At 44.5% G+C, this 57,105-nt stretch carries 55 protein-coding genes and 1 tRNA gene (1 of these 56 only partly in view); 27 read left to right on the forward strand and 29 right to left on the reverse strand.

Annotated elements, in window-relative coordinates; all coding sequences use genetic code 11:
- The 7 genes from HXW87_RS10740 to HXW87_RS10770 form a co-directional block, all read left to right on the forward strand.
- The coding region (locus HXW87_RS10740) for an integrase core domain-containing protein (protein ID WP_239779150.1) at positions 1–111 on the forward strand (111 nt) is incomplete at its 5' end.
- 60 nt (positions 112–171) lie between these two features.
- Positions 172–996 carry a tyrosine-type recombinase/integrase gene (locus tag HXW87_RS10745; RefSeq protein ID WP_239778897.1) on the forward strand — a complete coding sequence of 275 codons (825 nt, stop codon included), beginning with the start codon at positions 172–174 and terminating at the stop codon, positions 994–996.
- Positions 997–1,075: 79 nt separating this feature from the next.
- The gene (locus HXW87_RS10750; RefSeq protein ID WP_046784947.1) at positions 1,076–1,690 is read left to right on the forward strand and encodes a hypothetical protein; all 615 of its coding nucleotides are present in this window, start codon (positions 1,076–1,078) and stop codon (positions 1,688–1,690) included.
- Between the two features lie 749 nt (positions 1,691–2,439).
- Positions 2,440–3,183, forward strand: a complete 744-nt coding sequence (locus HXW87_RS10755) for a hypothetical protein (RefSeq protein ID WP_046784948.1) — start codon at positions 2,440–2,442, stop codon at positions 3,181–3,183.
- A 2-nt stretch (positions 3,184–3,185) separates the two neighbouring features.
- Positions 3,186–3,485, forward strand: a complete 300-nt coding sequence (locus HXW87_RS10760; RefSeq protein ID WP_020301032.1) for a hypothetical protein — start codon at positions 3,186–3,188, stop codon at positions 3,483–3,485.
- Positions 3,486–3,672: 187 nt separating this feature from the next.
- Positions 3,673–4,089 (forward strand): hypothetical protein, encoded by a 417-nt coding sequence (locus HXW87_RS10765; protein WP_020301033.1) that lies wholly within the window; start codon positions 3,673–3,675, stop codon positions 4,087–4,089.
- A gap of 105 nt (positions 4,090–4,194) precedes the next feature.
- Positions 4,195–5,250 (forward strand): hypothetical protein, encoded by a 1,056-nt coding sequence (locus tag HXW87_RS10770; RefSeq protein WP_020301034.1) that lies wholly within the window; start codon positions 4,195–4,197, stop codon positions 5,248–5,250.
- Between the two features lie 614 nt (positions 5,251–5,864).
- Here HXW87_RS10770 and nadB read toward each other — a convergent pair.
- A complete protein-coding gene (nadB, locus tag HXW87_RS10775; RefSeq protein ID WP_239778898.1) occupies positions 5,865–7,472 on the reverse strand; it encodes an L-aspartate oxidase in 1,608 nt (535 codons plus the stop codon).
- A 558-nt stretch (positions 7,473–8,030) separates the two neighbouring features.
- Between nadB and rpoE the strand changes: the two genes are divergently transcribed.
- The 4 genes from rpoE (at position 8,031) to HXW87_RS10795 (ending at position 11,842) form a co-directional block, all read left to right on the forward strand.
- Positions 8,031–8,612 carry an RNA polymerase sigma factor RpoE gene (rpoE, locus tag HXW87_RS10780; RefSeq protein ID WP_003172477.1) on the forward strand — a complete coding sequence of 194 codons (582 nt, stop codon included), beginning with the start codon at positions 8,031–8,033 and terminating at the stop codon, positions 8,610–8,612.
- Between the two features lie 30 nt (positions 8,613–8,642).
- Entirely contained in the window at positions 8,643–9,230 is a 588-nt protein-coding gene (locus tag HXW87_RS10785) for an RseA family anti-sigma factor (RefSeq protein WP_239778899.1), read from the forward strand.
- Positions 9,231–9,238: 8 nt separating this feature from the next.
- Entirely contained in the window at positions 9,239–10,201 is a 963-nt protein-coding gene (locus HXW87_RS10790; RefSeq protein WP_047292287.1) for a MucB/RseB C-terminal domain-containing protein, read from the forward strand.
- Positions 10,202–10,411: 210 nt separating this feature from the next.
- Entirely contained in the window at positions 10,412–11,842 is a 1,431-nt protein-coding gene (locus HXW87_RS10795) for a DegQ family serine endoprotease (RefSeq protein ID WP_239778900.1), read from the forward strand.
- Between the two features lie 80 nt (positions 11,843–11,922).
- Here HXW87_RS10795 and HXW87_RS10800 read toward each other — a convergent pair whose 3' ends face one another.
- Positions 11,923–13,356, reverse strand: a complete 1,434-nt coding sequence (locus HXW87_RS10800) for a M48 family metalloprotease (RefSeq protein ID WP_121184194.1) — start codon at positions 13,354–13,356, stop codon at positions 11,923–11,925.
- A gap of 98 nt (positions 13,357–13,454) precedes the next feature.
- On the opposite strand from HXW87_RS10800, the gene HXW87_RS10805 reads away from it, so the two are divergent.
- On the forward strand, positions 13,455–13,694 hold the full coding sequence (locus tag HXW87_RS10805) for a sulfurtransferase TusA family protein (protein WP_047292289.1): 240 nt from the start codon (positions 13,455–13,457) through the stop codon (positions 13,692–13,694).
- A gap of 32 nt (positions 13,695–13,726) precedes the next feature.
- Positions 13,727–14,797, forward strand: a complete 1,071-nt coding sequence (locus HXW87_RS10810; RefSeq protein ID WP_027614463.1) for an AI-2E family transporter — start codon at positions 13,727–13,729, stop codon at positions 14,795–14,797.
- A 127-nt stretch (positions 14,798–14,924) separates the two neighbouring features.
- Here the strand turns inward: HXW87_RS10810 and HXW87_RS10815 are convergent, their stop codons facing one another.
- Together HXW87_RS10815 and HXW87_RS10820 are read right to left on the reverse strand one after the other, a co-directional pair.
- Positions 14,925–15,398, reverse strand: a complete 474-nt coding sequence (locus tag HXW87_RS10815) for a peroxiredoxin (RefSeq protein ID WP_095667292.1) — start codon at positions 15,396–15,398, stop codon at positions 14,925–14,927.
- Positions 15,399–15,408: 10 nt separating this feature from the next.
- Entirely contained in the window at positions 15,409–15,969 is a 561-nt protein-coding gene (locus HXW87_RS10820) for a glycine cleavage system protein R (protein WP_047292291.1), read from the reverse strand.
- Between the two features lie 325 nt (positions 15,970–16,294).
- Here HXW87_RS10820 and dapA point away from each other — a divergent pair, with 325 nt between their 5' ends.
- The 5 genes from dapA to HXW87_RS10845 all read left to right on the forward strand — a co-directional run bounded on the left by dapA (position 16,295) and on the right by HXW87_RS10845 (position 19,988).
- Positions 16,295–17,173 carry a 4-hydroxy-tetrahydrodipicolinate synthase gene (gene dapA / locus HXW87_RS10825; protein ID WP_047292292.1) on the forward strand — a complete coding sequence of 293 codons (879 nt, stop codon included), beginning with the start codon at positions 16,295–16,297 and terminating at the stop codon, positions 17,171–17,173.
- 17 nt (positions 17,174–17,190) lie between these two features.
- The gene (bamC, locus tag HXW87_RS10830; protein ID WP_041070366.1) at positions 17,191–18,306 is read left to right on the forward strand and encodes an outer membrane protein assembly factor BamC; all 1,116 of its coding nucleotides are present in this window, start codon (positions 17,191–17,193) and stop codon (positions 18,304–18,306) included.
- A gap of 4 nt (positions 18,307–18,310) precedes the next feature.
- Positions 18,311–19,072, forward strand: a complete 762-nt coding sequence (locus tag HXW87_RS10835; protein ID WP_239778901.1) for an MBL fold metallo-hydrolase — start codon at positions 18,311–18,313, stop codon at positions 19,070–19,072.
- A gap of 28 nt (positions 19,073–19,100) precedes the next feature.
- A complete protein-coding gene (purC, locus tag HXW87_RS10840) occupies positions 19,101–19,814 on the forward strand; it encodes a phosphoribosylaminoimidazolesuccinocarboxamide synthase (protein WP_007963288.1) in 714 nt (237 codons plus the stop codon).
- Between the two features lie 84 nt (positions 19,815–19,898).
- Positions 19,899–19,988: transfer RNA gene (locus tag HXW87_RS10845), tRNA-Ser, on the forward strand.
- A gap of 507 nt (positions 19,989–20,495) precedes the next feature.
- Here the strand turns inward: HXW87_RS10845 and HXW87_RS10850 are convergent.
- Positions 20,496–21,443, reverse strand: coding sequence for a hypothetical protein (locus HXW87_RS10850; protein ID WP_181124925.1), 948 nt, complete (start codon positions 21,441–21,443; stop codon positions 20,496–20,498).
- 243 nt (positions 21,444–21,686) lie between these two features.
- Between HXW87_RS10850 and HXW87_RS10855 the strand changes: the two genes are divergently transcribed.
- On the forward strand, positions 21,687–21,935 hold the full coding sequence (locus tag HXW87_RS10855; protein ID WP_181124924.1) for a hypothetical protein: 249 nt from the start codon (positions 21,687–21,689) through the stop codon (positions 21,933–21,935).
- A gap of 73 nt (positions 21,936–22,008) precedes the next feature.
- Here the strand turns inward: HXW87_RS10855 and HXW87_RS10860 are convergent, their stop codons facing one another.
- The 5 genes from HXW87_RS10860 to HXW87_RS10880 all read right to left on the reverse strand — a co-directional run bounded on the left by HXW87_RS10860 (position 22,009) and on the right by HXW87_RS10880 (position 29,447).
- Complete coding sequence (locus HXW87_RS10860) at positions 22,009–22,593, reverse strand: hypothetical protein (RefSeq protein WP_181124923.1); 585 nt, start codon at positions 22,591–22,593, stop codon at positions 22,009–22,011.
- 422 nt (positions 22,594–23,015) lie between these two features.
- Entirely contained in the window at positions 23,016–23,447 is a 432-nt protein-coding gene (locus HXW87_RS10865; protein WP_181124922.1) for a hypothetical protein, read from the reverse strand.
- Between the two features lie 285 nt (positions 23,448–23,732).
- The gene (locus HXW87_RS10870) at positions 23,733–25,904 is read right to left on the reverse strand and encodes a hypothetical protein (RefSeq protein WP_198834131.1); all 2,172 of its coding nucleotides are present in this window, start codon (positions 25,902–25,904) and stop codon (positions 23,733–23,735) included.
- Between the two features lie 170 nt (positions 25,905–26,074).
- A complete protein-coding gene (locus tag HXW87_RS10875; RefSeq protein WP_181124920.1) occupies positions 26,075–29,101 on the reverse strand; it encodes a hypothetical protein in 3,027 nt (1,008 codons plus the stop codon).
- On the reverse strand, positions 29,091–29,447 hold the full coding sequence (locus tag HXW87_RS10880) for a hypothetical protein (RefSeq protein ID WP_181124919.1): 357 nt from the start codon (positions 29,445–29,447) through the stop codon (positions 29,091–29,093). The genes HXW87_RS10875 and HXW87_RS10880 overlap by 11 nt, the downstream gene beginning before the upstream one ends.
- Positions 29,448–30,151: 704 nt before the next feature.
- On the opposite strand from HXW87_RS10880, the gene HXW87_RS10885 reads away from it, so the two are divergent.
- From HXW87_RS10885 to HXW87_RS10905, 5 genes are all read left to right on the forward strand, one after another.
- Positions 30,152–30,664 carry a hypothetical protein gene (locus HXW87_RS10885; RefSeq protein ID WP_181124918.1) on the forward strand — a complete coding sequence of 171 codons (513 nt, stop codon included), beginning with the start codon at positions 30,152–30,154 and terminating at the stop codon, positions 30,662–30,664.
- 12 nt (positions 30,665–30,676) lie between these two features.
- Positions 30,677–31,090, forward strand: a complete 414-nt coding sequence (locus tag HXW87_RS10890) for a hypothetical protein (RefSeq protein ID WP_181124917.1) — start codon at positions 30,677–30,679, stop codon at positions 31,088–31,090.
- Entirely contained in the window at positions 31,087–31,875 is a 789-nt protein-coding gene (locus HXW87_RS10895; RefSeq protein ID WP_181124916.1) for a hypothetical protein, read from the forward strand. The genes HXW87_RS10890 and HXW87_RS10895 overlap by 4 nt, the downstream gene beginning before the upstream one ends.
- Positions 31,876–31,884: 9 nt before the next feature.
- The gene (locus HXW87_RS10900) at positions 31,885–33,942 is read left to right on the forward strand and encodes a hypothetical protein (RefSeq protein ID WP_181124915.1); all 2,058 of its coding nucleotides are present in this window, start codon (positions 31,885–31,887) and stop codon (positions 33,940–33,942) included.
- 89 nt (positions 33,943–34,031) lie between these two features.
- Entirely contained in the window at positions 34,032–35,693 is a 1,662-nt protein-coding gene (locus HXW87_RS10905) for a hypothetical protein (protein ID WP_181124914.1), read from the forward strand.
- 12 nt (positions 35,694–35,705) lie between these two features.
- Here HXW87_RS10905 and HXW87_RS10910 read toward each other — a convergent pair whose 3' ends face one another.
- The 3 genes from HXW87_RS10910 to HXW87_RS10920 form a co-directional block, all read right to left on the reverse strand.
- Positions 35,706–36,059, reverse strand: coding sequence for a hypothetical protein (locus tag HXW87_RS10910; protein ID WP_181124913.1), 354 nt, complete (start codon positions 36,057–36,059; stop codon positions 35,706–35,708).
- 1,126 nt (positions 36,060–37,185) lie between these two features.
- Positions 37,186–38,790, reverse strand: coding sequence for a hypothetical protein (locus tag HXW87_RS10915; protein ID WP_181124912.1), 1,605 nt, complete (start codon positions 38,788–38,790; stop codon positions 37,186–37,188).
- A 5-nt stretch (positions 38,791–38,795) separates the two neighbouring features.
- Positions 38,796–39,461 (reverse strand): hypothetical protein, encoded by a 666-nt coding sequence (locus HXW87_RS10920; RefSeq protein WP_181124911.1) that lies wholly within the window; start codon positions 39,459–39,461, stop codon positions 38,796–38,798.
- A 322-nt stretch (positions 39,462–39,783) separates the two neighbouring features.
- Here HXW87_RS10920 and HXW87_RS10925 point away from each other — a divergent pair, with 322 nt between their 5' ends.
- Positions 39,784–40,518, forward strand: a complete 735-nt coding sequence (locus HXW87_RS10925) for a hypothetical protein (RefSeq protein WP_181124910.1) — start codon at positions 39,784–39,786, stop codon at positions 40,516–40,518.
- A 219-nt stretch (positions 40,519–40,737) separates the two neighbouring features.
- Here HXW87_RS10925 and HXW87_RS10930 read toward each other — a convergent pair whose 3' ends face one another.
- From HXW87_RS10930 to HXW87_RS10985, 12 genes are all read right to left on the reverse strand, one after another.
- Positions 40,738–40,992 (reverse strand): hypothetical protein, encoded by a 255-nt coding sequence (locus HXW87_RS10930; RefSeq protein WP_181124909.1) that lies wholly within the window; start codon positions 40,990–40,992, stop codon positions 40,738–40,740.
- The gene (locus HXW87_RS10935) at positions 40,989–41,147 is read right to left on the reverse strand and encodes a hypothetical protein (RefSeq protein WP_181124908.1); all 159 of its coding nucleotides are present in this window, start codon (positions 41,145–41,147) and stop codon (positions 40,989–40,991) included. Before HXW87_RS10935 ends, HXW87_RS10930 begins: the two co-directional genes overlap by 4 nt.
- Positions 41,144–41,443, reverse strand: a complete 300-nt coding sequence (locus HXW87_RS10940) for a hypothetical protein (RefSeq protein ID WP_181124907.1) — start codon at positions 41,441–41,443, stop codon at positions 41,144–41,146. The genes HXW87_RS10935 and HXW87_RS10940 overlap by 4 nt, the downstream gene beginning before the upstream one ends.
- A gap of 14 nt (positions 41,444–41,457) precedes the next feature.
- Entirely contained in the window at positions 41,458–42,021 is a 564-nt protein-coding gene (locus tag HXW87_RS10945) for a hypothetical protein (protein ID WP_181124906.1), read from the reverse strand.
- Between the two features lie 454 nt (positions 42,022–42,475).
- Complete coding sequence (locus HXW87_RS10950; protein ID WP_181124905.1) at positions 42,476–44,980, reverse strand: hypothetical protein; 2,505 nt, start codon at positions 44,978–44,980, stop codon at positions 42,476–42,478.
- A gap of 72 nt (positions 44,981–45,052) precedes the next feature.
- A complete protein-coding gene (locus HXW87_RS10955) occupies positions 45,053–47,929 on the reverse strand; it encodes a hypothetical protein (RefSeq protein WP_239778902.1) in 2,877 nt (958 codons plus the stop codon).
- 74 nt (positions 47,930–48,003) lie between these two features.
- Positions 48,004–48,420 carry a hypothetical protein gene (locus HXW87_RS10960; protein ID WP_181124903.1) on the reverse strand — a complete coding sequence of 139 codons (417 nt, stop codon included), beginning with the start codon at positions 48,418–48,420 and terminating at the stop codon, positions 48,004–48,006.
- Positions 48,417–49,241, reverse strand: coding sequence for a hypothetical protein (locus tag HXW87_RS10965; protein WP_181124902.1), 825 nt, complete (start codon positions 49,239–49,241; stop codon positions 48,417–48,419). Before HXW87_RS10965 ends, HXW87_RS10960 begins: the two co-directional genes overlap by 4 nt.
- 92 nt (positions 49,242–49,333) lie before the next feature.
- Positions 49,334–49,651, reverse strand: coding sequence for a hypothetical protein (locus HXW87_RS10970; RefSeq protein WP_181124901.1), 318 nt, complete (start codon positions 49,649–49,651; stop codon positions 49,334–49,336).
- A complete protein-coding gene (locus tag HXW87_RS10975) occupies positions 49,648–50,388 on the reverse strand; it encodes a ParA family protein (RefSeq protein ID WP_198834125.1) in 741 nt (246 codons plus the stop codon). Before HXW87_RS10975 ends, HXW87_RS10970 begins: the two co-directional genes overlap by 4 nt.
- Positions 50,385–51,170: a hypothetical protein gene (locus HXW87_RS10980; RefSeq protein WP_181125708.1), complete on the reverse strand. Its 786-nt coding sequence runs from the start codon at positions 51,168–51,170 to the stop codon at positions 50,385–50,387. The genes HXW87_RS10975 and HXW87_RS10980 overlap by 4 nt, the downstream gene beginning before the upstream one ends.
- Before the next feature lie 16 nt (positions 51,171–51,186).
- On the reverse strand, positions 51,187–51,408 hold the full coding sequence (locus HXW87_RS10985) for a hypothetical protein (protein WP_181125706.1): 222 nt from the start codon (positions 51,406–51,408) through the stop codon (positions 51,187–51,189).
- Positions 51,409–51,713: 305 nt separating this feature from the next.
- Between HXW87_RS10985 and HXW87_RS10990 the strand changes: the two genes are divergently transcribed.
- Positions 51,714–52,184 carry a hypothetical protein gene (locus HXW87_RS10990; RefSeq protein ID WP_181124710.1) on the forward strand — a complete coding sequence of 157 codons (471 nt, stop codon included), beginning with the start codon at positions 51,714–51,716 and terminating at the stop codon, positions 52,182–52,184.
- A 522-nt stretch (positions 52,185–52,706) separates the two neighbouring features.
- On the opposite strand, the gene HXW87_RS10995 is transcribed toward HXW87_RS10990, so the two are convergent.
- Positions 52,707–53,465 (reverse strand): hypothetical protein, encoded by a 759-nt coding sequence (locus HXW87_RS10995; protein WP_181124708.1) that lies wholly within the window; start codon positions 53,463–53,465, stop codon positions 52,707–52,709.
- Positions 53,466–53,655: 190 nt separating this feature from the next.
- A complete protein-coding gene (locus HXW87_RS11000; protein ID WP_181124706.1) occupies positions 53,656–54,393 on the reverse strand; it encodes a hypothetical protein in 738 nt (245 codons plus the stop codon).
- Positions 54,394–54,520: 127 nt separating this feature from the next.
- On the opposite strand from HXW87_RS11000, the gene HXW87_RS11005 reads away from it, so the two are divergent.
- A complete protein-coding gene (locus HXW87_RS11005; protein WP_181124704.1) occupies positions 54,521–55,093 on the forward strand; it encodes a hypothetical protein in 573 nt (190 codons plus the stop codon).
- Between the two features lie 16 nt (positions 55,094–55,109).
- On the opposite strand, the gene HXW87_RS11010 is transcribed toward HXW87_RS11005, so the two are convergent.
- Positions 55,110–56,675 carry a tyrosine-type recombinase/integrase gene (locus HXW87_RS11010; protein ID WP_181124702.1) on the reverse strand — a complete coding sequence of 522 codons (1,566 nt, stop codon included), beginning with the start codon at positions 56,673–56,675 and terminating at the stop codon, positions 55,110–55,112.
- 233 nt (positions 56,676–56,908) lie between these two features.
- Positions 56,909–57,105, reverse strand: the 3' portion of a protein-coding gene (locus HXW87_RS11015; RefSeq protein WP_027614505.1) for a hypothetical protein. Its footprint extends 10 nt past the window's final position; 197 of the gene's 207 nt are visible here — the last part of the coding sequence; its start codon lies off the right edge, out of view — the gene reads right to left on this strand; its stop codon occupies positions 56,909–56,911.

Genomic DNA, 57,105 nt, shown 5'->3' on the forward strand with positions numbered 1-57,105 from the left:
CTGCGCAACCTGGCAATTGCCTTCGAGCATTACAACGAGCAGCATCCGCACAGCGCCTTGAACTATCGCTCACCGAGGGAGTTCAGGCGCTTGGCAGCAGCATCAATTTGACGGGGAGTTGGTGTCCGGTTTTGTAGGGGCAAGTCCAAGGACAGCATTCAGGCCAGCACCATGCGGGACGTGAAGTCATCGTGTGAGGCCATCGGTGCGGTCCTTGGTGACTTGGACATGAAGAGCCACACACGGGAGGACATGAAGGGCCTCAGGGAAAAGCTCCTTGAGGCCCGTAAGCCTTCGACAGTTAAGAAGCTGCTGACCCGGCTATCAACGGTCATGGATTGGGCTGTGAACAATGGCTACCTCGATAAGAGTTTCGATAAGGGCCTGAAGCCAACTAAAGGAGCTGACAGCTCCCGTGAGGCGCTCTCTCAGGATCAGGTAAAGGCCCTGATGGCTCACGCTAAGTCGCTTCCAGTGGACGCTTGGCAGCGCTGGGCGTTGTCCCTTGGAGTGATCACTGGGACCCGTATTGAGGAACTCAGGCAGTTGACCAAGGCTGACGTTAAGCAGGTCGGGACTGTGTGGGTCATCGACATCAATAGGAACGATGGCAAGACAGCCAAGACCAAGAATGCTCTACGTGTCGTACCGCTGACTGACGGGGCCTATGGCTTCGACCTTAAGGCGTTCCTTGAGTTTGTCAGGAAGGCCGACTCTCGGCTGTTCACCTTGGGCGCTGGTCAGTTCTCGAACCTGCTTAATGGTGCGTTACGGGATGTCTTGAGCTTGAACGCTGATCGGACCCAGACTTTCCACTCATTGCGTCACTCACTGGCCGGTGCCTTGAAGGCCGCTGAGGTGCCTGTGGGAACCGCTGAGTCCATCTTGGGTCACGCTTCAGGGTCTATCAGTTATGACCTGTACGGGGCTGGGAGTGCCGTTGAGGTGGGCCGTATGGCGGACGCTCTGGTGAAAGCTTTGAAGCTGGTAAGCTAAGGCTGCATCTATGCTGGTCGCCAACGAGCGCTTAGTATGCGGACATCATGGAACATTAACTAAGTAACGGAGCTGTCAATTGAACAATGGACGTTTCTTCAGTGGCCTCGCTCTTTGTGCAGTGCTTCAAGTCTTTGCGGCTCATGCGCTGGGGCAGGAAAAACTATGGGTCACCACAGATCGTACTGATCGACACACTTGCCCATCTACAGAGTGTGGGGTCGCAGGCCGTCTTATGTTCAGGGAAGGCGTTGACATCTTAGAGCGTAAAGGTCAGTGGGTGCGTATTACTAAAACCTATTCTGCATCCTGTACTGGCGGCGTCAGCGAGTACATTAAGTCTGGAAATAAAGCCTGTACGGCCGTTAATGGCATCAAGGACGGGAAGTTTGCTGAATGGGTTCAGAGCAAAGATTTTAGCCGAGATCGCCCTAAGGACCCTTCAGAGGATGCAAGTGGAGATTACTCTCTCGTAAAAGGTTCAGACGATTATAGGATTTATAAGGACCCATTTGCTAAAGCAGCGCGGGCATTGATAGATGACGGCACTTGTACTGAGGATGACTTCAAGGAAATTGGTGGCTGGATGGCCTCAACGAATCGTGGCGAAGGTGTGTACTTCACTTATTGCGGCGGTATGAAAGTCAACAATAAGGTCTACCTTGATGTCACTTCAGGGAAGACCAGCCGTTAGGTTCGATAAGGACATGCGAGCGGTTGTGAGTCCTGACGTGTTAGCTACACGTTCGTCGAAGATTTAAAAACCCTCACCCAAAGAGGGACAGGCTAAATCAGCGTTGCTTTCCTTTCAAGATGCCGCAAGGTCACCTCAAAGGTGGCCCTCTGCGGGCAAGGCGTGTACGTCCAGTGATCAACGTTACCTCTTTCAGGTAGACCAATGTCCAAGACACCACGACCACCAAGCGCAGCCCTAACGGGATCTGCGGGGCCAGCATCAGGTCCACTGTAGCGATTCTGTCTGCGCACTTCGTGTGAATAGACCCTTGATAGGTTTGGGCCTCCTATCTCTGATCGCACAGTATAAAGGGGCCTTTTAACTTAAAGATCTCTACAAGATGACTCTAAGATTAAGTTTTATTAGTTTGGTTCTATAAATAATAAAAACTTAAAGAGAATGCTCTTAGAGTTACCTTAAGGTCGATCATTAAGATCTTGGGTCTACCTTCGATGTCGTGGTTGTAGAAGTGTGACCGTAGCGGCTCGTTGGTGCTCCAGTATGACCAGATTAAAAACCCTCACAAGAACAGGGACAGACCGCTAAGCTAATCGGTCGCTCTGAATTCCTCTACGCCCGTCGCTGGGCTTTTATCAACGTCAAGTCTTTCTGAATGCTTCTTGAGCCATAGTCGATGCCCGTAGTGGGGCCTTGACGGTCGGCCTGTGGGAGCGAACTCAGGGGGCATTCAAAAGGAGTCCACTACTATGCTGGCCAACACCAATAACCAAACTGATCTGCTGCCTATCGTGATTGAGGGGCAGACCTTCAAGCCGAACGAAGATGGAATGTGGAATCTCAACGAGATCGCCAAGACTCTGAATGTTCGGGAACCGGGTCAGTGGCGTAATGCTGTTCAAGCTGCCCTGATCAAAGATGCAAATTTGCATGTCTCCCACGGTAACGGGACCCTTGCAACAGAAGAGGGCGCAATTGCATACGCCATGTGGGTTTCAACCGACTTTTACCTGATGGTCATTCGTGCGTTCATCGCCATGCGTAACAGTGCCGTCCGTGAGCTGCGCCATAAAGATGCCCTTCTGGACGCAAACATGCCCAAGGCTACGACTCTCGACATGAAGGCTCGCGGCGCGGGTCTGACATGGACCGAGGCTTGCCGTGTGGCTGGTATTCAACAGCCTCGACTTGCTCTTGAATTTCTCGCAAAGGGGGCGATGTTCGTTCACGTCTGTGACGATTTTGGTAGCCGTACTGGTCAGATCCGACCAAAGCAGCAAGGTTTCTCATCAGGCGCCTTTGTGGCGATCTCATCGGACTTCGGCAACCGTGAAGGCTGGAGGGTCAAACCCCGTGGCCTTGACTGGTTGCGTGCAAATACTGAGACCATCAACGTCGGCGTAGCTGAAGCCAAGGCCGCTCAGGCCAAAGCTAAGAAGGCCACTCAGGCATCCCGTGTGGATCGCTGGGGCCGTGCATGCAAGGAGGCATAGCTATGAGCAGTTCCTTCCTCGACCAGCTCAATGCCCTGTGCGTCACCCCCGCGTCCCGCGTGAAGTTGCTGACCCTCCGAGGCATCTGGCGTGATCGACGTGCCCGTAACAGCTTCTATTGCGAGTCATCATGCGGGGTCCATTTGGATTCCCTACTGGCCCACCTCGAAGCCAATCACCCCGGTCTGAGCGCCTTCGTTAAGTCGATCATCGGGTCACCATCGCTCCACATCGACGCGGTACTCCGTGCACGCTTAAAGGTCCCTTTAGGGAAAGCTCAACGCATCATCCATCTACTGTAACGCCGTCCGCCATCGGCACCAAGATCACACCCCGCCAAGTTACAGACCCGTGATCGCACCAACCCAAACCCAGAAGATATTGATCATGTCCTTGAGAGGTCCGTGCGGCTACTCCTTGCCATCTGGTCACGTTGCCTCTATGCGGCAGGGCCATGAATCAATGTCTCGAATTTAGGAGACACCTACCATGCAATTGAACATTCAAAACGTAACGCCCGAAACTGTTGAAGTCCAAGGCCAGAGCGTGACCCGTACCTTCGCTGAAGGCGTGATGCTGTCTGGGCTGATCGCTGGTGCAGGTAAGAATGATTCGGCCCGTGAGGCCATCGTTAAGCAATACCTTGACGCTGGTCTGATCGCTGATGCGTTCCCCGCTGTGGTCCGAGCAGTTCGTGCTCGTGAGGCCCATTCAGCAGCCGAGCGTGAGCGCCAGTTAGCTGAGTCTCGTGCCCATGCTGAGCGCGTTGCTTCCTATGCGACCCCTACGGCCCTTGAGGTCGCCCGTCGCCGTGCCAAGCGTGAGGCCCGCGAAGCTGAATACCGTGCACGTGGTGCTGCTATCCGTGCCGCTAATGGCCGGTCCTCATGGTCCTCGTGGGAATGACTCACGGGCAACCTACTGACTCACACCGTCTTGCCTCCGGTGGCGCTGGCTCTTGTTGGCGTCCCGTTGAACCCCTTCAAGTAAACTTTCAGGAGATACTCAATCATGCCTACTCGTAAACAGAACGCTTTCAAATCCGCCGACCACCGCGAGAACACTGACCGTTACAGCGCACCGACTGCCTATGAGCAGGCCGTGTGGGGCAATGGTGGTAACCTTCAGTTCAACACCCAGGCATCCACAAGCGCCCCATGCAGTGACGGCAGCGTCGCCGCTGAAGGTATCGTTGCGGTCCTTGACGACTTCTTTAATGGTGGCGAATGGCACCAGAACGCCGTTGATGCTATCCCGTGTGAGTTTCGACCTAAGGGCACTGAGCCGACCCCTGTGCAACTGGTCAACATGGTCGACCGCAACGTCGAGTTCGACCCACGTAAGTCGATCTACGACACCTCGACCATTACAAAGGGTGAAGCTGTTGCCGGTGACGTGATCTTTACGGAGCCCACTGATACCGCCGCGTTCTTCTCGCACCGTATGACTCTGTTAGATGCTCATGTGGTGGCAGGTTTCACCAGCAACTCCATCGGCCAAATGCTGGATAAGGCCATGCAGGACTTTGAGAAAGCGTGCGGCTCTACCATCGTGGACATTCTCCTGAAGTCCCCAAGTGTCGAGGTCAAGGAAGTCACCATTGCTGGCACTGGACCACGTGATCGTGCTGAGGATTGGATTGACCAACTAACACTGAGCATCAACCACTCAGTGGGCAACTCCCTGAGTGACTTCGTGCTGCTGATGCACATGACCGAACAGGCAATCCTTGAGCGTGCTGCCCAGCGTGCAGGCGTAGATGATATTGAGGACCTGTTGGGCTGCCGTACCCAGTTCTATTCGGATGGCAACCGTGGCGTCTTCATGCTCCCTAAAGGCTTCGCCTCCCTGTCGTTCCGTGAAGGTAACGACGGTGATGTGTGGTCAATCCTCGCCAGCCGTAACGCCTCGGTACAGGGCTGGGACATCGAAATCACCGGTATCGCTGACGTAATGGCTCAGGCCAAGGTCAAGCTGAAGCTGGCAAACCCAGCGGACCCTACTGAGAAACTTCAGGTCGAGACCGTAGACTTTCCGCTGATCACCCGTGTGGTCGTCAAGCCGTAACACCCGCTGTATCCATGAGGTCCGTAATGGGCCTCATGGGCGAGCTGTTTAGTTGCTATGCTTGGGCATCGACCATGTTACGGCAAGGCCAGCCATGAGTTTTACTCTCTGTTATACCTACAAGGACAAACGGGTGGTTACGAAGATACAAGTCGATCACCTGACCCCATATGCAGCCGTTTGCTTTGCCCTGCTCCAGTCAGGGGCCACCAACGACTCAAGTGGTGGAGGCTGGCCTAAATCCTATGAGGGCATCCTTGAGATTGCCACTCAATACGGTCTCACAAACCTGACGGTTCACCGATCCCTTAACTCTTAGGACAACTTCATGGACACGTTTAGCGCGGCCTACGGGCCTGCGTTGGTGTTCATGTGGCCTTCTGGCTGTATGGGTGCCTCAAGAGCACCTCATGAGGATCTGGCACAAAAATCTGAGTGACCACCTGTAACTACTAACCTGCGCGCTTACCCCCATAGGCCCTCGCATGCTCGCTCAGGCGCACGATAAGGACCCTTGCGGGCAGGTGATAAGGACCTCAGCGTTGGGACAAATGTGCGCCAAAGCTGTTACAAACTGGGGCCCCATGGTGCTACGCTATGGCTCCTAACGTGCCTCATTTGTCGGGTGTAAGGATCGTATCCTTCGCCTCTGGCAGCAGCTCTGGATAGTCCAACGTGTAGTGCAGACCCCGAGATTCCTTACGTTTCATGGCAGACCTGATCATCAGTTCCGCTACTTGAGCAAGGTTCCTCAATTCAATCAGGTCTCTGCTTACGCGATAGTTGCTGTAGAACTCGTCGATCTCGTCCAGCAGCAGGCGCACGCGGTGCTGCGCCCGTTGCAGGCGCTTGTTGGTGCGCACGATCCCCACGTAGTCCCACATGAAGCGGCGCAGCTCATCCCAGTTGTGGGCGATGATCACGTCTTCGTCGGAATCGGTTACCTGGCTGGCGTCCCACTCGGGCAGGGCGTTTGGCGCGGTGACGGCATCCAGTTGCGCAAGAATGTCCGCTGCCGCCGAGCGGGCATAAACGAAGCATTCGAGCAGCGAGTTGCTGGCCATGCGGTTGGCGCCGTGCAAGCCGGTGAAGCTGGTTTCGCCAATCGCGTACAGCCCCGGCACATCGGTGCGACCGTGCTGGTCGACCATCACCCCACCACAGGTGTAGTGCGCCGCCGGCACAACCGGGATCGGCTGTTTGGTGATGTCGATGCCGAAGCCCAGGCAGCGCTCGTAAACGGTCGGGAAGTGGCTTTTGATGAAGGCTTCCGGCTTGTGGCTGATATCGAGATAGACGCAGTCGAAGCCCAGGCGCTTCATTTCATGGTCGATGGCCCGGGCAACGATATCGCGCGGCGCCAGTTCCGCGCGTTTGTCGAAACGTGGCATGAAGCGTTCGCCGTTAGGCAGCTTCAGATGCGCACCTTCGCCGCGCAGGGCTTCGGTGATCAGGAAGCTTTTGGCTTGCGGGTGATACAGGCAAGTGGGGTGGAACTGGTTGAATTCCAGGTTGGCCACCCGGCAGCCCGAACGCCAGGCCATGGCGATGCCATCACCGCAGGCGCCATCGGGGTTGCTGGTATAGAGGTAGACCTTGGCCGCGCCGCCAGATGCGAGGATCACGAAACGCGCGCCGTAGGTATCGACTTCGCCGGTCGCACGATTCAGCACGTAGGCACCGAGGCAGCGCTCGCCGTCCAGGCCCAGACGCCGTTCGGTGATCAGATCAACGGCAACCCGTTGTTCCAGCAGCTCTATATTGCTGCGCTCTCTGGCTTGGGCGAGCAGGGTGGTGAAAATCGCTGCGCCGGTTGCGTCGGCGGCGTGGATGATGCGCCGATGACTGTGACCGCCCTCGCGGGTCAGGTGGAATTCGAAGCCGCCGTCTTCGGTGCCGGACTGTTCGTCGCGGGTGAACGGCACACCCTGGTCGATCAACCACTGGATGGCTTCCCGACTGTGCTCGACAGTGAAACGCACCGCGTCTTCATGGCACAGACCGCCGCCGGCGTTCAGGGTGTCATCGACGTGGGATTCGACAGTGTCGGTATCGTCCAGCACGGCAGCGACGCCGCCCTGGGCCCAATAGGTCGAACCGTTGGCCAGATCACCCTTGCTCAATACGGCAATGCGCAAATGACCCGGCAGGGTCAGCGCGAGACTCAAACCGGCAGCGCCGCTGCCAATCACCAGAACATCGTGTTGAAACTGTTGGCTCATTTCAGGATTCCGCTCAAAGCGACCCGGATCGGGGTTGGCGCAAGACAGCTGGATCGGCGAGTCAAGACAGCCACACAGCCCACTAGTATATAGAGGGGTGGAGCGGCACAATAGCCGGGCTTGTATGGCATTGTGAAACTACTGTGACGACAAAAGCCTGACGTTTCGTCGGAGGTTTTTTTTCATCGTTTTGGAAAAAGGCAACTGTATCGAGGATGAAACAGGCTTTTTCAGCGCACGGTCGCTCAATGTCGCTCCAGCATGGCTATAAATAATTGGAACTTTTGCCAGAGGCCCAAGATCAATAGACAGTTGCCAGAAACACGGGACAGTGTCGGCTTCAATGCAGAACCTGCGATTGGGTTTTTGCCGGCGAACCGATGACAAGATTATTCGCGCAGCCGGTTTATCCCGCGCTGCGTTTTTCGTGCGTGCCAAATCAGAGCCCGCAGGAAACTTGCCTGGAGGGGGAGAACTTTTGCGAAAAGCCCGAGTCTATGTTTGCAAGTCTGGTCGTTTAGTTATGCAAGCCTCCTCCATGCTTATCGAGGAGTGTTCATGCTAACCCAGGAAGAGGATCAGCAACTGGTCGAGCGCGTTCAGCGTGGCGACAAGCGAGCTTTCGATCTGCTGGTGCTGAAATATCAGCACAAAATTCTCGGGTTGATCGTGCGTTTTGTGCACGACACCCATGAAGCCCAGGATGTGGCTCAGGAAGCCTTTATCAAGGCGTACCGAGCATTAGGAAACTTTCGCGGAGACAGCGCGTTCTATACGTGGCTTTACCGCATTGCCATCAACACGGCAAAAAACTATCTGGTTTCACGCGGCCGCCGGCCGCCGGATAGTGATGTAAGTTCTGAAGACGCAGAGTTCTACGATGGCGATCATGGCCTCAAGGATCTCGAATCACCGGAACGCGCGTTGCTGCGGGATGAGATCGAAGGCACCGTCCATCGAACCATTCAGCAACTGCCAGAGGATTTGCGTACGGCGTTAACTTTACGTGAATTCGATGGTCTGAGTTACGAGGACATTGCGAGTGTCATGCAGTGTCCGGTGGGTACCGTGCGCTCCCGGATTTTCCGCGCTCGGGAGGCCATCGATAAAGCCCTGCAGCCGTTGTTGCAGGAAAACTGAGACAGCGGCGACAGCCAAGAGAGGAACGCCATGAGTCGTGAAGCCCTGCAGGAATCGCTGTCCGCAGTGATGGATAACGAAGCGGACGAATTGGAATTGCGTCGAGTGATCAATGCACTGGACGATGTTGAAACCCGTGAGACCTGGGCTCGTTACCAGATCGCCCGGGCAGCCATGCACAAGGACCTGCTGCTTCCGCGTCTGGACATCGCTGCGGCAGTCTCTGCTGCGCTGGAAGACGAAACGGCTCCAGCCAAAGTATCCCGTGGTCCATGGCGTAACCTCGGTCGTCTGGCCGTTGCCGCTTCGGTGACCGTTGCCGTACTGGCGGGTGTTCGTCTGTACAACCAGGACGAAATCGCGGGTGTCGAGTTGGCTCAGCAGTCCAAACAGCCTTCGCTGGTAGCACCGCAAGCCAAAGGCCCGGCAGTGCTGGCAGGCTATAAGGAAAGCTCGGAAACCACCGGTCCGATGGCCAATGGCGTTCTGCAAGGTCAGCCAGGCTGGCATGATCAGCGTCTGCCAGGTTATCTGCGCCAGCATGCCCAGCAGGCTGCACTGAAAGGTACTGAAAGCGCCTTGCCTTATGCGCGTGCAGCAAGCATGGAAAACCGTTAAGGAGGATCATGCGCGCCATACCTTTACTTTCGCTTCTGCTCAGTGGCTGGTTCGTTGTTCCGGCCCACGCTGATGAGGCCCAGGACTGGTTGAACCGTCTGGGCCAGGCCGAACAGCAGCAAAGCTTTCAAGGCACCTTCGTTTACGAGCGTAACGGTAGTTTTTCTACCCATAACATCTGGCATCGTGTCCAGAACGGTCAGGTTCGTGAGCGCCTGGTTCAGCTGGACGGTTCGGCACAGGAAGTGGTGCGCATTGATGGGCATACTCAATGTGTCAGTGGCACTCTGATTGCGGGGTTGGGAGACTCTTCCAACTCGACCGCTCGTGCGTTTGATCCCCAAAAGCTGAAAAACTGGTATGACCTTGCTGTCATCGGCAAGTCGCGCGTGGCCGGGCGGGATGCGGTTATCGTATCGCTGACGCCGCGAGACCAGCATCGCTATGGTTTCGAGCTTCATCTGGACAAACAGACCGCTCTGCCGCTTAAGTCACTGCTGCTCAATGACAAGGGGCAGTTGCTCGAGCGTTTCCAGTTCACCAGCCTTGATACCGCTGATGTCCCGTCGGATAAAGATTTGCAGGCGGGCACCGATTGCAAGGCCATCACCTTGGACAGTGACAAAGCGTCTGCGGTGAAGACGGCTCAGGTCTGGCATTCGGACTGGCTCCCTCCGGGGTTCGTGCTGACCAGCAGTACTTCGCACAAAGATCCGGAAACCAAGACTCAGGTCAACAGCCTGATGTATGACGACGGTCTGGCGCGTTTCTCGGTGTTCCTGGAGCCACTCAACGGTGCGACAGTGACTGACACCCGCACGCAGTTGGGGCCGACTGTTGCCGTTTCTCGCCGCCTCACCACGCCCGAGGGTGAGATGATGGTCACGGTGGTCGGAGAAATTCCAATTGGCACAGCTGAACGCATTGCTTTGTCGATGCGCAATGATGGCGCTGCAACCAGCAAGCAGTGAGCTGATTTCAGTCATTTCCACCTCTTCGTCGAGACGTAGATGAAATGTTTGCTCAGCATTTTCATTTGCAAATCACCCGAAAGTTTTTTATAGGTCAGAGCCTCACGGCTCTGGCCTTGTCTGTTGTTCCCGGAACAAAAATACCGGCCCGCGGTTCCCGGTGTTCCTTGCTCCATATCGCTTAACCCTGCTCGTCGTAACGGGAGCTGTATGTCGATACTTAGCTTGAAGTCTTATCTCTCCATTTTCGCCACCGTGCTGGTGCTGGGTCAGGCTGTCCCCGCTGTCCAGGCGGCCGACTTGCCTGACTTCACCCAACTGGTTGAACAGGCCTCGCCTGCGGTGGTGAACATCAGTACCACGCAGAAACTGCCGGATCGCAAGGTGAACCAGCAGATGCCTGACCTGGAAGGCTTGCCGCCGATGTTGCGCGAGTTCTTCGAGCGTGGCATGCCGCCTCAGCAGCGTTCGCCGCGCGGCGACCGTCAGCGTGAAGCACAATCGCTGGGTTCGGGCTTCATCATTTCTTCGGATGGCTACATCCTGACCAACAACCATGTGATTGCCGATGCCGACGAAATCCTCGTGCGTCTGGCAGATCGCAGTGAAATGAAAGCCAAGCTGATCGGCACCGATCCGCGCTCCGACGTGGCCCTGCTGAAAATCGATGGCAAGGATCTGCCGGTGCTCAAACTCGGCAAGTCCCAGGACCTGAAAGCCGGTCAGTGGGTGGTGGCGATCGGGTCGCCGTTCGGCTTTGACCACACCGTGACCCAAGGCATTGTCAGCGCCGTTGGCCGTAGCCTGCCGAACGAAAACTACGTGCCATTCATCCAGACCGACGTGCCGATCAACCCGGGTAACTCCGGTGGCCCGCTGTTCAACCTGAACGGTGAAGTGGTCGGGATCAACTCGCAGATCTACACCCGTTCCGGTGGCTTCATGGGCGTGTCGTTCGCCATCCCGATCGACGTGGCGATGGACGTTTCCAATCAGCTGAAAAGCGGTGGCAAGGTCAGCCGCGGCTGGCTGGGCGTGGTTATTCAGGAAGTAAACAAGGATCTGGCTGAATCGTTCGGTCTTGATAAGCCGGCCGGAGCGCTGGTTGCGCAGATTCAGGATGACGGTCCGGCTGCCAAGGGTGGCTTGCAAGTGGGCGACGTGATCCTGAGCATGAACGGTCAGCCGATCGTCATGTCCGCCGACCTGCCACACCTGGTCGGTGCGCTGAAAGCGGGCGCCAAAGCCAACCTCGAAGTGATTCGTGACGGCAAGCGCAAGAATGTCGAGCTGACTGTCGGCGCGATTCCTGATGAGGACAAAGAGCTGGCAGCACTGCCGAAGTCTGGTGCGGAAAGCAGCAGCAATCGCCTCGGCGTTTCGGTGGTGGAACTGACCGCTGAGCAGAAGAAAACCTACGACCTCAAGGGCGGTGTGGTGATCAAGGAAGTTCAGGATGGTCCTGCGGCGCTGATCGGTCTGCAGCCGGGTGACGTGATCACGCACCTGAACAACCAGGCCATTGGCTCTACCAAAGAGTTCGGCGAGATCGCCAAGGCGCTGCCGAAGAACCGTTCAGTGTCGATGCGCGTTCTGCGCGAAGGTCGCGCGAGTTTCATCACCTTCAAACTGGCTGAATAATCAAGTTGCAGTGAAATAAGAAACCGCCTCGAAAGAGGCGGTTTTTTTATGCCTGAAACTTTTATGTCTCTGATGAAAACTTAGCCCATCATGTCCTTGATCATGCGTTCCTGCTCCATCAGTTCACGCTGGCGCGCATCGATTCGCGAGGACAGCGGGAAGTTGCTGCCCGCCTTGCGTTTGGCAAAATCGAGCTGCTGGATCGCCTGACGATAGTCCCCCACCAGCGCAAAGTATTCGGCGCGAGCCTGATGCAGGCCGATGATATTGCCGGACAGGCCACGAGTTTCAGCGACCTGATACCACACGTCTGGATCGTTCGGACGAGATTTGAGCAAGCTGTCGAGGGCTTTTTCCGCGTCGGCGGTGCGATTCTGTTTCAGCAACAGATCGACACGAACCTGATTCAGCGGGTAATTGCCCGGGTATTGCGTGAGCATCCGGTCAACCCGGGTTTGCGCGTCCGGCAGGCGGTTGTTGGTGATGTCCAGGTCGATCTGCGCGAGGTTGTAGATGATCTCGTTGGGCGACTTGGCCAGCAATTGCTTGAGGTTCTCCCGCGCTTCATTGAGCTGACCACCCTTGACCTGGGCGATTGCCAGGCCATAGCGCGCCACGTCATTCTTCGGGTTCTCGTCCAGTTGTGCGCGGAAGCGCTTGGCCCCCAGTCCCGGTGTTTCTTCGTAGATCAGCTGAACGCGGGCGCGGATCAACTGATAGCGCATGCTGTCTTCAATGCCGCCGGCTGGCGCTTGTTCTGCGCGGTTACGGGTGTCAGCGATACGCGACTCGGTTACCGGGTGAGTCAGCAGAAATTCCGGCGGCTTGGCGTCGAAGCGGTACTGGCGCATCAGGCGTTCGAACATGGTCGGCATCGAGCGCGGGTCGTATCCGGCCTTTTCCAGGTTGAGGATGCCAATACGGTCGGCTTCCTGTTCGTTCTGGCGCGAGAAGGTACGTTGCGATTGAATGGCCGCTGCTTGACTGCCGGCAATGGTCGCGATCCCGGCATCACCACCACCGGCAGCGGCAATCACGATGCCAGCCAGCAGCGCCGCCATCATCGGTACCTGCATCCGTTGCGAAGCTTCGACGCCGCGAGCAAAGTGACGTTGCGACAAGTGAGCCAGTTCGTGAGCCAGTACCGAGGCATATTCGCCTTCGGTCTGCGCATTGAGGAACAGCCCGCCGTTGACCCCGACCACGCCACCTGGCGCCGCGAAGGCGTTGAGTTGCGGGCTGTTGATCAGGATGAATTCCAGGCGGCGGTCAGTTACCTGGCTGGTTTCCACCAGCTTGTAGACGCTGGACTCGACGTAGTCCTTGAGTTGCGGATCGTTGAGTTGTGCAACCTGACTGCGCAACATCGCCAGCCAGGCGCGGCCCAGCTGATATTCCTGTTGCGGTGAGACAATGGCAGAACTGGCGTCGCCAAGTGACGGCAGATCGTCGGCAAAGCCCGGTGAGGCGAGCAGGCAAGCGAGCGTCAACAGGGTAGGGCGCAGAAATGTCATGCACAAAGCCTTAGAAGACAAAGACCTTACTGTAGCCGGACACCGGGCCCGCGACCAGATATTCTAGGCCGCTCGACCATCTGAACCGGAGTGACGCAATGACTGACGCTGTAGCCCATGATTGTGAACTGGACGCCAGTGGCCTGAATTGCCCGTTGCCGTTGCTCAAGGCCAAAATGGAGCTCAATAAGCTGCCCAGCGGCGCCATACTCAAGGTAATCGCCACGGACGCGGGCTCGCAGCGCGACTTCCGCACCTTTGCCCGTTTGGCCGGTCATACGCTGCTGCGCGAAGAAGACGAAGCAGGCGTTTATCGTTACTGGTTGAAAAAAGCCTGACCCCCCCCGCGTAAAAGACCTAGGGATTATTGATGTTCAAAGTGTTACGCGACTGGATTCAGCGCTATTTTTCCGACGAAGAAGCGGTGGTGCTGGCAGTGCTGCTGTTTCTCGCCTTCACCGCAGTGCTCACGCTCGGTGGCATGCTCGCGCCGGTACTGGCGGGGATGGTGCTGGCGTACCTGATGCAGGGGCTGGTGCTTGCTCTTGAGCGTATGCGCGTGCCTGGTGCGGCGGCGGTGGGCCTGGTGTTTGCGCTGTTCATGGGCGTGTTGCTGGTGTTTATCGTGGTGGTGTTGCCGCTGCTCTGGCATCAGTTGATCACGTTGTTCAACGAATTGCCGGGCATGCTCGCCAAATGGCAGTCGCTGCTGCTGTTGTTGCCCGAGCGCTATCCGCACCTGGTCTCCGATGAGCAGGTGCTGCAGGCCATCGAAGCCGCGCGTGGTGAAATCGGCAAATTCGGGCAGTGGGCGCTGACCTTTTCGCTGTCGAGCCTGCCGCTGCTGGTCAATATCATGATCTATCTGGTGCTGGTGCCGATCCTGGTGTTTTTCTTTCTCAAGGATCGGGCCATGATCGGCGAGTGGGTGCGCGGCTATCTGCCTCGCGAGCGGGCGCTGATCACCCGGGTCGCGCAGGAGATGAACCGGCAGATTGCCAACTACATTCGTGGCAAGGTCATCGAAATCGTGATCTGCGGCGGCGTGACCTACATCGCCTTCGTCGCCCTCGGCCTTAACTATGCGGCGCTGCTGGCGTTGCTGGTCGGGGTGTCGGTGGTCGTGCCGTACGTCGGTGCGGTGGTGGTGACCGTACCGGTGCTGCTGATCGCGCTATTCCAATGGGGCTGGAGCGATCAGTTCATTTATCTGATGGCGGTCTACGGAATCATTCAGACGCTGGATGGCAACGTGCTCGTGCCTTTGCTGTTTTCCGAGGCGGTCAACCTGCACCCCGTGGCCATCATCTGCGCGGTGCTGTTGTTTGGCGGGTTGTGGGGCTTCTGGGGCGTGTTCTTTGCGATTCCGCTGGCGACGCTGTTCAAGGCCGTGCTGGATGCATGGCCGCGCAAGGAGCCTGTGGTGGCTCCGTTACTATAAAAGCCAAAAGATCGCAGCCTGCGGCAGCTCCTACAGGGAAACACATTCCAATGTAGGAGCTGCCGCAGGCTGCGATCTTTTGATCTTTTGATCTTTTGATCTTTTGATCTTTTGATCTTTTGATTCTTCAGGCTTTATTCAGATCCTGAGCCGCAGCCAGTACCGCATCCACATGCCCCGGCACTTTCACACCGCGCCATTCCTGACGCAGCACACCGTTCTTGTCGATCAAAAACGTGCTGCGATCGACGCCCAGGTATTCCTTGCCGTACAGCTTCTTCAACTTGATCACGTCGAACAGCTGGCAGACCGCTTCGTCCTTGTCGCTGATCAGCTCGAACGGAAACTCCTGCTTGCACTTGAAGTTCTCGTGGGATTTCAGGCTGTCGCGGGAAATACCGAAGATTTCCGTGTTGGCAGCCTGAAACGCCGCGTACTGGTCACGAAAGCCCTGGCCTTCGGTGGTGCAGCCCGGGGTGCTGTCCTTCGGATAGAAGTAGATCACCACTTGCTTGCCCTTCAAGGCAGACAGGCTGATGGTCTGCCCGCTGGTGGCAGGTGCTTCGAAATCCGCAACCGGTTGGTCGATGACAACGGCCATGAAAGCTTCCTTACATTGGGTTTTGGGGGCGCCAAGGTTCGATCAGCGCGTCCAGGTTCATTGCGTCGGCGAAGTCCAGGAACTGGTCGCGCAGCCAACTGATCTGGGTGCCGGCCGGCAGCGTTACGGTGAACGTGGCGTTGAGCATGGTGCCGCCGGTCTGCGGCGCCTGATAGGTGTCGCAGGTCAGGTTTTCCAGCTCGACGTTGTGATCCATGAAGAACTGGCACAGCTCGTTGATGATGTCCGGGCGATACGCAGAGCTGACATAAGCCACGTACGGCAGGGCCTGTGGACGATTTTCCAGGGCCGCACTGCGCACCACGTTGACGGTGAAGGCGTGGCGCTTGGCCAGGGTCGGCAGGCTGCCTTCAAGGCGGGCCAGCGCGTCCCAGCTACCGGAAACTTCCAGCACCAGGGCACTGCACTCGCCGTGGCGGGTCAGGCGGGACGTGACGACGGCGCAGCGATTTTCATGGCTGGCGCGGCACAGGACGTTAGTCAGCTCCATGGGGTTGGCGCCAAGGGCACTGATGACAAGGAATTGTTCGCGAACTGTGGGGGTGGACATGCAGCATTCCTAAAGCGATGAGCGGTCGGTAGGTCGATGGGCGTTGGCCGTCGGGATGCGTCTGCGCGTGCCCGTTCAGAAAGCCTCGGAACCTGGCTCGCAATTCGCTCCAATAAAGGCGGAACGTGCAACTGCGACGCTGGAACGGGGCCTGGGAGGCCGAAAGGGGAGGCTGGTACCCGGCGTACAAGCTGATCTGTACCGATCAAAGTCTGAAGGGTAGCGAAAACCGACGCCAAGGGGAATGGCGGCGCAGTACTTCGCTTGTGCAAGCATCTTGGCGCCAGTACCATTACCGCTCTCTTTTTCCGGCAGGAGCGGTTTCATGATTGCGGGCAGTATGGTGGCACTGGTCACTCCCATGGATGCACAAGGGCGTCTTGACTGGGACAGCCTCAGCAAACTCGTGGACTTCCATCTCAAGAACGGCACCCATGCCATCGTCGCGGTCGGTACTACCGGCGAGTCGGCGACCCTTGATGTAGAAGAACACATCGCCGTCATCAAAGCCGTGGTGAAACAGGTAGCCGGGCGCATTCCGGTGATCGCCGGTACCGGCGCCAACTCGACCCGCGAAGCCGTCGAGCTGACCCGCAATGCCAAGGAAGCCGGCGCCGACGCCTGCCTGCTGGTAGTTCCGTACTACAACAAGCCGACCCAGGAAGGCCTGTACCAGCACTTCAAGCACATTGCCGAAGCCGTCGACATTCCACAGATTCTCTACAACGTTCCCGGCCGCACCTCCTGCGACATGCAGGCCGAGACGGTGATTCGCCTGTCCACCGTGCCGAACATCATCGGCATCAAGGAAGCCACCGGCGACCTGAAACGCGCCAAAGCCATCATCGACGGCGTGAGCAAGGACTTCATCGTGCTGTCCGGCGATGATCCGACCGCGGTCGAGCTGATCCTGCTGGGTGGCAAAGGCAATATCTCCGTAACAGCCAACGTCGCCCCGCGCGAAATGGCTGACCTGTGCGAGGCGGCGTTGAAAGGCGACGCCGATACCGCACGGGCAATCAATGAAAAACTGATGCCGCTGCACAAGGACCTGTTCATCGAAGCCAACCCGATTCCGGTGAAGTGGGCTTTGGTTGAAATGGGCCTGATGCACGAAGGCATCCGCCTGCCGCTGACCTGGCTGAGCGCTCCTTGTCATGAAACGCTTCGCACGGCCCTGCGCCAGTGCAGCGTCCTGGTTTAATTGAGGAAGTACAACGCATGAAGCGAATGGCCGGACTTTCCGCACTTGCCTTGATTATCTCCAGCACCAGTGGCTGCGGATGGGTCTGGGGCCCGGAAGGTTATTTCCGTGACCGTGGTAGCGATTACCTGGAAGCGCAACAGACTGCACCGATGCAATTGCCACCGAATGTCAGCACCTCCAAGCGTCTGGATCCACTGTTGCCGATCCCGCGCAACGTGGCCGATGACACTGCCAAGGGCGAATACGTGGTACCGCGTCCACAACCGCTGACGGCGATTGCCGATGCAACCGACTACTCGCTGCAGAAGAGCGGTGACTCGCGTTGGGTCGTGGCCCAGCACCCACCGGCCGAAGTCTGGCCAGTGGCGGTGCAGTTCTTCCAGGACAACGGTTTCCGTCTGGATGAACAGCGTCCGCAAACCGGTGAATTCACCACCACCTGGCAGCATTCCGACGAGCTGTCCGCCGCCATGGCCAAGCGCCTGAGCGCAGCGGGTGTCGGCGCCGACAGCGAAACCCGCGTGCGGGTGCGCATCGAGCCAGGCGTGCAGCGCAACACCAGTGAAATCTACGTGGTCAGCGCCGAGCGTCCTGCCGGCAGCACCGCTGACGTCGATTTCACCAACCGTTCGGTCAACACTGGCCTGGACGCAGCGCTGGTCGACGACATGCTGGCGAGCATGAGCCGGACATCCGAGAAGGGTGGTTCGGTGTCGATGCTGGCTTCGCGTGATTTCGATACCCCAAGCCGTGTCAGCCTCAGCGAAGACGGCAGCGGCAACCCGGTGTTGAACGTCGGTCCGGATCTGGATCGTGCCTGGTCGAGCGTCGGTCGTGCGTTGGAGCAAGGTCAATGGCGAGTTGAGGACATCAACCGCAGCCTGGGTCTGTATTACATCAACCTGGCCGAAAAAGCCGAGAAGAAGGACGAGAAGCCTGGTTTCTTCAGCAGCCTGTTCGGCAGTGCGCCGACCAAGGAAGAAGTTGAAGCCCGCGCCGAGCGTTATCAGGTGCGCCTGAGCAAGGTCGGTGAAAACGTTCAGGTAACCGTCGAGAAGAACATCAACACCGTTGCGCCGGCCGATGTGGCCCGCAAAGTGTTGAGTGTGATTCAGGACAACCTGGGCTGATCACATGCGCTTTGCCGTTCTCGGCAGCGGTAGCCAAGGGAACGGCACGCTGATCGCCAGCGCTGATACGTATGTGCTGGTGGATTGTGGTTTTTCCCTGCGGGAAACCGAAAAACGCCTGTTGCGCCTGGGTGTGAATCCGGCGCAACTGAGCGCGATACTCGTAACCCACGAACATGCCGACCACGTGCATGGCGTGGGTTTGCTGTCTCGGCGCTACAATCTGCCGGTCTACCTCAGTCGCGGCACACTGCGCGGGATGCGCAAACCGATCGAAGCCGCGGGCTTTCTCGCCGGCGGCGAGCAGTTGCAGATCGGCGCACTGAACATCGGGGTCATTGCCGTGGCCCATGATGCGCAAGAGCCGACTCAGTATGTATTCAGTGACAACGAGCAGCGGCGCTTCGGCCTGCTGACCGACCTGGGTTCCTACTGCGAACGGGTGCTGGACGGTTATCGGGATCTCGATGCATTGATGATCGAGTCCAACCATTGCCGCGACATGCTGGCACGTGGTCATTACCCGTACTTTCTCAAGCAGCGGGTGGGCGGCGAGCTGGGACATTTGAACAACCATCAGGCGGCATTCCTGGTGGCCGAGTTGGGGTGGCAGGGCTTGCAGCATCTGGTTCTCGCCCACCTGAGCAGCAAGAACAACCTGCCGCAGCTGGCCCGGCAATGTTTTGTCGACACCCTCGGGTGCGACCCGGACTGGCTGCAACTGGCCGATCAAGATTCAGGGCTCGACTGGCGCCATATCGCCTAGCCCATCTACTTAGCAAGCGGAGCCCATCATGGAAAAACGTGAAGAACTCTACCGCGGCAAAGCCAAATCGGTTTACAAGACCGATGACGCTGACCGCTTGATCCTGCTGTTTCGCAACGACACCTCGGCGTTCGACGGCAAGCGCATCGAGCAGCTCGACCGCAAAGGCATGGTGAACAACAAGTTCAACGCCTTCATCATGCAAAAACTCGAAGCGGCCGGCATCCCGACCCAATTCGACAAGCTGCTGGGCGACAACGAGTGCCTGGTGAAGAAGCTGGACATGATCCCGGTCGAGTGCGTCGTGCGTAACTACGCTGCCGGCAGCCTGGTAAAACGTCTGGGCGTCGAAGAGGGCATGAAGCTCAACCCGTACACCTTCGAACTGTTCCTGAAGGACGACGCCAAGGGCGACCCGTTCATCAACGAATCCCACGTCGTGGCATTCGGCTGGGGCACCGCCGAGCAACTGGCGCGCATGAAAGAACTGTCGCTGAAGGTCAACGAAGTCCTGAGCAAACTGTTCGACGACGCAGGCCTCTTGCTGGTGGACTTCAAGCTTGAGTTCGGCGTGTTCAGCGACGGTTCTATCGTCCTGGGCGACGAGTTCAGCCCGGACGGCTGCCGTCTGTGGGACAAGGACACCAAGAAGAAGATGGACAAAGACCGCTTCCGCCAGGGCCTCGGTGACGTCATCGAAGCTTACGAAGAAGTCGCCAATCGTCTGGGTGTACCGCTTTAATCGACGCAAGCATCTGATAGCACGGAGAAAATTTTCGAAAGAGGGTTTGCTTTCGGCAGAAGTGTTGTTATGATGCGCGCCGTTGGAGAGATGCCAGAGTGGCCGAATGGGACGGATTCGAAATCCGTTGTACCTTCACCGGTACCTAGGGTTCGAATCCCTATCTCTCCGCCATACATAGAAATCCCTTATAAAACAAGCATTTATGAGGGGCGAGAAAACGAGTTTTTGGACCAACTTTCTGGACTAGTTCTAGAGCGTTGAAAATCCAGAAGCTCGTTTTTTTTTGCTCATTTTTTTCTCAAAGTCGTGGTTTAGTCCTGCCATGAGACTACCTTAGAGACGTTCCTAGGCCCGTGCCCGTTAAGGGGCACACGCGGGCATTCAGAGGCAAAGACGGGCACTGACAGGCGCGTAGGTGCGGACAGTAGCCTATGCCGTTCTGAGAGCCTGTATCGTCCCAATCCATGCACAAGCTCTTTAACTACGGGTAGTCATGCGCTGAAAGCTCTGTGAGGCTTCCAGCGTGGTGCTTAGCGGCTGTGCGCAAACTCTTTTAACTACTTGAACCTTGAAAACGCAGACGCAAAAAAACCGCCTGCAAAGGGCGGTTTAAAAAGGGTAAATCACAAAACAATAAAAATATGCAATCGCATTGCATATAATTTAAATTACATTAATTCAAACCAAAGTCAAATCTTTTCTAAAAATAATATTGAACGCTTTTGATTCTTCACATTCATTTGAATTTACTTCTAAAGCTTTTTTCTTTTCTTTGATTAATTCGTATTCTATAAATTTAGGTATGTTGCTTACTTTATGTACGGTCCAGCCTTTCTTTATTAATCCACTTTCTTCTAGTTTCGTGAAGGCTCTGTATATCTGTTCATTTTGGTGCGTTTTTTTAGTGTATGACTCTAAGCAGAGTCTTTCTATCATTTCATTGAAATACATGCGTGTATAGCCGCTGTTAGCAAGCATTTGTATGTAAGCATTGGCTGCCACTGGGCCAAGTAAATTAAATTTTGCCATGGCAACCATTCCTATAAAGTTAAGCTCTTTGCTTTCTTTCCTTACAGAGTAAACAAATTCAAAACTAATCTTGAAATCAAATTCTTTGAATTCAAAATCATAGTTTTCTTCTGTTTGTTGGTTGTGTATCGTTAACTCATAAAATGGTTTTGTTCTGGTTATTGAACCATTCTTTGTTTTGACAAATGTCATTTCTGAAATTATGTTTAGAGTGGATATTATCTCTTTTCTCTTTTCAGACTTTCTACAAAGGCCGGGTTTTAGTCCTATCAATTTGTAAACTTCGTCTACAGAAAATGTTTGTACGTAATCGCCAAAACTATCTACATTTATTTCTTCGTTATTGTCTATTAGCTTTAGTATAGCTAAGAAGACTTTGTAGTCGAAATAAGAAAATCTAACCATTTCTATATGAAAATCTTTTAGGTCTCCTAGTTGTATTTTTTTGGTTTTTGTTTTTTCTTCGCCCCTTTTTTTTGCAAATAGCGCCAGATTCATGAAAGTCTTAACAATAGGTATTACGTTTGTAGCAGTATAAATATGCGTTAAGCCGTATTCTTTTTCTTTTGAAAATTCGTATTTGTCTGTAGTTTTCATGCTCTACCTTTTTATTGTTTGTATAAAAATCTTCTCACGAATTTAGAAAATGTCAAATTTACCGGCCTTTTATTTTTTATGTTGAAAATGTGTGACTAAAACGCGGCCTTTGATAAGACTAAAGCGCGGCCTTTTCAGGACTAAAACGCGGCCTTTCTATATATATATATAAATAAGTATTTAAATAAGTAAAAGATTAAGAAAGGTGAAATTACAATTTCACATTATTCCTAAAGGATTTACATGTTTGAGGCAAAATCAAAAGCACACACCATTCTGGTGCGCTTCGCGCTTGAAAGAGCAGACGGGCAGGGCAGAACGTCAGGTTTGACGTTCTCAGAGGCGTTTACAGCGCTTAAATTCGTTCTGACGTTAAATTGCATGAGCGACAAAAATAACAGCCTAAAAACCCTACTTACGGCTCATAAGAAAAACAACCCAAACGGCAGAATGCCGCCCAGAAAAAATACTATAATATTTTACATGGGATAAACCAGAATCGGAGGTTCAGAAACAACAAAACCTGCAACGTGCAGGTAATGGCGTTTTTAGAGCGTATTTCTAATCAGCTTGTAAAATATATGAATGAAGCGATAATTGACAAGCAAAGAGCAAAAAAGCTAAAGAAAATAAGATTATTTCTTGATTTGTTATTTTCTAACGCTTTGTTAATTGACTGTTCAGCTTTATTTGTTGCGTATAAGAATAGCTTGAGTGACAAGAACGGCACTGCAATTGCTATGAAAAATGTCGCAGCGAATGCAGCATGTATTTTGTCGATTGGTACGAAGCAATAATTTATCACAAACATAAAAGCCGCAGCGATTAACTGTGAATAATAGTAGTGCTTGAGGTGCTTGAAGTGTTTAGCGACTGCCGCATATACACCAAACATTGCCAGAATCACCAAGTTTATCGTAAGGATTAGCACAATATTCATGCTGTCAAACTTTAGGCTTGCGATAAGACTCAATGGCACAAACAAAAACAGCGTCAATGGAATAGGGAAATTTCTTAAAATCCCCATTATTGCTTGGCTGTTCGTTAACTGCTTTGGCTTTGGTGGCTCAGAGGCTTTTGAAAGGTTTTCAAATTCTGCGTCAGTCAAATCTACATTTTTATTTTCTATTTCATTTTCTTGTTTTTTCATAATTATCCTCTTTTTGCTTATGAAGTGAGTTTGATTAATTTCAAACCTATTTCTACAATATCATTGTATTTTGTAAAAGTAAATGCGCTGGAGAATATATTTCGATTTTATTTTGTATTTGTGGTGTTTTTCACATTTTTTGTGGAGTAGATAATCAAAATTAAGATTTTTAAATGCGTGTAGAAATCGTAAATTAGATTTTTGAGTTTTTTCGTTAGATAAAAAGGGTATTTTTCGCACATTGTGGAGTAGATACGCGAGTCGATACGCGAGTCGATAGGGTAGAAGCCATGATTGCCACATTTGTTCAGCGCTCATTTCTTACGCTTCGCTGAAACGAACCCTAAACAAATCCGGCCCGACGAAAACCAAGGCGAAAAAAAACCGCCATGGAAAGCGGTTTTCTACACTTACTATAATATTCATTGTGTTCTAGTCGCTGTAAGTGTTCTGCCTCTGTCGATAAAATCGAACTTATTGTTGCTTTTTGCCACGACTTTCAAGATATGAAAGCAATATCCATTGTATTCCTTCTGGATTGCGATTTTGCATGTGTCGTCAGGATTTGCTTTGGTAAGCGGCCTACTCGATTCAGTGATAAAAAGGCTAGTTGTATCCCCTGATTTCTCTAATTTGTAAATTTGAAAAGGGTAGCCCATTTGGACGCCGTATTGGTCGATATGACCTGTATAGCTTTTACCCTCAAAGTCTATTAGATATGTGCCTGAAATTTCTTTCGCGTCTAGCTCAGGATTTATAGGCACAAATTTATCGTCTTCAATTGTCTGTGCAGCATTTGAAGCAAACGAAGCTGTTAACAATGTAGCTGCAATAAATGTCTTCAAGTCTCTCATATCAAACTCTCCTTTTTTTGAATACGAATTTAGCGATTCTATCTAGAACGATATAGAACAGCGCAGTGCCTATGACCGCAAGCACAACAGCAGCCCAAAATAGGCTATCAGTCATGTGGGTGAAAATGTTCAGGTAGATAACAACCTTTCCGACTAGCATATACATAATAGAAAATATTACTATTGGGCCTAGCCCGTCTATGACTTTCTCCTTTGTGCTTTTCATTTTAATTTACCTTTATATTAGTAATATAAAATATACCACAATTAAATTGCTTTGCAAGTTTATCCGACTAATTTTCTCATGAATTTTGAAGCGTAATTTTTACCTTCGCCATAAAATCCTTCTATTTCATTATCTATTTCGTCTAATGGCCTAACGTTTAATCCTTTTAACGTGTATTTAACAGCCCATTTTGCAATAAATCCGGGCGCTATAGCTATTATCACTAAGCACACTAATAATATGCAAAGATTTGTAATGCTGTCGATTCTTAATGTTACAAGCGTCTGCATGACATTCGTAAATTCAAGATTGAGTGTGTATATAGCTAAGCTCACTACTGATATGGAACACCAGAAACAGAAAACGTAGGCAGCTACGAACAACACGGGTTCAATTACAGCATTGAACATTAATTCTTTAATTTGGTGTGCTGCATTTGTCTTTGTGTTCCAGCCGAGCGAAGCCAAATATCTTATTAGCACAACTATAAAATCGAATGAAATCAAAATAAGAAAAGCAAACAAGCTGAAAGATTTCAATGAAAGAATTAAAAACATAAGGTAAGTGGTGCATGCAACAACAGTCAGCGTTAGCTTCATTATGAAACCTAAAACCATAGTAACAATAGAAAGTATCTGGTTGTTGATTGAAAACGCTTTTTTGGTTTCGTTAAGTACGAAATATGTTTTTGAAACGCCGCTGAATAACATTGCTGCTTTCTTCTCAATATCAACAATGTTAACTTCTTTGATTCCTGAACAATTTGAAATTCCATTTTTACAATTGAAGGTAGAACTAGGTATTAAATTGTCTATGTATGAGCTTTGCTTGTAGGGATTTGAATTTGAAACGACATAAAATTCTGGTTTTTCAATCGGAACCAATAAGCTCTGTACGTTAGCACTGCTTTTCCCACTCAAGAACAATTCAGAATTAGATTTTGATTCTGCGTATCCGTTGAACGTAATTTTGTTATTTCTGAAATAATCTATATAGGTGTCAGGCTTTAAACTGAACTCAGCAGCTTTTGCGTATGCGAAGTAAAGAGAAGCTATACCACCATTTATAATTACAGGAAGCTGTTTTCTAGCTACTTCTTCGTATGTTATCGCTGTTTCCGTTTTAACTTGAGTGTTAACGTCTTGGTATCTACTTTCTATCAATGCTAGTTTTCTTGATTCAAGCTCTTCATAAGACAGTGATTCAGTAATCATTTTTGCATATATGCCTTCTCTTACGACTTCATTATTCCTATAGTCTATGCAGTCGAGATTTTTAGCTTCCTTATTGAGTGAACTCAATCTAATTACGCATGCGTACCTTCTTTCTTCTTCTTGAAGCGCTTCTATGTCATTTTCTTTATCAATCCAAAATGCAGTTTTGCTTCTGTCTTTGTAATCAACCGAGATTGAGCCAAAATTTTGGAAGTACGCATTATTTGTTAATGCTGCGTAGCACCTAGCGTTCTGCGCGCTTTTAGGTAGTCTAAGCTTGCCATTTTCATAATACGGGTCAGAATTAATAGAGTAGCAATCTAGAGTGTTCTGTACTGAATCAGCTAGTATTTTTCCGGTAATATCTGTTTCTATGTTGTAGGCTACGTCAGCGCTTTTAAGATTGAATTCAGCAGTCTTTATTTTTAGAAGATTTAATAAGTCCTCAGCTACTAGACTTTTACTAGTCTCAATTGTCTCTTTTGAATAATCATGCTCTATATCTGACGGCATAAATACAGAAGTGAAAATTGGTGTGACTAGAAAAACGCATAAATACAACACGTATATGAGCATTCCAAAAAACCAACCTAGCGCTATTGCAAATATGCTTTGCGTGCCAAATGGAATTAGAAGCACCATAATAACAAATGCCTGAGCAGTAGTTTTAAATGAACCAGTTAAGCTAGCTTTATCTGTTTTTAGGTAATCAAGAATTCCTCTAGCAATTGAAATTCCCAAAGTTAAAAGCGAGAACCAAAAAACATAGAATAGTATCTTCTCTATAAAGGTGCCGTTTTTTGGCATTTCAGGAGTATTTGAAGAAAAATTCTCAGCTAATTTGTTTTCAGTTGCCCACTCTAGAGCAACGTCAGCGCCTACCTGATTAATAAAAATAGAAACAAACAAATACTGTGGAGATTTTTTAATTGAATCCGAAATACATTGTTTAGCAGCATTGCTGCTAGGCATTTTCAGTTGGCCGCTCACAACTGCTGCATATTCATTTACATACATGCTGCAATTTTGTATCTTCGATTGCGCTTCGCTAGCGGCATTATCTGCAAAAGAGAAATTGCTAAAAATAAGCAGAGCCAAACTAAATATTATTTTATTTATCATGTTTTTCTGTATGTTATTATTATATTATAGTACAAATTAATTTCATTACAATGATAGCAAGACAATTAATCTGTCTTGCTATCAGATTTTCTTCTGTCGCGTGCGGCCATTCTTTTAGCTTGAGTTGCAGAAGCCTTAACAACTGCGTCTGTAAGCTGTGAAAGCTGCGCTGCTGTTGCTGTACCAGTAGCAACCATAGCTGTCACAGCCATAAAATTACCGTCCTTCTCGTATGCCTGTTGCTTGAATATACTCTGTAATGACAAGCTTAGTCTTTCGTACAGATAAGCAGCAGTAGCGACAATAACCGTCATTAGTAGAGATATGATTGCGTATCCTACTAGCTCAAATATTATTTGTGTCAACATATCAAATTTCGCTCTGACAGTTAATGTCACTTCAAAGAATCCACTTATCATGATTGGAGCTAGAAGATTAACGAATTGACTGATAATTTCTATGAATGAACCTAACAAAGCAAATTGGCAAATTATATTTGTGAAGAATAGTAATGCGCTTTCGTAAGCTTTGTAATCGCCTCTCATGCCAGAATATAAAGCTTGAAAGAAAAATGTTAGCGGTTGTAGGAATACTTCAATAAATAGAACTAAAAGCTTTCTTAGCATGTAGTATATAAGATAAAAGCATGTGCTGAATGCTAAGAAATTCAATAGAGATAAGCTGAAAAACGCTTTAGCTATTACTCCTATAAGCACTAGAATCGGTTCAATGAGTCTCTCAAATAGAAAGCCAAGCGTCTTTGCTATGTCGCTCAAGCCGCCACTGCCAGAAATTGCACCGATTAAATCACCAGAACCACCAAGGAATTGACTACCAGCAGCGCTAATTACTTGTAGTACAGTACCAGTTGATAAAAGCGTGATTGTTGCTTCTAGTGAGCCTACGAAGAAAAACGGCAATAGATTTTCTTTGGACCAGCAAATTTTATTTGACCAAGCGCATTCAGTCACAAAATCATAAATGTTGCAGCCACCTTGAAGGCCCCAAGCCAAGTTCATATTAGGTGTACAGAATCTAATTTTTTCTTGGAAGTATTTTAGAAAATCGTCAAGCGTAAAATTATTGTCGTCAGAAATTTTATATCCGACTACTGCCGCAGGGTTTTTTGTTATTGTGGCGATTCCTGTGTCTACATAGTCAAAGAGTCTTATATAGTCATTAGTGTTTGCGTCTTTGCTGTTTTCATTTTTCTTCTCGCCCTCAGAAATTTCGTAATCTACGTAATCTGCTTTCTTTGAAGGGTCTACTTTAATGTTATATCTTGTTTCAATGGTTTCTGAATCAGCTAGAAGGCTGGCTACTTTTCCAGTGTCCATATTTGCAAATAATTGTGGGACTTGACCAAATGCGCCCAAATTCGCAAATTTACTTGCATGAAAAGACTTTTTGAAATCCTTGTAGAACATGCCTTTTGCCATTCTTATTATTTGTTTGATTGTTAGTGTGTAGCCGATTCTTTTGATTAAGAAATCCTGTACAATCTTGAAGCTTCTGTCTCTATCTTGCTCTGTATAACTGGTTGTGACTTCTAAGCCTGAAGCTGTAAATTTTGAGCATTTTAGTGGGCTGTTCAAGAAAGAGTCAGTAATTTGTTTTACTGTTGAGTCTACATACGGAACCATGCCGTTTGAATTGACAGCGTTTACTACTCGCTCTATTGCTTCGTTAGGCATTGCACATTCTAATTTAATTAGCTCATTTGCTGCTATCCTTGCTTCTTCTCTGAATACTTCTATTTCGTTTCTACCTTCTCTATTCTTTCCGTCATAACCGCCAGCGCGTTCATTTATTATCTCTATAAAGCTGATTAAAGCAGCGTCAGGCTTATCTTTGAAGAAATCAGCTTGTGAGTTTATAATTCCTAATGCCCATGAGTAAGCGGCTTTAGATTCTTGCTCTACGAAACTGCTGTCTACACCTGCTAAATAGTCGGGAGATTTTCCGCTATTGACTTGAGCAAATCGCTTTGCTGCTGTTGCGCTTGAAGAGGAAGTAAAAGTTGTCTTAGCTATTGCTGGAGGCTGCTTTGTTGCTTCGTCCTGCAACAGCTTTACCGTGAAAATATTATTCTTATAGTTGTTGTTCAAATAAGATTTGTTGGCAGGATTAAGTATTTCGAAATCAATTCGCATTGTTGATTTTGCGTATCCATAGTTTTCTTCTTTGTATTTAAAATCTGAGTCGCATTTAGAAGAATGCTTCATAAGTATTGATTTGTTTTGCTTTGTCCAAACAACGTCTAAGTAAGAAAGCTCAGTGTTGAAATTATTTACTAAATTATATTCAGGTTCAATTCTGTCGCATGAATTGATTCTCTGTAAAAAATCGTCAAGAGATAAATCTATTGTGTTGCATAGAATGAAGCAATTGTCTGTTGTGTCTTTTTCTAGCTTTATGTACGCCTTACGATTTGTATTTCTTCTTGTCATTTCTTCACTTACAGCAGCGCTCAAATAAGCAACGCCAGAAAATACCGCGCTAACAACGTCGTCTTTCATATCTGTATTTTTTGGATTTAATAAAACCCTTTCAGCATTTGCTATTTGAGTTCTGAATAAAAGGTTCTGAGTATATATGCCAGTGTCCATTGTCACGTTTACATATTTGTACCATGCGTATGGGTGGACAATTGTTAAAGCAACGAATAAGCCTATTGAGCTTGATTTCATTTGGTTGAAATATTTTTCTCTATATTGTACTTCGCTAAGTTCTTCGTCTTTGTCGTTATAGTTAGCTAATTTGTAAATTGATTTGATAACAGGCCATAGAAAAAACATTGCAACTACAACAAACAGATACCACAAATGGCTTATGACGATAAACATAATGCCGTCTTCTTTAGGTTCTGAAGAAGTACCTATAGCCTCTTTCATTGCATTTTTAACTATGTCTTGCTTACAAGCTATTCCTGACTTTGCTGTTACTACGCTGTTGCTTCCGTCTTCGCCTGTAAACGTTTCCTGCGCACATTCAACAGTGGTCGCTGAATTATCAACACCGTCAGCGTAAGAGGCGAGGGGCGATATAGCGATTAAGGCTATGAAAAAAAACTTGAGGAAATTAAATTTCATTATTATTTCCCTCATTTCTAGCTTTACTTTTTTCCAATATTTTTAGCCTGAGAATTTCTTCTCTTTTTCTTCTGTCTTCTTTTTCGCCAATCTCTAACTCTTCTCCACCAATTTCTTTGTTTATTCTTTTGTTGATAGACTTTCTAGCGGCTATCTCATACTCGTTCGCTTGCTCGTTTTTAACCGCCTTTGAATATTCTCTTTTTTTGACTGAGGAATAAAATACAAGCGCAAATGAAGCCATACTCATTAATGTTATTTGAATTGGCGAACTAAATATAAGATAGAGAGATAGGCCGAAAGCCATAGTGGACAATGTTAGAGTAAAGTGAAACTTTTCACTCATTGCGAATCTATCAAATTTCTTACTTCGTACAGCGCTGTTTGGTTTAAAGAATCTATATTTTGTTTTCTTTGTCTTCGCCATTTTATTTTTGTTTTTATTGTTTGTTAATTATCACTATATAACAAAAAATAATTAAATCAACTTCACTACTATAATATTATTTATTTCTGAAAAAACCTATGCCAAGTATTGGCATTCCAGAAGCTCTTAAAAGTCAAAAACACTCATGACTTTCTCAAAGCTTCTACAAGCTCAACACAGCCGTTCAAAATCAAAAGGTAAGCACTGATTCAAGCGCGAAAGACAGAGCGCCCAAGCGAACGCATAGAGGCTTAGAAACAGAAGCTAAAAAGGGTGTTTCTGATTCAAATACGTTTCTTCAAATCTATCCATGACGCCGCTTTTATTTCAGACATGACGCCACGGCATGACGCCACAATTTTTTAGGGCATGACGCCGCGCAATGACGCCACCGCCTGACGCCGCGATTCTGGAAGCTAAGATACTGATTAAATATATAGCTTACTTATTACGCCAGATATGGTCTTTGCGGCGTCGCGCACAGACCAACAAAGCTCCGCTTTTATCAAGATTTTCAATTTTATTATTTTCCAGTTTTCATTAATAAATCATTCATTGTTGCTTTCATATTTGACAAATATTTTAAATGTTGTAAATTTTAAAATAACAACAATAGAGAATTTATGGATAGTCAAGAATCGTCAGTTATAGAGCTTGGTTCTGAGTTAACAAAAGCAATAAGAAAATTTTACAATATTTTTTTCTTGGATTATCTATTTCTGGTAGTTCTGATAACTGCTACTTATCCCGGTTCGGCTAAAGAAGATAATATATATGTTGCAGCTATTTTTATAATAGCATTTGCGCTTATTAAGTTAAGTGTTTCCCATGACGCAAAAGTTCTAATTTCTGAAGGTGATTTGGATTCCATAAGAAAGGAAATCATAGAGTACAACGCAGATAGAAAAGATCGATATAGAGGTATTATAATCGGCAATAGCTTTTGGTTTGCCGCGTTTACTCTCGCAAGTATCGGTTATGAATATGGCTTGCTTGTAGGTGCTATGTATGTTGTGTGCGTGATAACAATAGGGATTTATTTACAGAGGTTTTTAAATAAAAGGCTGGAAGGTTTTACAGAGGAAGAAAAGAAATATATCGAAGAGCAAAATAACGAACAAGAAAATAATAAATAAGGAGAAATATATATGAGAAACAATTATGAAGCGGCTTTAAGTTCAGTAGTAGAAAACGCAAAAGACGCAGCAAAAAGCACAAGAGATTACGTTAGATTCAGCAACGTAATAAAAGAATGCGAAGCTGCAAAAGAAGAGCATTCAAAAGCTTTACCTTCCAAAATGAAGCCGGTTCTAGAGAACACAAAGCTTACAGGCGAAGCAAAAACCAACAGAATTAATTCAATCATGAATGCTCACAGCAAGAGCGTTAAAAATCTTGATAAGAAGATTGCAGACGCACAGTCAGAGCTTGCAAATATCGTGAAAAATTCTACGTCTTCTGAGTTCGATAAACTCAAGAAGTCTTTAGGCGCGGCCCACTTCTTGGCGCTTCACTACCTCTATGAAACCAATGCTGATTTATTAGAGGGTAAGCCTGAATGAACGCAAAAAATGGCAGACTAGATTTTTGGTCAAATAGAGAAACTGCTAAAGTCTTAGATTCAATTGCAAAACTTTTAGAGCTTCCTTCCAGAAGCTCTTTAGGCAATGTGCTGTTAACTACAAATACAATTGATATTGCAGACATTAGAAGCAAGAGAAAAAGACGTTTAGCGCTAGTAGCAGAAAACGAGCAAGAACAGCCAGAAGACAAAGAGATAAACATTCATGAAATAGCTTCAAAATCTAAAAATTGGAAAGAGCAATTTAGAGACATAGTGAAGCGCGAAAAATCAGGCGCACCGTACCTATCAGAATCTCTTTCAATGCTAAATGAGCTTGATAAGCGCTTAAAAATATTCTCAGAAACACCAAGGAATAAAACAACAATCAGAGCAAAAGCAATTAGCTCGAAAGCCTTTTCAGGTTATGCACTTTTAGTCGCTGAATATGAATCTGCAATAAATAAAACCAATGATAGAACGAAGATTAAATTTATTGGTGATTATACTGCTTTTGAGCTTTTCAAAATATCTTCCAACAGTTCAACCCCAGTAAAACAAAAACTGGCATTTTTGCTCAGGGAATTAACAATTGAAAAGCATACATTTGAAGATAATCAAGAGCTATTGAGACAAATAAACGAGCTTCAACAAGCATGCAATTTCGGCGTGAAACAATACCATATAGCTAAAAAATCAAACACTGGTGTAGATAGTTCGCTAAGTGATTTATCTAACAGAATAAACGCTCTACATAGCTACATAATTACAAAAATAACAAACTAAAAGGAAGATATGATTTCGAGAGTAGAACCAGCTAAATACGGCCCCGGCGCAAGTGCAACACATGGCGGCGAATTGATACCAATGTCAGACATTCAACGTGAGCATGCAGCTTATCAAAAAGCAGTTGATAGCGTTAAATATGTATTGACCAAAAGAAACACCGAAGTTTTTAATGAAGTTGTACATTCTGAGAGAATACAGGGTTTTGCACACAATATGCCTTTCTTAGAGCCAGCACCAAAGTTTTCAGGGAAAAAATTAGATTACCCTGAATACGACAATAAAGCAGTTATCTTTTCAAACGATTTCGCCAGAGACGCTAAGGCATTTGAAAACAAATGCTTTGAAGAAAACAACATGAATCGTTTTAATCACGTTGGATTGCAGCAAGTTTTTTTCAATTACACTGACAAAGAGTTAAAAGATACTTTTGGTGCTGTCACATTTGAACAAAAGCGTTCGGCGGCTATTAAGTTGTCCCATGAGTTTATGGAAATTATGGTCGGAACCAAAGACTATTATTATGGAATTATGCCGCATGCATACAAACAAGATAAGCCCCTTACTGACGTTCACCTGTTCATTTTAAGATTTGATAAAAACGGGCAGTATTTAGAACACCTCTACAATTTCAACGATAGACACCAGTACGCTTTGGCTAAAATGCAGGAAAGGTATCCGGGGCTATATCAGCATAAAAATTTGAAAACTTCTGTCACAGATAACCAAGCAGCTTTGCAACGACTTACAAAAACTGATATAGCAAATGTAGCTAAAATAATTAACAATCAAGACTTCAAAACTATTGGAGAATTTAATCACCCGGAAGTAAGGATAGAGTATATTTACAAAAATACTAGAAAAGCTTTAGACCATGAAAATAGAAAATATGGTGTTGTAAATACTAGAATCAAAGAATGCAAAATTCATTATAAGGGACAGAGTTTCACTCACAAAATACTTGGTGATATAGACGCTGAAAGGAAAATTAGATTCATGGTTGAAAACGATAAAGCATTTGAGCGAAAAGGAATAGACTTAGTGGATATGAGAAAGCATATTCAATCAACACATGCCAATGCAAAAAGCTATGTTGAATTCGCTGAACAACTCTTAGCGTTGGGCATAGAGGTACAACCAAAATGGTCTTCAAATAAAGGCGTTTTTCAAGGGTTTGAGATTGGTCATAAAGGTGATTCTAAATACTATATTCCAGTTTCAACATTCAATATTGAAATAACAAAACATTTCAATTTGGATTTCTCAAGTCAAGCCGAATACAACAAGCTTTTGAACGTCAGTATCAAAGCAGACGCCGCATATTCTGAGTTCAGTTCCAACAAGCTAAAGCTTCAGAAAGGGGAGACTATCGAGCAATGGCTAGCACGCCTTAAGAAGCACAAGCGCGGTTATTTCTCTAACCTGTACCGTGAAGACGGTGACTCTTATTATTACGGCACAAGCGAGCATAAGGCGTTCTCAATCAATGCCAAAGAGGGCACGGTGATACTCAGAAACGCGAGAGAACGAGACATAAAGGCTCTAGCTGAAATCCTCATGTCTAGAGGCGTAAAGGAGCTAGACGTAAAGCAGTGCAAGGACAAAGCAGATTTACAGCTAATCATGAACATTTTCAGTGAATATTCAATCAAACTTAATGGCTACATGATTAAGCCTGAAAACGAAACTGCTTTAGAAGCATATAGGATTCAAAAAGCTATGAGTTCTCACAATAATAATCTTGAGACGTTCAAGAAGCAATGTGTTGATAAGAACAATAAAGTAATCAGTATCAAACCTTATTTGACGAAAGCGGACGAAGTTTTCAGTTATGAAAACGTCTATGTCATGCTTCCCTATTACGCTAAGCAAGGCGTAGAAATCGCTAATCTAGATACGAATTATTTTATCAGGCACAAAGACTATTTGTTAAATAGATTTGAGAATGACAAAGAGACAACTGCTTATCTGAAAAACATATTCAAAATCGAAAATATGTCTGTAGAAGAAAAGCAAGAATACTTGATTCGCAAGCGCGAGATAAAGACAAGAAGAAACAAGTTGTGATAATTGATTTATCTGTAAAATATACTATAATATTTATATGTGATAGAGTTTTTTTCGCATAACCAAAAACAATAAAAACAAGGAGAAATATGGCAATAATAAACGAACCGCTCTCTTATGAAACAGACGATAGACTAAAACCGGCAGTAAAGCAGTTAATCAAAAGCTATTTGAATTTAGCTAAATCCTCAGAGACTTTGAGTCTTCCCTTTTCTATCCCTAATCATGTTAATGACACAGCAATAGCCGCTGTATACATAAGCCAAAACCTAAACAAACCAGAATTCGATTTATTCAATAAACCCAAATATCAGGAGGGATTAATAAAAGCTGTAGAATCTTCTTCTAAATTAATGATTTTTGGGAAAGACAATCTCAAGCATTTCAGAGATTCTTTTAAGAGCGCCGAAGCAAGAGAGTTGTTAGAGAAAGACGTAAAGGCATTTGAAAACAATCCTAGATTCGCTAATGAGCCTATTAATCAAATCGCCGGGTTTATCATGAATAGACCTGAAAATTTACAGCTTGGCTCTATCTCAAGCACTGCGCCAATCGTTCCAGAATACACACAAGAAAATGCTATTACAGACAGTGATAAACCCAAAGCTGTAGAGAAAAAGCTAGAAATACTTGAAAGATTATCTGAGCGTGTGAGCTATATTCAGACTCAAAAATCAGCCGCTGAATACAAGTCATTAGCTAATGAGGCAAAGCAGAAGAACGAACCCTTTAAGCTTCCTGTATCCAAACAACAATACGACATTCTTTTAAAAGCTCATGAAGAATACGTGACTTTCATGAACGACAATAATTTAATCGTAGGCAACAACAGAAACAAAATGCTCAAGGCGGGGCGCGGGTTTGGTTCTTCTTCGTCAGCGCTTATAGGTGAAGAACTGAGACAGGTGGTTAAATCTGAGAATGGTCAAGAGCATGAGATTGTTATGGGGCACTACAAATCATTTTCTAACACATTCGCTATGCCTCAATCTCAAGAGAATAATCCAATTGCTTACAAAGCACAGGTTTTAGCTTTGAAGAAAAGCGGAGCGACTGAATTATTTTTTACTAGCTTACCAGCCAATGCGGAGAATTATATTCTGAATATGGCGCGTGAGGGAATAGACGCAGGGCTTAAGGTGCATTTCCCAAAAGGGTTTGAACACCTTGAAAACAAATTTAAGATAGGTGGAATATCTAGCGAAAAGCCAATAGCTGAAACAGTACAAAATCCAGTCGAACAAACTGTCGAAAATCTAAAAGAAAAAGACGCTCTTAAACTTGTCGTAGACAACACACCAAAACCAGAACCAAAAAACAGCGAACCGGTAGAAACTGTTTCAGAAGATAAGATTAGAAAATTGCCTAATGACATGTTTATCGTACCCGGCAAAGAGGGCGGTTTTGTGTTGTACGGAATCGAAGGGAAAACGAAGACAGACAGAGCTTCAATCAAAATGACATTGAACCAGATTTTCACAGACGAACCAAATTTGAAAATCAATGGCGTATTTATGGCTAAAGATTACGCTGTGAATATTGGAGAAGCGGCCAAAGGGGAGAAGAATTTCAAAGAAGCTTATGACGTTCTTCAAGAAATAAAAGCAGAAGTGAAGGCAGGTAGGGCACCAGAAGTAGCTATACCTAAGATTCCAGAAGAAGCAAAAACCGACAAGCCAAAAGAAGCGTCAGAAACTGCAAAGCAACAAATGGAAGCTCTAAAAAAGAAAACAGGCGTGAAGCCAAGGTAAAGAAAAAAGCCCTCAAGGGCTTTTTTTGTATCCGTCTAATAACTGTAGAATCTTTGAATAAGCTTCTGTTTCGAGAATTCCGAACAGCGCCATTTCTTCCCTTTCGTCGCTCATGACTACAATAGCACCAAGAAATTCGGACGTATAAACAATCGCTATAAGGTCGTCGTATTCAACCGCCTTGACTCGATTGTCTATTGTCGTCCTATATTCTTTGTTTATTTCTTTTTTCGTTATTTGAAAACCGTCTTGCTTTATTTCTTCTAGATATTTTAATTCCAAGTCTCGCCCGTAATCGGTTTCAATTACGCCTTTTATTTTTATAATGTCGCTGTAGATTTTCTCTAATAGTTCACGTTGATTCATTTCTTCCTTTTTATTGTTATGTACTTACATATTATATCGCCATTGTTTTTAGTCAAATTTCAAACAAAAAAAAAGCCACCCCATAGGAGCGGCATAAAATCACTTTGGAAAGTGTTTGTGTGCTGCGCAAGTGCGTAGCGAGCAACTATGTTAACACAACTGGCCGTCTCGACCGGGCACACAGGCTCAATGCCCTGTTAAGGGCAGGCACGGGCATTCACGGGCACACAGGCTCAATGCCCTGTTAAGGGCAGGCACGGGCATTCACGGGCACACAGGCTCAATGCCCTGTTAAGGGCAGGCACGGGCATTCACGGGCACACAGGCTCAATGCCCTGTTAAGGGCAGGCACGGGCATTCACGGGCACACAGGCTCAATGCCCTGTTAAGGGCAGGCACGGGCATTCACGGGCACACAGGCTCAATGCCCTGTTAAGGGCAGGCACGGGCATTCACGGGCACACAGGCTCAATGCCCTGTTAAGGGCAGGCACGGGCATTCACGGGCACACAGGCTCAATGCCCTGTTAAGGGCAGGCACGGGCATTCACGGGCACACAGGCTCAATGCCCTGTTAAGGGCAGGCACGGGCATTCACGGGCACACAGGCTCAATGCCCTGTTAAGGGCAGGCACGGGCATTCACGGGCACACAGGCTCAATGCCCTGTTAAGGGCAGGCACGGGCATTCACGGGCACACAGGCTCAATGCCCTGTTAAGGGCAGGCACGGGCATTCACGGGCACACAGGCTCAATGCCCTGTTAAGGGCAGGCACGGGCATTCACGGGCACACAGGCTCAATGCCCTGTTAAGGGCAGGCACGGGCATTCACGGGCACACAGGCTCAATGCCCTGTTAAGGGCAGGCACGGGCATTCACGGGCACACAGGCTCAATGCCCTGTTAAGGGCAGGCACGGGCATTCACGGGCACACAGGCTCAATGCCCTGTTAAGGGCAGGCACGGGCATTCACGGGCACACAGGCTCAATGCCCTGTTAAGGGCAGGCACGGGCATTCACGGGCACACAGGCTCAATGCCCTGTTAAGGGCAGGCACGGGCATTCACGGGCACACAGGCTCAATGCCCTGTTAAGGGCAGAACCAGACATGCCACGCAGTGACACACTAATCGTCAAGGCTATGCACAGTTGTAGAGCCTTCGACCGCATACAGCTTTAGCGCGTCAATCCTTTCACCGTCCGTAATGTCTGTGAAAAACGCAGCTTCAAAACCAGTTATCACCGATTGAAACTCTGGAGGTGATACGTCATTACCAAAGAAATTGAAATTCGCACCGATATGGTTTTTAGTTTTTAGATATGAAGTAAAACCATTAGTATTCATGTCTGTTAATTGTTTTTCTGAGACGGTTGGATTGTGAACAGTAAATAGCTCTTTGCCTTTCTTTTCGTTTATTGTAAATCCGTCTGTAACTATTTTATAATAAATCTTAATTAGTCTTTCGTCTCTTTGTGAAATGTCAAAGCTGATAATTTTTAGATTTTCGTCAATGTGCTTTGCCAAAACCTTGGCTTGATTCATTATATCTACTACGTAGATTATATGATTATAGAGTTGCGTAAGGTCTTGTTCTATATCTTCCCCAAACATTAGAACATTTCCGCTTAAATTAAACTCAACCACCATTTTTGACTTGCTGTCATTGACCAGAAAATTTGCCATTTTCTGGAGCTTGGGCAAATTAGGCAAATTCATAATTGGCTGGCCTAGCCATTTTTCGTGGTTGAAAAGGTAGTTGAATGTAACTTTTAGTGTTTTGGCGTTGTATGTCATTTTGAAGCTGATTAGTCCGCCAAGACATTCACCGTTTATAAAAAGATTATCTCCGAAGCTGTAATGCTCAGCGTCAAAAGAAGCTATTTCAAATTCTTTGTCATGCTCTAACGATTTCAGATATAAAGAAGCTGGGGTTATGTTTTTATGTGGTTCTAATGTAAATGTCCCTTCATGGCCGGTTACATTCATTAATTCGAATAAAGCAGAACCTTTGAACTCAAAGCTTTTGGTGTTTATCTCGAAATGTTCGCCTGTTTCTAGAAACCGTTCCCACCCTTGATTAGCTAATTCCGCTTCTTCCGGGTCAGTGAAGACAATATCAACCTTCCCGATTTGTCCGGGTCTTACACGCACTTCATGCCTAACGTTGCTACCAGTAGCCACCGTCTTCACTTCAAAGCGGGGGTCAAGCTGGCTCAGATAGTTTTCGTACCCGGCCACGAAGCCAGCCAAAGGAACCTTCGTGAAATCCCCAGCTCCGGTATAGAAAATCTGTGAAGCCCCGGCCACAGCCTCTACAAGCTTGTTGTGCACTTCAGCAGGGCCAAAGGAAGGTTTACCAATGAGTTTTGTTGACCTGCTTTCAGCCTCACGCTTCCATTTGTGTAGCAGCTCGACGGGGTAGCGCACTTCGTCTGTATCAATGAGCTTTGAACACGACTGACACAGCCAAATGCCGTTGGACAATGACATGCGTTCCTCTGTAGTCATGGCCGGGTCATAGCGCCTTGCACCCGGCCCACTAGCCGCTGCCGTGATATGTGCCGCTACACCAATGCTTGAGAAACTGCCTTTATCTTCTTCACTTGCCCCAAACGTGTACGCTCTGCATTCGGGGTTTGAACAAACACCACCACAATTATCTCTCAGCAACCTTTTCAAAGCTGGTTTGAAATCGTCCCTTGCCCCTTTATTTTTCTTTTCTCTAGCCATGACATTTAGATTCCGAAAGGGAAGGGCCGGTATTCGTCGGCGTCGTATGGGTGTTCAGTTCGATAGTCCTTAATGAATGAAGGCACACCCGGCGCACCGTCCGGGTAATCAACTGAACCTATGATTTCAACATACGTTTCTTTATCTTCATTCAGCGCTAATTCTTCAAGCTTGACGTGTACGAAATTAATAAATTCTGGAAAATTCGCAAGAATCATTAATGCGAAATCCCGATTCATATTTTTGCAAAAGTCAGTATTGTAAGCGTTTAGTTCGTATGCGAAAGCATACAGAACAAAGGTATGGATAATATGGTGTTTTAGGTAGTGGTCTAGTTTACTTTGGAAATATATTATTATTGCACTTTCAGCTTTTTTCTTTTCTTCTTCTTCACTAAAACTATTGAAGCTAATATTTGGTTCTTCGCCTTTCTTGTCTTCAATTTCGAGCAAGAAGCGGTATTTGTTGTTGAAGACGACAACGATAAATCTATCTTCGCTATTTAAAAAAGCTTCAATGCAGTCTGACTCAACGTACTTGAATAGATTATCTTCGCCTTTTGCACGCTTGTAATGCTTCAATGTGCTTGTGAGATTTGTAAAGGCTCTAGCGAATTGCTCACATTCTTTCTCATATTTGAGCATTAACAGAATGTTTTCTCTTTCTTCCATTTTAAAATTCTCCAAGTGATTTCACTTTAATATCATGACCGACTCATTTTTTCAATGGGTCTTTACGATTGTATTTCTTAATGGTATTGCGTTCGCAGTCAAAAAAATAGAAGCGAAAGGCGGGTTGGATAGGTTGGGCTGCTGTGCTTTTCAATTGTATATTTCTATCCATAATTAATTTGTGATTCATATATTTGAGTTTTTATTTTGCATTTATTTAAAATATTTGTTGTGCGCGCTGATAAATATCTCTAGAATTTATTTCAACGGAGCGGGTAAAAGCTCTGAAATCAGAAGCAAAAATCACTTTGGAGATACACAAATGAGCGATTCCGCTAAAGCACGAGACTTTAAAGCTGAATACGAAGACGCTATCAAAAGCGCGGGCCTGTACCACGCCGGAGCTACTAATAACGGCGAACGTGTTCTGAACCGTCTTCTGTCTGCAACCGTTCCAAGCAGCGCAGCAGCTCTTAACAAAGAGATTGCCGAAGCCGCAGCGAAGAACGAAGAAGACAAACTGGAAGAACTGTTCAAAAAGCGTAAGGCGCTTAAGGACGCTGAATCTGCAAACCTGAAATCGTTGGCTACCATTCGCCAATCGACTCCGTTTGAAAAGATTCTGATTGCCTACAAACCAGAAGTAGAAGCTTTGGCCTATGAGCTTGCCCTTGAGGTGCTGAAAGGCACTCACGTCGCGCTTAACAACGCTACCCCGGCCAAGCGTGCTAAGAGCGGCGGCGCACCTTCAGACGAAAACAAGAAGCCCGCAGCAGCAGCGAAAGAAGCACACATTGAAGGGCCAGACGGTCAGACCTTCGTTGTTCCTTTCCACAAAGGCCCGCCAACCCTGAAAGGCTTGGGCGAGCTTCTGAAAGCACTGGGCTTCAACGTAGAAGAAACTCCGAAAGGTCCGAAAACCGAAGAAACAATCAAGCCGAAGGAAGGCGGCGAAATGTTGGTCACTCGGCGCAATATCGTAGACGCGATTAAGTCGGGCCTGTACAAAGGTTTCACAGTTACAAAAGACGAGACGGACGAACAAAAACCGGCTTAATGTCTGAATGAAAAAGCCCCCGCACAGGGGGTTTTTTTGGTCTTGAAGAAAGTAATCACCGTGCCCGCGTATGCCCATGAATGCCCGTAGCTGGGCATTCCACGGCAAACCTAACCAATCCTTCGCAGAAGTGCCAGAGCAGGGCGGGTAAAGCGTCTGGTGCGCCTAGGGCGCTTGGTTGAAGCAATTGAAGGACAAAAGAAAAGCGCCTATTGGCGCTCATTTGGATTTTTGTTTTTCAAATAAATGTTTGAGGAAGTTAAGTTCTTCAATGTCGGAAGAATACGAAGGTTCTTTTGATAATCTAATTTTTACTTCTTCTGATACTTCGATATATTCTAGTTCAATATCGTCATGCATAAAATCGAGTTGATTTACGTCAAACGTAGAAGCGTATTCTTTTGATAATATTATTTTTATTTCTTCTGGTACTTCTGAATAATCCTTAACTATTCGTTTCTTTTTCTTTTTCATTTTTCTCCTTGTCTTATTAGATTTTCTATCCATTCTTTCGCTTTTTTCTGTAGTTCCTCATATTCATGAAGCTGTTTTAAGTCTCTCTCTTTTTGTTTTTCCTTTGTGTTCTCTATGATTTTTATATTGCCCTTTGGCGTAGTAATGGCTTTCACTGCGCACGCTCTACGGAGCTAATCAAGCTTAATGAACTATTTACGTTGTAAGAATATTCAATATTGCTTTTCAAATTACTTATATGGTTTAGCGTGCAATCAATAGTTTTGTACCCATTGCATTGATTCATACGTGAAAGAGCGATAGTGTTTATATTAGAAGCAGATTTTTCGTAATGGTCTACAGGGTCAAATTCTGGTTTATAGAAAAGCCCGTATAGGATTGTCGCTAAAAATATAATTGCTGCTGAAACAAGCACCATATTTGTTGTTAGTTCTTTTGTTGTTTTTTTCATTTTCCTCCTTTTTATTATTTGTTCAAGCTGACTATTGCGTTAACTCGTTCACCCGTTGCATAACTAGCAAAATCAAATTCTTGGTCAAAGTAGCAAGATATAAATGTTCCATTATCGTACACGTCTACAAGCTCAATATTTGAACAAGTCAAATTTCCTTTGGCTGTCGCTACTGTAATTGAAACTAGATTGTCTTTTAGTTCTTTGACTTTCGCAGATAAATTCATTGTAAAATAAGACGTGCCCACAGGCTTTATCATAATATCTTCAACGTCATTATTTTTTGAAATAACGCAGTCAGGTAGCCCCTGACGGTAAGGGCAATCCTTGACAGCTTTGAGTACCTTGGTTGTATTCAAGGGCACCATAAACCCGGTCACAATGCCTTGCCATGGCGTTATATCGAATTCTGGCTTTTGAGGTTCAGACGGCTCTACAGGCGGTTTCGGGTCGGTAGGTGAAGACTGAGAGGCAAAGCTAGTGCCTTCCAAATTCTTTCTGAATTGGAACTCAGCGCTGAAAGCAGACAAAGAAAAAACTGAAAGAATAACTGACGTTAATAGGGCTAAGGTTTTCATATTTTTATTATTATTTGTTAGTAATTAAATTGTACTATAATATAAAATAAAGTCAAATTAGCTGGGTCATTCTCTAATGAAAACAGTTTTAACCTTCGGCATTTCAACAAGCTGTTTAAAATCCTTATTCTTATTGTTCTTCATGAATTCCAATATGTATGAATTAAAGCTTTCGTTCAGGTTTATCGAGAATTTAAATCCAGAACATAACTCTTTTTTCGCCCTAGTGCTTGTGTAATACAGCGCCTCACTACTGTTTTCGCTTTTACTCTTTTTTATTATTTTATAGTCGTTGTGATTGTGTATGTACTTCAAAAAAAACTGCATTACATAGCTAGTATCTATTGATAGCGTCCAACAAATTTCTTTGAATTCTTTGTATGTCTCAGCATTTACACGCAAAGATATTGTTCTAGTTTTTTCATGGTTTCTCATTATTAAATCTCCTTTTGGTTTATTTTCCTTTTAAAGCTAAATTAAGTCTGTCTGCTTCTCTTGATTCAACGTCTTCGTATTTCAAGCCTGTTCCTAAGTTATCCATTCTTTCACCGATTTTTAAGAATTCTGCGAAATACTGAATGGTTATTTTCCAGCATAAAAATATGTAGATTCCATAAATGAACATAGTATCAACGAGTGTTGATAAGTCAAAAACGCCACCATTTGGCTTTTGCCCTAAGTGAGCGGCTATGTCGTCTTGTTGTATATAAATCTGAATGGCAACGAATAGAACGTTCTTGATTAGATAAATCCCTATGTACGTTGCGTAAACTATTGCAGACCAACGAGCAATAAACGAAAGCATTTTCTGTACTGCTACATTGTTGTAGTTTTGTTCCATATTCAAACTGTTTACGACGAAAACATTTATGAACGTCACATTCAAATAAATCAAAGTGAATAATTTAAGTATTGAATAAATCGCAAAGAACAGCATTAATGAAACTGCGCCTTTCATTAATATTCCTGTGACAACAATTGTTTTTTGAACAGAGCCGATAAGTGAATCAAATACTTCTGGTTTGAGAACTATTTGTGCAAGTATCAAAACCATTACTTCGTTTGAAAAGAATTTCTCTCTATCTACTTCACCGAAAGCACTGCTAGAAGGCTCTCTCATAGCCGTTTTAACAGCAGCCTGAACGCCTAACGCAGCTCCCGCACCTATTAGTAGCTGTTTACTCATTGTCTGCGCGCTACCAGCAGCTAGGCGCTTAGACGTGTACATTTGCGTGAGCTTACTAGAGCCGAGGGCAGCGGCGCTTTCTATACCAAAATCTACTAATCTATCTCCCAGATTTGAGAATGCGTCCATTAAGCTACCGCACACGTAGCCGTCTTTAGTGATTAAATATCTGTTCCAAATATTGGAGCATGCTTTGAATTCCGCAGTGCCCAAGAAACCGCTATCACCTACCAGAATCGAAAGCGCTGGATACGTTTTTGTTGCGTGCTGGTTTGACTTGTTAAACTCGTTCTCATAATTGTCTAACAGCTTCTCAAAATCGCTATTATCAAAATTCGTCGCTCTTGCTAAATTATGATTGATTCTTAACGCACTAGGAGAAGTTGAATCATTCATATCCTTTACGCCGTCAGGCAGAATATTAAATTTGAAGCTGAAATTATCAAGAGTGGTGCGATAGTTATCGCTTATTTTTAAGTCGGTTCTGAATACTACAAAAGGTGCGGCGAATATACCTACGTGTTTGTATGTTCTGAGTGAGATTGCGGCGTCTTCAAGATAAGCAGCAGCAATATATTCAGTGATTGATTTTCCTGAATTCTCGCTTATGCAATCATTCATTTTTCCATTTGACTCAGTGAAATCCTTTATTCTCATGAATGAACGCCCACCAGTTGCAGCACCACCACACACTAATTTTTGACGGGCTAGCAAACCTTCAGTTTGGTTGTAGTCGGCAAGGGATTTTGTATATGTGACACTAAGCTTTTTAGGAAGATTCATGTAATCAGAATACGCAGACGCTCTAGCAGCATTATCACCACTTAAAAATCTTTCTTGAATACTATTAAGCTCTTTGTCAGCTTCTGCAATAATTGTATTTACAGAGGTTATCACTGAGTTTCTTATTTTGGATTCAATGTCCTTAGAGGCTAAATCATGCTCTTTGACAAGCCTAACAATCTCCTTGTTATTGCCAAAACTGAAAGTAGCCAAGCAACCCTTATAAATTTTTTGACCAGAGTAAAAGAAATCGTCTTCGTCATTCAGGATTAAATCTAAATTTGTTGCACCTCTTGCTTTAGCACAATTTATAAAATCGACAAAATCCCTCATTTCTGATTCTGCAAAATTGTTTTTCGGAGATTTGATAGGCTTCACGTATATTCTTTGATTATCGCTTTGGCTGTCGTTCATGCTGTCAGCAAATTGGTACGCCGTACCAATCATGTACAGCGCAAAATACTGAACGTATGTGCTAGATTTTTGATTGTCTGCCGCATATTTCAAATCACCAGCTACAAAGAGAGATAAAACAACGGTAGATATTGCTAACGCTATTTGATATTTACTGTGCCCGTCGCCTCTCATATACGCAATTCCGAGGAAGACTAGGCTTATGATTAAGTAAGGTGCGCCAAACATAATCAAAAGAACAGAACCCATAACGATAAGAACCATAGTGAGTCCTTCTTTTGGTTTCCCGGTAAACTGAGTGTATTGATTAAATTCTTCGTCAGACATTTTCTCAATCTGACTTTGAATATCTTTAGTAGTCGCGTTTGAAATCCAAGCGCTACAGCCCGATTTACCAAAAATATTACAAGCCATATTATTGCCCCAGTTGTTGAATACTTCGTCAACTGAGTTGTATTTAATGCTTGTTATTTCAACAGAAAACAATAATTCGTTTTGCGGCAGTGAGTTACTTGCAAAAGAAGCAGGGGAGAGCAATAGGATTGCCAGCGCTAAAAGTATTCTTATTGTTTTCATGTGTTTTGAGTTATTGTTATTTTCATTATAGTATATTTTAAATTAAATACAATGCGCTAAAAGAGTTAGCGCTTAATTCTTTTTGTCTTTGTTTAAATCTTCTGTAGTCGTCTCAGATAGCTTGACGCTGTTGTCTTTGGTTTCTTTGTTTTTAACAGTCCTTACGAAATTTTGCACTACATATAAAGTCGCCGCGTAAATAATATCTGTCGTGTTATCAACACCTGCTTTTGTTTTTTCGTCAAATATTTCAATCATTTTTCTATATTTAGCTAGTATTATGGTAATTATTAGCTTGATATAGTAGTAGCCACCTAGGCTAAAGAATATCAAAACGAGAATTAAGTTTATGGCTATTCTGCAGAATTCATTTAGTGCAATAGCGCTTTGAATTACTTCGGAGGTTGATATTAGCAAGTACAGCCCAACATAAAACAAATTGCTTATCTGGTGTATTAGGAACATGAAAAACACTAACAGCACTTGCGATACAATATAGAACACAAATAATCTAGCGTATGTCATGTACACAGTTCTTATGTTTGAGGTAAGTAAAAGAACAATGCTCCACAGTGGTACGGATATTATTGTAATTACAACTGCTATATAGAATGAAATTTGAATGTTCATGAACGTGATATATGGCAATAAAGAAATAAAATATCTCAATGCCAATGAAATCATAATAATGTATCCGCCAATCGTTATGATAATGTCGCTGATAGCGCTAAGCGCGTCTTGCGGTAATGAGAATATTTTTTCAGCAATAGACGATTTTCCTGCTCTATTGGTGTTGCTTGATTTGCTTTTATCAGAAGACACAGAACCAACGTTTTCAGCTTTGCCCTTTTTACTTTTGATTCCGTCTACTATGTCTGCGCCTGTAGTCAAAGTCTGAACAGCAAATTTCGCAATCAAGCCGGTCATTAATATCTTTTGGCCTGCACTTCTGAAGCTGTCTAGAATGTTCTCATTCGTCTGAAAAAAGCCATTGCGTGGGATAGGGCAGGTTGCGCTAGCACGGCCTTCTGTACCGCAGCTAGCGAAGTCCTCAGCAGTGAAATTAGCGGTTGCAGGGATACCGGCACCACTTCTTATGTAAGCAATAGGATTTGCAAAATCGAGGAATGATAAAATTGATTTGTCTTCTGTTTCTACACGACTGTTTACAGTTCCTGCTACTAACGTAGCAGAATCTATATTCATTGATTCTGTAGGCTTGAATTCTGAGAAGACATTGCTGATAACTCTATCCGTTGCGCCCAACTCATTTGTAAGTTGTGGTTTTATATTTTCAAACTCAAAGCTACCTAAGCAATACATTTGACTATCTGTTTTTGCCACAGCGTCTATGCTTTTTCTGAATGAGTTCAAATCGTCTGAAATATTATTTCTCTCAGCCATTTTAAAAGCATTGGTCATACAAGCGGCACCACATTTAGAGAATTTCATAAATTCGCTGTAATTGGTTAGCTCTAAACGCGATTCCTCATAAATGGCTTCGATTTTCATTCGTGCAGTTTGAATCTCTTTCATATTCTGCGCGACTAGTGATTTTGCTTTATTTTCAAATGTTTCTGGACTGTTGCCTGTTTGAGTTAAAATTTCACCAAATTGACCGTCTTTGAAGAAGCCACATTGCGCAGAAATACCCCTGTCGATTTTCATTATATTTTCTTGAGCATTCAAAGCACCAGAAACACAAATAGCAGAATTCATAAGAATTGCTATATCTCTTCTTTTGTCGTTAAGCTTTTTGAATGACGTACTGTATTCTGTTCCGTCAACAGTGTTGCTATAAAAAGCGTTAGCATTGGCGTAAGCGTGAAGGTATGCCAAAAAGTATTTCATTATTTGCGCTTGTTTAGAGTCAATTTCTGCAATATTTTTTATTTCAAGGTTGTCAACGAGCTTGAATTTATAATCATTCCATATTTGTTTTAGCGGTTCTGTGTTCTCTAGTGTCACAGTTGCCGCGACTGCTTTTAATGACGAAACAAAATCTGTTTCTTTTGCAATTCGTTGAATTGCAGCGTCAGCTTGTGACAAATCAGGAACCACAGGCGCAACTTTACCGCAGCTATATGAAACGTCAGTTCCCGAATTGGCTGGAGTAAAGCCGTTGAAATCATTTGCTATGGTAAAAGTGGTGTTATCAATTGTTGTTGTAGTGTTGTTTATTTTATTGCTGGGAACGATTTTGAAAGCGTCATAAGTAATATTTTCGCTTCTGAGCTTAGCTAACTCAATCATGCTCATGTTGTATTCGTATTCGTAAGCCGCTGAATATATTTGACCTTTGTTTTTTTCTGAATTAGACGCTACTCGTTTCTCTATATCGACATTGCTTGTAATGACTGTACCAGTCTGATAAGCGCTTAATATCGCTCTCACTTCCATGTTTGACACGCCAGCACCCATTAGAACGGCGTAAATCAAAGCTACCTGTATAGCTGACAATATACCCCCAGCGAAAACAGGAGCGTTCAAACTCAACAGCGCAACGTGCGCCATTGAGGACGTGAGAAAATTTTCGGGAATAGAGTCTTCGTTTCTTGAATCAAACCCGGAGCATATCAATCTGTAGAATAGTGCTATGCAGTATAGAATAATCAAGTAATTTGAATACTTTTCTGTATTGACTATAAGGTTTGAGGTTTCGTACCACTGTTCTTTTATATTTTCGGCTTGAAAATCCATTTGTTCTGGTGTTCTATCTTCTTTCGGTATTATGTCCTTGAATTCTTTAACGCATTTTAAATTTATAATTTCTGGTATTGCAGGCAGGTTGTAGATAAGAAATTGTAAATTTCTATCTTCGTTAGTAAGTTTGAAATCCCACGGGGATATGCGGCCATTATAGCCACCGCTGCATTCGTCAGAATTAGAATCAGCTTGCGCTGTGAGAGTAAATAATGCGAGAGCGAAGCTAATTAGAAGTTTAAGCATTATATTTATTGTTATTGTATAACTTCATTGTAGTACAATTTAATTAAATTGCAATGCAGTGAAGTTATTATTAGTTACTTATTTTTTAATGTTGATTTTGATACTGGCTGATTTTGTGCGGCTTGTTTTGCTTCTCGTAGGCTTTTGTTTTGATTTGCAATGTTGTTGTCTTTACAGTATTTTTCAAAAGCAGAGTATGAGCTAATTTGATTCTTTATTTTAGATAGATTCCTGTATGTAGTGTCTGATTCTAAAAGCTCTTTGTTTATGCGTTTGATAAACTCAGCTTCTGTTTCTACACGTTTTTCTTTCTTGGCTTTATCGTCGTGCTTCTTCCTTTCTCTGAGTAGACTAAAAATCGCTCTCAGGCTTTCACAGACGTGTTCTTTGATTTCAACGTATTCTGACGCGGCTACAGTAGCTAAGAATTCCTTTTCTTCAAATTTATTTACGTTGAGCATTGTTAGTAATTTATCAATTGACGTACTCATTTACCCTCCTTTAATTGTTGTTTTTTATTTGCTTGGTTTTGAGAGGTTGCTCTAATATAATTTCTAAACCAAGTCATTTTTTCGTTGAAAACTCTTACCGCTTCTTCTTCGATTCTTTCAAGCTCAGCTATTACTGAATCATGCTGCGCAAGCTCTGAATTCAGTATTTCGATTTCCTTTTGTGATTCTGCTATTGATTTCTCAGCCTCTAACTTGTTCTTTTCAGCTATTGCGATTTTTTTAAATCTTGATAATGTGTTGGCGTAGCTGATTTCTTCGTCATGATAATCGTAAACAGAGACGTATTTTTCGAGGTCTTCTGAGTCAGTATCTATAACAGCGATATTGAATGTAGACCTTAGTTTTGTTTCCCAAAAAGTGAGTTCAGCGGGGTGTTCTCTGTCGCTGTCTTCTTCATGCAGTACAAATTGCTTAGCGTATTCAACAATGAATGCTTCAATCAAAAAAGCAAAATACTTCTTCTCAAAAGCAACCAGAGCGGAGCCGTTCAGCTCTTGATAGAATGGCTTACGGTATTGAGTCATAAAGGTTTTATGAGAGAAGTTTACGCTTGAATCCAATTTCAAAAGCGGCTCTAAGACTAAGCAAAATCTTCTGATTTCGTTTTGGCTGTATCTGTCTACAATGTCGCTTATGTTTAGCTGTACACTATCACGATAATCAGTTTTTGTTTTTATAGCGGCATATGCTAATTCGTCCGCTGTAATGTCTTTGTAATCCTTGGCGGCTTCTCTAGCTAATACGATTCTATCGTACTGAAGATTTATTATCGTTTGTATTTCGTGTTTTAGTGATTCCATGTTCCTCCTTTTGTTTTTGTTATGGTATATTTTAAATGCTATCATTAATAAAATAAAAATCAAATTAGCAATAAAAAGCAGCCTATTGGCTGCTAGTCTTTCATTTTTTTCAATCTTTCTTTTATATACGATTCTGCAATCCTTCTTAATGTTGCTCTGTTAAATTCAAACAGAGGGTCTAGCTCTTCAAGCTCTTTTACGTCTTTGTATAAATCGCTTTCTACTTCTAAAATCAATCTAATTTCTCTTGATTTGCACTTTATGTTTTTTGTGTCCTTTGATTGTGTTTCTTCCTTTTTAAATATTTCTGGTGTTGTTGGTAAAGCGCTTATGTTTCTCTTGTTGTGTTCTTCTGCTACTTCTTTTTCAAGTTCTTCTAATTGTCTAATCTGTTCTTCAATGGTTTTCATTTTGAATCACCAACAGATTTTATTAGCTCTACGGTATTTTTAAAATCTTCATAGAATGCAGCAATCTCAGCTTTGGCTTTGTTCCCCGAAATATCAGATTTAAGAACCTTTCGCTCGGTGATACATTCCCCAGTTATAGAGCACTTCTCATACACACCCCTATAGGCTAATGAAAAATCGCACGGGGTTATGATTGAGGCGTACTTAGCAAGCTCTCTGTTGCTGTCAGCTATTTGAGCAGACGCCACATGAGGTAGTGGGCTTACCTTGCTGTAAAAGCTCTTATAAACGCATGCAGAGCTTCTTACCCTAATAGCTTTAGTCATACCCTTGATTATCGAGGGAATTACTTCCGTACAAGATTTTGAAGGATTCAAAACAAAATAAATAAGGTCGCAAAAAACAAAACTTGTTAGTGCTGAATCGTCAGAGTTCGCTGCTACGTCTATAAAAATATAGTCATAGAGTTCTTTGTATCTAGGTATCGTATGCTTCAGAGCGGCAGCAGTGCAGTTGTCGAACGTTACATTGTCTAAATCTTTAAATCCGTTGCTTTTTCTTCTCCCGAATCTGTGTTCTAGGGTCTTTTGATTGTCCGCGTTCACAAACAATACGGATTTATCAGGTTCATTTATAGCTGCTGCATATCCAAGATTGAAATTTGAATCCGTCTTACCTACGCCTCCTTTGCTGTTTGTTACTGTTATGACCATGCCGTTTTTATTTTCTGTTATCATATTTCCCCTTTTTTGATTATTGGTCTATTTTGTATTGTGTCTAGATAGTCAAGTACGTTGCAGCTTTGGACTATTTTCTTTGCTTCAAGCGTGTTTAAGTCTTTCTCAATTTGTTCGTGACTTATATTTTCAGATAATCTTTCAATAGGGCTTCTTCTAGAGTCAAGATACAGTTCTGAATTTATATATTCTCTATATGATTTAAATTCAAGATTTGTTCTATATGTGCAGTCAACTATCTGGCCTTTATATTGGTTTTCGTCACTCCAAGAATTTGCAATTTGGGTTCTTTCAAGCATTTCTTTCGCTACTTCGATAGCTGTGCATGTGTTATTTGCTGATTTGCAGTCGTGTAGCTTTATGTATCGTTCTGAATACTTTTGAATATCTTCGCTTTGTGTGTAATTTCTAAAGCGTGCTTCGCGCTCGATTTTTGTTTCAGGCTTTCTATAATCATTGTTTACACAAGTTATATTTGAAACGTTGCATTGTATTATTTTTATGAAATCACTGTATGGTATCGCTGTGTACTTGTGGCTGTGAATTTCATTCATTTTCTGCGAAACTAATGATTTTGCTTTATTTACAAATATCTCTGGAGTATCGTTCGTTGATTGTAATTTGCTATATATATAGTATGCGCACCAAGAAAAAATAATAATTGCAATTACTTCAGCGAAAAAACCTATTACGCTTAATTCTTCTTCTTTCGTCTCTGTTGGCGGTATCATTTTTTCTGATAGTATCTTTTCATGGTTTATGCGACTTCTACGATTCTTCATGATTCTCCTGTGTTTGTTATTGTTTTTGTTCTGGTGCGCTATTCGCGCTGGGTGAGGCCTTTTCTTGTTTGTCTGATTCTTTCGATTCTCTATGCAAAATTATTTCTCTTTCAAGAACCCCTTCTATAAAGTCTGTTGTTGTTATTTGCTTATCTATGCAAATTTCCTCTATGCCTTTTTTTACTTCTGGCTTTGCTCTTATATTTATCTGTTCTGTTCTATGTTTTATTATTCTCATTGTATTTATCCTGTTTATAATAATAATTTACCATGAATAAAACTAATTGCAAGCAACTTGCTAGCAAATAATAATATATTTTGATTTATTTAATTTTCATGATATATATTCTATACTAACAATAAATATTAATATGACTAAATATATTAAGGGTTTTTACTTTTTTGTGATTTCAGAGGTTAAATTCACAAGAAGCGTATGTGGAATTATCAAAAAGCAAAATAAATAATTCAAATTGCTAGCAAGTTGCTTGCAATTAAATATATACATGCTATTATAATATTAGGTAAACAAATATTATAATAATGAAAATAGTAAGCATAGAGACAGTAAAAGAATTAATTGAAAATGCTAAAGACGACCAAACTGATTTGGTTGTCGGTAGGTTCAGCGCTCTTAGAAAAACCTCATATCACCTAGCTGCTAGCTCTGTTAAAGCCTTCTTAGCTTTCACAGCGGTATCTTCCCTAGCGCTAATTTCAAACGCTTTAACAGAATCAAATTCCAACATTTTTGACGCCCCCAGCGTGTTTGCAATATCCATGCTTTCTTTTGTCGCGTCTTCTTTATTTGTCCTAATGACGAATAGAAGAATAAGGCATGAAGTGAGCCTTAGAAAATCATTCATATGTGATTCTGTTCAAGAAGAAATTGAGCTTTTAGAGACTGAGTACGTGCTTACAAATACTGGCGGTACTCAGTTAGACATGTTCAATTTCCATTCCATAAATCCAAACGCTTTTCTAAAAACAGAAGAATGGATTCAGTATGTTTAAGCTGTTAGCAATGTTTGTGCTTGCAGCTTGTACAAGCGCCATAGCAGCACCAGAGGGAGACTTACACGTTAGGAGCAACACCAGTAGCACGGACGCAGCAGCAGCGAAGGGGAGGGCACAGGCAGAGGCGTTAAGCCCAATAGTCCAAGCCCTATTAACACCAAAACCAGAGAAAAAGGAAATCAAAAAAGACAATAAATAAAAAGGTGAAATTATGAAAGATATAAGAAATTTAAAAGGATATGACGTTGTGAGTGTGTTTTCAGAGTTCGTTGCATACTACGTTAGACAAGACAGCTTGAAAGAGTTTCTAAGCCTCTCAGTAAAAAACATGTTGTTGATTTTGGGTCTAGTAGCGACAGTCGAACAAGAGACATTGATTAGTAGCTACGTTGAGATTATTTCTAAAGCCTAATGAAGCGTGAAAAAGAAGAAACAGCCTAGTGGCTGTTTTTTTGTTCTGGTGCGCTATGCGCTTGGGAAAGGCTTTTGAAAGGCGAAAAAACAGCCTTATGGCTGTTCTTAGTATAGTCCGTATATATATCTATTTAAGTCAAATTCTGCTTTGTTGTTATGACAGTTTATTAGTATCATTGCTTTATAGGTAAGTCTTTGCATGACTATTTCGCCAAAGCCTTTGTCTATTATTTTTGTAAAGTTGCATATCAAGCCGGTATTCATTAAGAAGCATACTCTTTTAGTGTTCAATTTTCTTGTGCTTGATTGCTTGGCGCATTTCCAATCTGGTTCGCTTATCAATACATATTCGTTTATTTCTGATTTGTCTATTATTTTGTTTATGAAATCTGATTCTTTTATTTTTTTAAATGCTTTTTCCTTTTCGGTTTCTAGTGTTTCATGTGTTCTTATAAATGCTTTCTTGTCTGACTCGTCTAATACTATGGTTGTATAATATACGTTGCTATCGCTTTCGTATGGTCTGTATATAATGCTAAAAGTTTGTTCTTCTATTTTCTTTCTTGAGGTTAGATATAGCAAGTCTGATTCAACGTATCTGTTTGAGAACTTCAATTTTACTTTTACTGAATTTGAACTTACCGCTTCAACGCTTATAATGTCTCTCTCTTTTATGTCTTTAGTTTGCTCTATTCCTATAGTGAAGGTGTAATCTGTTTCTGAGTTTATGAATTCATTTGTTGAGAAGTCGTTAGAGCTTGGGTGGTTATCTACTTTCTTAAGTGCTTTTCTAATTATTCTTAATGTTTCTTCTGGTGTAATGTCGAACATTAGTTCTGAATATTCTGAGTTTATTATTTTCATGGCTTCACCTTTTTTATTATCTTGTGGAGATAATTCTATCTCTATATTAATAATATAGCATTAATAAATATTAATTCAAGAGCGCTAATCAATTATTTTAAAATAAATGTTGATTTAATTGAAATATTTTAACTTATTGTGGAGTAGATAAAATGCGAGAAATAAAAAGCAACCTTATGGCTGCTACTTACTAAATCATTTGTTTGTTGTATATGCTGAAATCGAGTTCTATATAGCTTTCTTCGCTACCTACTAATTCCATTGCTTTGTTTGTAAGGTTGTAAACGATTTTGCTTTTATTTATGGAGCGGCTTAATAGTCCTGTGCTTGAAAGAAAGCGTAGTTTTTTTCCGGTTTTTTTAATCGTGTTTAGTCTTGCATTTTTTTCTAGGTCCGAATCATGCACTAAGATAGGTTCGCCTTTTTTGGATTTTCCTATGATTATATTTATAAAGTCTATTTCACTTATATTCTTGAATTGTTCCTTTTTAGCGGCTTCTAGTATTGCGTGAGTATTTTTAAGGTTTTTTAAGTCTAGGTCGTCTAGTATTATTTTTGATTCATGCCGACTGCCAATTATATTTATTTTCTTAAATACAATGCTTATCGTTTGTTCTGCTATCTTTTTTCTTGATACTAAATAAAGTAGTTGTGAATGTACATATTTGTTAGAGAAGTTGATTTTTACTTTTATTTCTTCATTGCTCAATGCTTCTACACTTAAAATGTCGTTAGCTTTAATGTTTTTAATTACCACCGGAAAAATTGAAAATGAATAATTTGGCTGTAAGTCTAGGTAATCAGAAGTGTTAAATCTGTTTTCTTCTGGATAGCCCCCGCAAGAAATTGCTTCTAATGTTTTTTCTATTAGTTCTTCTGGTGTAATGTCGAACATTAGTTCTGCAATGTCGGCGTTTATTATTTTCATGACTTATCCTTTTATGATTCTATAGCTTAAATTTACCACATAATTTTATTATTTCAATAGCGCTGCTTGATATTTATTTAGTTTGTATTATATTGTCAATATAAACTAATAGATTTGTGGAGTAGATATGAAGGATTGTAGGCAAGAAGGAAAAGAAGCAAAGCTAAAAGAGTTGTTTCAGTCAATCGAATATACAAATAAAATATTAACAAGCAGGGGTGTTCTAGTCGTCTGTAATCATATTTCTGAGTTGCCTGACGCTGTGCTAGAAAATAATCCAGAAATTCTTTATTTTGAAAACGTCGAGAAAATCGTTCTTAGGGCTGCGATAAAAAGAGACTCAATTGATTTTAAAGAAGTCGCACAGAAATACAGCGAGTACCTTGCCAAGAACAACAGCAAGAAAAACAAAAATCATACTCAGTTTCTGGCCCATATGAATAAGTATTGGAGCAACCTAAAGTTTTATTCAGATAAACAGACTTGGAGCAGGTACGTTCTAAGTATCTCAACCGCTAATGCCCCGAGGGCGGTAAGAAAAGGCGTTGGCTATTTTTTAGTGATTGTTGCGCCGGGTTTTGATTTTGAGAAAAGCTTCAAACACAAAGACAGAACAACTGTGAGTACGAAGAAATACTATGATTCTATCTTCAAAGAAATTTACTACGAGATTCCAATATCCACAAAAAAAGCAGCTTGAGGGCTGCTTTCTATTTTTATGGGAAATTGTAGCTCAGCTTTTCTATCGCTTCTTGCTTTTGAGCAGCGCTAGCGCCTTCAGAATAAACGTCATAAGTGACTAATCCGGTTTCATGACCAACGACTGACTGAATCACGACTGTAGGGACGTTTGCACGCTGTAGAGAGGTAATCACAGTTGCGCGCACACTATGGAACACAAAGCGAGAATCAAAGCCTAATGCAGTCTTGAGACGCCCGAAAGCCTTACTCAGATAGTCGCTACGAATCCCATACTTATTGCCCGCAGGCGAGGGGAGAAGGAACCCGTCTTTACTTTCTTTTTTCAATCTATCGACCAGAGGCAAGAGCTTTGAATGAATCGGAATCACACGGACAGAGCTTTCATTTTTCCCGTCATTCAAGGAGAAGCTATAAACGCCGTCTTCTTCAATCAAATCGCGTGCAATCTCGATTTTGCAAATTTCTTCAATCCGCATTCCGGTATACGCGCCGAGCATAATTAAATCAGTCAAAGCCCTTTTGTTTTTGCCCTTGAGCGTCAGCGAATTTTCGTAAATGTCTTCTACGTTCTTAACAGTGAACGACTTCCTTTTACCTTCTTTCTGCGCCTTACCCGTCCTTGCGATAGGGAATTCGTGGTCTTGAAAAGGTGGCTTAGCGTTGGCGAATTTCGCTTGAAATTCTTCGTCGTGTCGTATCGCATATTTGTAGAACGTGTTCCCAGCGAGAACATATTGCTTCTTCGTTTTCGCACTCAAATCAGTAAGGCTATCTAAAAACTCATAAACGCTTTTGTAGCTCAAATCTTTCTGTTCTTGCTTCAAATAGTCTTTGAGCTTTTTAAGTCTCGACACTTGCATGTCTACAGTTTTATCAATAACTTTTCGAGTGTTCTTCTGATATTCTGAAAAAGCAGTAAGCCGCTTTTCAGTAAATACGGTTTTATTAGAGAAGGTTTTCGGATTGACTAGGATTTCTTTCACACGCTCAGATTCAGCAGCTTTCAATGAACCATTATGCGTGATTTCTTTTTCTGCAAGCTGATTAAAAATAGAAGTGAATTCTTTGTACGCAGTAATTTTTTCAGCCATTTCGAGGTTGGTTTTCGTACCATTTTCGTCTGTGCTGAAATTTTCAGGCTTGAACCATTTCGCTTTCCATTCTTTGAAAAATTCTTTCAGAAATTCAAATTGGCTTTTGCTCATTTGCTTCTGTTCAAAGCTTGACTGAAAGAAAAACATTTGAGTGTTTAGCATGCCTTCAATCGTATGCGAATAATCTAACCACACAGACTCTTTCGTAATTTTGATTATCGACTCAGTGTCTAGGGCTTCAATCTCTTTCGTATACTCGAAAGCTTTTTCTTCAAAATCAAAAGGCTGGCTTTGCTCGTTGCGCATTTTTTCAAAGAGCTTTCGCCATTCGGCTAACACCTCAAGCTTCCGAATGTTGGCTTGGCTCTTGCTGCCCGTTTTCAACGACTTCGTAAGCTCATACTTGCCCAGCAATTTACGAAGCTCTGGAGGCACAGCAACGCGAGCATGGTACGTCCCGACTTTCAATCTAAGGTTGTCTGTCATGTCTCACGCCCCTGTTTGGTATAATCCAGAGATTAGCATGGTTTCTTGCGTTTCTGGACCAATTATCTGGACCAAAAATAGCTTGAAACCATTAAAGGGGGCCGTTTTGGGGTGTTTTAGGGCGTTTGTCACCAAGTCCCTATCTCTCCGCCATTACACAGAAAAAGCCCCGTAGCTGAAGAGCTACGGGGCTTTTTTGTTTCTGCAGGTTTTAGAGACCCCGCCTCAGCTCCTCACGGCTGCGGATGCCCCAGCTTCTGCTTGATCAAGTCATACACTTCCTTGTGTGTCGAGTTACGCAGGGTGTTGTCCTTGCAAGCCGAGGCCAGGAAGGTCTTCACTTCGTCCTTGGCGTGCGGATAGAGGCTGGCGACGTAGTCGGCTTCGTGTGTTTGGGTGCAATTGAAGTGCTTGTCGTCTTTCGCTTTGT

Source organism: Pseudomonas sp. Y5-11, assembly GCF_022368695.1.
In the GTDB taxonomy this organism is placed as follows: Bacteria; Pseudomonadota; Gammaproteobacteria; order Pseudomonadales; family Pseudomonadaceae; genus Aquipseudomonas; species Aquipseudomonas parakoreensis.

Excerpts from the sequence above, each read along its gene's own strand:
- HXW87_RS10965 (WP_181124902.1), bottom strand. The coding sequence starts at position 49,241 with ATGGAATCACTAAAACACGAAATACAAACGATAATAAATCTTCAGTAC.
- HXW87_RS10800 (WP_121184194.1), bottom strand. The coding sequence starts at position 13,356 with ATGACATTTCTGCGCCCTACCCTGTTGACGCTCGCTTGCCTGCTCGCC.
- HXW87_RS10980 (WP_181125708.1), bottom strand. The coding sequence starts at position 51,170 with ATGAAGAATCGTAGAAGTCGCATAAACCATGAAAAGATACTATCAGAA.
- HXW87_RS10940 (WP_181124907.1), bottom strand. The coding sequence starts at position 41,443 with ATGAAAAAAACAACAAAAGAACTAACAACAAATATGGTGCTTGTTTCA.
- HXW87_RS10860 (WP_181124923.1), bottom strand. The coding sequence starts at position 22,593 with ATGAAAAAACAAGAAAATGAAATAGAAAATAAAAATGTAGATTTGACT.
- HXW87_RS10930 (WP_181124909.1), bottom strand. The coding sequence starts at position 40,992 with ATGAAAAAGAAAAAGAAACGAATAGTTAAGGATTATTCAGAAGTACCA.
- HXW87_RS10770 (WP_020301034.1), top strand. The coding sequence starts at position 4,195 with ATGCCTACTCGTAAACAGAACGCTTTCAAATCCGCCGACCACCGCGAG.
- HXW87_RS11000 (WP_181124706.1), bottom strand. The coding sequence starts at position 54,393 with ATGAAAATAATAAACGCCGACATTGCAGAACTAATGTTCGACATTACA.
- HXW87_RS10745 (WP_239778897.1), top strand. The coding sequence starts at position 172 with ATGCGGGACGTGAAGTCATCGTGTGAGGCCATCGGTGCGGTCCTTGGT.
- rpoE (WP_003172477.1), top strand. The coding sequence starts at position 8,031 with ATGCTAACCCAGGAAGAGGATCAGCAACTGGTCGAGCGCGTTCAGCGT.
- HXW87_RS10915 (WP_181124912.1), bottom strand. The coding sequence starts at position 38,790 with ATGGCTAGAGAAAAGAAAAATAAAGGGGCAAGGGACGATTTCAAACCA.
- nadB (WP_239778898.1), bottom strand. The coding sequence starts at position 7,472 with ATGAGCCAACAGTTTCAACACGATGTTCTGGTGATTGGCAGCGGCGCT.
- HXW87_RS10960 (WP_181124903.1), bottom strand. The coding sequence starts at position 48,420 with ATGAGTACGTCAATTGATAAATTACTAACAATGCTCAACGTAAATAAA.
- HXW87_RS10900 (WP_181124915.1), top strand. The coding sequence starts at position 31,885 with ATGATTTCGAGAGTAGAACCAGCTAAATACGGCCCCGGCGCAAGTGCA.
- HXW87_RS10870 (WP_198834131.1), bottom strand. The coding sequence starts at position 25,904 with ATGTATGTAAATGAATATGCAGCAGTTGTGAGCGGCCAACTGAAAATG.
- HXW87_RS10820 (WP_047292291.1), bottom strand. The coding sequence starts at position 15,969 with ATGTCCACCCCCACAGTTCGCGAACAATTCCTTGTCATCAGTGCCCTT.
- HXW87_RS10855 (WP_181124924.1), top strand. The coding sequence starts at position 21,687 with ATGTTTGAGGCAAAATCAAAAGCACACACCATTCTGGTGCGCTTCGCG.
- bamC (WP_041070366.1), top strand. The coding sequence starts at position 17,191 with ATGAAGCGAATGGCCGGACTTTCCGCACTTGCCTTGATTATCTCCAGC.
- HXW87_RS10975 (WP_198834125.1), bottom strand. The coding sequence starts at position 50,388 with ATGATAACAGAAAATAAAAACGGCATGGTCATAACAGTAACAAACAGC.
- HXW87_RS10945 (WP_181124906.1), bottom strand. The coding sequence starts at position 42,021 with ATGAAAACCTTAGCCCTATTAACGTCAGTTATTCTTTCAGTTTTTTCT.
- HXW87_RS10810 (WP_027614463.1), top strand. The coding sequence starts at position 13,727 with ATGTTCAAAGTGTTACGCGACTGGATTCAGCGCTATTTTTCCGACGAA.
- HXW87_RS10895 (WP_181124916.1), top strand. The coding sequence starts at position 31,087 with ATGAACGCAAAAAATGGCAGACTAGATTTTTGGTCAAATAGAGAAACT.
- HXW87_RS10885 (WP_181124918.1), top strand. The coding sequence starts at position 30,152 with ATGGATAGTCAAGAATCGTCAGTTATAGAGCTTGGTTCTGAGTTAACA.
- HXW87_RS10950 (WP_181124905.1), bottom strand. The coding sequence starts at position 44,980 with ATGAAAACAATAAGAATACTTTTAGCGCTGGCAATCCTATTGCTCTCC.
- HXW87_RS10910 (WP_181124913.1), bottom strand. The coding sequence starts at position 36,059 with ATGAATCAACGTGAACTATTAGAGAAAATCTACAGCGACATTATAAAA.
- HXW87_RS10805 (WP_047292289.1), top strand. The coding sequence starts at position 13,455 with ATGACTGACGCTGTAGCCCATGATTGTGAACTGGACGCCAGTGGCCTG.
- HXW87_RS11010 (WP_181124702.1), bottom strand. The coding sequence starts at position 56,675 with ATGACAGACAACCTTAGATTGAAAGTCGGGACGTACCATGCTCGCGTT.
- HXW87_RS10865 (WP_181124922.1), bottom strand. The coding sequence starts at position 23,447 with ATGAGAGACTTGAAGACATTTATTGCAGCTACATTGTTAACAGCTTCG.
- HXW87_RS10920 (WP_181124911.1), bottom strand. The coding sequence starts at position 39,461 with ATGGAAGAAAGAGAAAACATTCTGTTAATGCTCAAATATGAGAAAGAA.
- HXW87_RS10755 (WP_046784948.1), top strand. The coding sequence starts at position 2,440 with ATGCTGGCCAACACCAATAACCAAACTGATCTGCTGCCTATCGTGATT.
- HXW87_RS10875 (WP_181124920.1), bottom strand. The coding sequence starts at position 29,101 with ATGAAATTTAATTTCCTCAAGTTTTTTTTCATAGCCTTAATCGCTATA.
- HXW87_RS10760 (WP_020301032.1), top strand. The coding sequence starts at position 3,186 with ATGAGCAGTTCCTTCCTCGACCAGCTCAATGCCCTGTGCGTCACCCCC.
- HXW87_RS10890 (WP_181124917.1), top strand. The coding sequence starts at position 30,677 with ATGAGAAACAATTATGAAGCGGCTTTAAGTTCAGTAGTAGAAAACGCA.
- HXW87_RS10970 (WP_181124901.1), bottom strand. The coding sequence starts at position 49,651 with ATGAAAACCATTGAAGAACAGATTAGACAATTAGAAGAACTTGAAAAA.
- purC (WP_007963288.1), top strand. The coding sequence starts at position 19,101 with ATGGAAAAACGTGAAGAACTCTACCGCGGCAAAGCCAAATCGGTTTAC.
- dapA (WP_047292292.1), top strand. The coding sequence starts at position 16,295 with ATGATTGCGGGCAGTATGGTGGCACTGGTCACTCCCATGGATGCACAA.
- HXW87_RS10785 (WP_239778899.1), top strand. The coding sequence starts at position 8,643 with ATGAGTCGTGAAGCCCTGCAGGAATCGCTGTCCGCAGTGATGGATAAC.
- HXW87_RS10995 (WP_181124708.1), bottom strand. The coding sequence starts at position 53,465 with ATGAAAATAATAAACTCAGAATATTCAGAACTAATGTTCGACATTACA.
- HXW87_RS10795 (WP_239778900.1), top strand. The coding sequence starts at position 10,412 with ATGTCGATACTTAGCTTGAAGTCTTATCTCTCCATTTTCGCCACCGTG.
- HXW87_RS10850 (WP_181124925.1), bottom strand. The coding sequence starts at position 21,443 with ATGAAAACTACAGACAAATACGAATTTTCAAAAGAAAAAGAATACGGC.
- HXW87_RS10815 (WP_095667292.1), bottom strand. The coding sequence starts at position 15,398 with ATGGCCGTTGTCATCGACCAACCGGTTGCGGATTTCGAAGCACCTGCC.
- HXW87_RS10955 (WP_239778902.1), bottom strand. The coding sequence starts at position 47,929 with ATGCTTAAACTTCTAATTAGCTTCGCTCTCGCATTATTTACTCTCACA.
- HXW87_RS10990 (WP_181124710.1), top strand. The coding sequence starts at position 51,714 with ATGAAAATAGTAAGCATAGAGACAGTAAAAGAATTAATTGAAAATGCT.
- HXW87_RS11005 (WP_181124704.1), top strand. The coding sequence starts at position 54,521 with ATGAAGGATTGTAGGCAAGAAGGAAAAGAAGCAAAGCTAAAAGAGTTG.
- HXW87_RS10925 (WP_181124910.1), top strand. The coding sequence starts at position 39,784 with ATGAGCGATTCCGCTAAAGCACGAGACTTTAAAGCTGAATACGAAGAC.
- HXW87_RS10985 (WP_181125706.1), bottom strand. The coding sequence starts at position 51,408 with ATGAGAATAATAAAACATAGAACAGAACAGATAAATATAAGAGCAAAG.
- HXW87_RS10790 (WP_047292287.1), top strand. The coding sequence starts at position 9,239 with ATGCGCGCCATACCTTTACTTTCGCTTCTGCTCAGTGGCTGGTTCGTT.
- HXW87_RS10765 (WP_020301033.1), top strand. The coding sequence starts at position 3,673 with ATGCAATTGAACATTCAAAACGTAACGCCCGAAACTGTTGAAGTCCAA.
- HXW87_RS10880 (WP_181124919.1), bottom strand. The coding sequence starts at position 29,447 with ATGAGTGAAAAGTTTCACTTTACTCTAACATTGTCCACTATGGCTTTC.
- HXW87_RS10905 (WP_181124914.1), top strand. The coding sequence starts at position 34,032 with ATGGCAATAATAAACGAACCGCTCTCTTATGAAACAGACGATAGACTA.
- HXW87_RS10835 (WP_239778901.1), top strand. The coding sequence starts at position 18,311 with ATGCGCTTTGCCGTTCTCGGCAGCGGTAGCCAAGGGAACGGCACGCTG.